We start from the raw sequence: 56219 nt of genomic DNA on the forward strand, positions 1-56219 counted from the left end.
AGACCGGTGCCGGAAGCGTGGTTTTGGTGCATGGCATTCAAGGCACGGCGTCGGTCTGGAAGCCGGTCATGGGATCGCTTTCGACTAACCGGCGTGTGATTGCACCGCACCTGCGCGGACGAGCAGGATCGTTCTCACCCGACACGGCTGCATCCTATGCGCTTTCGAACTTCGCCAGCGATCTGCATTCCGTGATCAACACGATCTCGGGGCCGGTGCTGCTCATCGGTTGGAGCATGGGCGGGTTTGTCGCGCTCGAATATCTGACGCGCTTCGGCACCGGTCGCTTGATTGGCCTGGGGCTCATCAGCAGCAGTCCGTGCATCAAAGCAACAGCCGGAATCGGCGCCACCTGGTTCAAAGGAGAGACGAGCGAGGAGCTCGCATTGGATGCGCTTGCCAGGGCGGAACGGCTGCAACTGACCGAAACTGCAACGGACACGGCCGTTGCAGGCTCATGGATGAGCGTGAGCATGGCGGACTACCGTGCGATGCTATCCGCTATTTCCCTTCCTGTCCTGGTGCTGCACGGAGCCGACGACGGCGAATGCCCGGTCGAGCACGGTAGGGCCATGGCTGCAGCCATTCCCAATGCGGCGCTCGAGGTATGGGACGGGTGCGGACATGTGCCAATGTCCTTCGATCCCGGCCGTTTCACTGAAAAGCTTAATCGCTTCATTTTGGACTGTGAACGCATGGGGAACCGCTGCGCTCAAAAACAACTGATTTTCAATTCAGTTGACCACTGATATACAACTCCCATATTTGTATGGCATTTTTCTTGAACATCGATCGGTTTAGACACGACACTCCTAAACCGTTCAAGAGGGCCGTCTCATAGTGATGCAATCGAAAGAATCTACCGGTTTAGCGGTTGACGCCTCGTCCGACAGTGGACAGGGCGGAGATACGATGACCGACCGCGCTTATCGCCAGATTGAGGAGGCAATCATAACCCTCCGTCTGCGGCCCGGACAGGTTCTTTCCGAGACGCAGCTAGCAGACAGTCTCGATATGGGTCGCACACCGGTCCGCGAGGCTCTCCAGCGCCTCGCGCGCGAGGGGATGATCACCGTTTTGCCTCGCCGCGGCGCGCTGGTGTCCGAAATCAATCTTTCGAGACAGCTGATGCTATTGGAACTGCGTCGGGAGATAGAGCGGCTTTGCGCCCGCAAGGCGGCTCAGCGCGCCGCGCCGGAGGAGCGAGAGGCTTTCTCGGCACTTGCCGATCAGTTGGCAAAGGCGGCGAGCGAGAGGGACGATGCAGCCTTCATGCGTCTGGATTTACAGTTCAACCAGATGTTGCTGGCCGCCAGCCGCAACGAATTCGCCGAACGGGCAATGCATCGGATCCAAGGCCTTTCGAGACGCTTCTGGTTCCAGCATTACCGCGAGTCTCTCGACCTTGAGAAGTGTGCAATGCTGCACTCGAAAGTCGCCCGCGCCATTGCTTCGGGCGATGGCGACAAGGCGGCGGCGGCTTCTGACGATTTGATTGACTATATCGTCGAGTTCACCCGTTCGACCATTTGAACGTCGGTGCCGAGGCGGCGGACTGACGTTGCATCGGCGCCGAGGCGTGAGGGCCCGGCCCCTTCCCGTTCGGCTGCCGCACCTTCTGTCCGCCTAGAAGTCGATTTCGATCGCGACACCTTTAGAAACGGCGAGATCAACCGTTTTTGATGCAACGGCGAGATCCTGAAGACCGACGCCCGTGCCATCGAACAACGTGATCTGGTCAGCAGATGTACGACCAGGGTGAGCGCCGTTGATGACGGTGCCTAGTTCAATGATATCTTCCGGCGCGATCAGGCCTTTTCCAATGGCGTGCTGACTCTCGCCGATCGTGATTGCCTGTGCAACTTCATCGGTGAACACGCTGGCATTTGCCACAAGCTCCGCCTCGACCTCTTGCTTGCCCTTCGTGTCGGTTCCCATGCAGGCGAGATGTGTTCCCGGCCGAACCTGTGACGCTTTCAGGATGGGGTCGAAGGACGACGTAATGGAGATGATGACATCTGCCTCGGCACCGAGACGATCAAGGCTGACTGCCTCGAAGGGAAGGTCCTCCTCCTTGGCAACCTCCTCCAGACGGCTCAGCATTTCCGGAACCACGTTCCAGCCGATGACCTTTTCGAACTTTCGCTGAGCAAGTGCTGCGCGCAGTTGAAAGGTCGACTGATGTCCGGCGCCGATCATGCCGAGGACCTTCGCGTCCTGACGGGCGAGATATTTGATGGAGACTGCCGAAGCGGCAGCCGTGCGCAATGCAGTGAGCAGGTTCCCGCCTACGATCGCGCGGCACTGGCCCGTGTCAGCATCGAACAGGAAAATTGCTGACTGGTGGTTGGTCAGCCCCTTCTCGACGTTGTTGGGCCAGAAACCGCCCGACTTGAGCCCGAGAGCCAAGCTTTCTCGATCGAACCCTGATTTGAAACCATACAGGGCGTCCGCATGGCCGATTGCCTCGCGAATGACCGGGAAATTGTAGGCAGATCTTCTGGCCATGGACGCGAATACGCCTTCAACGGCGGTAAGGCAGTCGGCCGGCGTGATCAGCTTGGCGATATCTTTTTCAGGGACGACGATCATGACAATTCCGCTTGGTAGGAAGGGGGGCGATGGCCCCCCGATATGGCGTCAATAGGCTTTGCCGCGGGCGGAAACGGGCCAAAGAGTTTCCACCTTGCCGTTACGAACACCGACATACCAGTCGTGGACGTTGCAGGTCGGGTCGCAGTGACCAGGAACCAGCTTGAGCTTCTCGTTCACCTTCAGAACGCCGTTCAGGTCCTCGATGACGCCATGCTCGTCCGAGCACTTGATATATTTGACGTCATCGCGGCCGTAGATGAACGGCAGGCCGGAATCGACGGACTGGGCCTTCAGACCGGCGTCACAGATCGCCTTGTCGGCCTTGGCGTGGGACATGACGCTCGTCAGGATGAAGAGCGCGTTCTCCCATTCGCCCTGGTCGATGCGCTTGCCGTTCTCATCACGGATGCGGCCGTAGTCAGCGTCCATGAAGGCGTAGCTGCCGCACTGGAGCTCGTTATAGATGCCGGAGTTCGACTCGAAGTAGTAGCTGCCGGTGCCGCCGCCTGAAACGATCTCGGGCTCGAGGCCTTCCTTCTTCAGTGCCTCGACGGCGTCCGTCACCTGGGCGATGGCGGCGTCGAGCTTGGCCTTGCGGGCATCGTAGTCGTCCATGTGCTGCATGGCGCCCTGGTAAGCCTGGAGGCCGAGGAAGCGCAGGTTGGGGGCAGCGGCGGCGGCCTTCGCGATCTCGACCACGGCCTCGGTCGTCGTCACGCCGCAGCGGCCGGCGCCGCAGTCGATCTCGACGAAGACGTCGAGGGTGGTGCCGTGCTTCTGGGCGGCGGCGGAGAGGTCGACGATGTTCGCAACGTCGTCGACGCAGACGATGACGCGACCGTCGTTGATCTTCGGCATCCGGGCGGCGCGGTCGATCTTGGCCGGGTCGCGGACCTGGTTCGAGACGAGGATGTCCTTGATGCCGGCGCGGGCGAAGACCTCGGCCTCGGAGACCTTCTGGCAGCAGACGCCGATGGCGCCGCCTTGTTCCATCTGCAGCTTCAGGACGTCGACGGACTTGTGCATCTTGCCATGCGCGCGGTGGCGCATGTTGTGAGCCTTTGCGTAGTCGCCCATCTTCTTGATGTTCCTCTCGAGCGCATCAAGATCGAGGATCAGGCAGGGCGTCTGAATTTCGCCGACGCTCATGCCGGGAAGAGCGGGCACGTCATACCCGACTTCCATGCCGGCGAATTTTGTCTGCATGTTCATTTCTCTATCTCCCTTACTGCCAAGGCAACTTGTCGAGATCGACGTTTCCGCCGGTGATGATGACGCCCACCCGCTTTCCAGCGAATACGCCCTTATTTTTCAGAATGGTTGCCAGCGGCACCGCACTTGAGGGTTCCACCACGATCTTCATGCGTTTCCAAATGAGCTTCATGGCGTCCACGATCTCATCTTCGGACGCGGTCAGAATGTCGGTGACGTGATTTTTGACGAAATGCCATGTGAGGTCCTTCAAGGGCACCTTCAGGCCATCTGCCACGGTGTTCGGGGCGTCGTCGGCGATGATCCGTCCAGCCTTGAAACTACGATAGGCGTCATCCGCCTGCTCCGGTTCGGCTGCATAGATCTTGATGGCGGGCGCGAAGTTGGAGATCGTGAGGCATGTGCCCGAGACCATGCCGCCCCCGCCGATCGGTGCGATGACGGCATCGAGCCCGTCCACCTGCGCGATCAATTCTGTCGAGCACGTCGCCTGGCCGGCAATGACCCGATGATCATTGTAGGGATGCACGAACTCAGCACCGGTTTCGGCCACCACCTCGGCGAAAACCGCCTCGCGCGATGTCGTCGAGGGCTCGCATTCTACCACGCGGCCACCGTAACCACGCACGGCGTCCTTTTTTGCCTGCGGCGCGGTTCGCGGCATAACGACCGTGCACGGAATACCCCGTCGTCCCGCGGCATAGGAGAGGCATGTGCCATGATTGCCGGAAGAATGGGTTGCGACGCCCCTGGCCGCCTGTTCGTCGGTAAGCCCGAAGACCGCGTTGGAAGCGCCGCGAGCTTTGAAGGCGCCCGCCTTCTGCAAGTTCTCGCACTTGAAGAACAGCTCTGCGCCGGCAACAGAGTTGATGTACTCCGACGTCAGAACCGGTGTTCGGTGGATAAACGGCTTGATGCGCGTGTGGGCGGCAAACATGTCCGCAATTGTCGGAATATACATGATTACCTCTTCAGGCCGCCGCTTTAACTTCAGACGCGATATCGTTGCGGTAGTATTCCTGCGCAGCGGCCACGCCCGACCCGAGTTTGATGCTCAGCCCGAGATCGGCCATTGCCATCTCGGCGGTCGCGACCCCTGACAGCGCCATGACGTCCGTGAGGCTACCTAGATGGCCGATCCGGAAGACCTTTCCGGCGACATCGCCCAAGCCAACGCCAAACGCGACGTCGTATTTCTTGGCGGCATGGGCGACGATGGACGTCGCATCGAAACCTTCAGGGGTTCGGATCGCGGTGACCGTATCGGAATAGTACCGTTCATGGGTGGCGCAAATCTCCAGGCCCCAGGCATGGACGGCAGCGCGGATACCCGAGGCAATGCGGTGGTGCCGCAAAAAAACCTGATCCAGCCCCTCGGCCAACAGCAACTCCGTCGACATCTTCAGGCCATTCAGCAGCCCAACCGCCGGCGTGTACGGATAGGCATTGTTGGCATAGCTCTTCGCCATGTCGCGAATGTCGAAGAATGTGCGCGGCAGCTTCGCAGTTTCGAGTGCTTCTATAGCCCGGGGAGAAAAAGCGGTGATCGCAAGCCCGGCAGGCAGCATGAAGCCTTTTTGCGAACCGGTGACGGCAATATCGACTCCCCATTCGTCCATGCGGAAATCCATCGAGGCGATGGAACTGACGCCGTCGACAAACAACAATGCGGGATGCCCGGCGGCATCGAGTGTGCGCCGGATCGCAGCGATGTCGGACTTGACGCCCGTCGCGGTCTCATTGTGGGTAACCAACACGGCTTTGATTTCATGCGCCTTGTCGGCGACCAGTATTTCCTCATACCGGTCGGCCGGGGCGCCCTCACCCCACTTTGCATCGATCACATCGACCTTGAGACCGTGCCGTTGGCACATGTCGATCCAGCGATGACTGAACATCCCGTACCGGGCGGCAAGAACGCGATCGCCGGGGCTGAGGGTGTTTGTGATCGCCGTCTCCCAACCGCCTGTGCCGGTCGAAGGGAACACGAAGATCGAGGCGCTCTCACTCTTGAGGACTTTTTTGACCCCGGCCAGCGCCGGGCGAAGGATTTCCCCGAACAACGGTGAACGGTGATCAAGGGTGGGCATATCCGAGGCCTTGCGAAGGATCTCGGGCATGTTCGTCGGCCCCGGGATGAAAACCGGATTTTGCATATACATGAGGGTTCCTCCTAAGGGTTTGTCCGACAACTACCACGGCCCACCGCTAAAATAAATTTTTTTGAAATGGTTTTTCAAAATTCACCATGATCATCAATATAGCTGCAGAAACAATCTGCTAACATTTTTCATTGCGCAAAATGTTTTTTCATGCAAATTTTATTTACCGATGATCGGTACGAGATAGACATGCCTGAAATTCGACGGCGGGGGCGCCCAAAGGCCTTCAACGGCCCACAGTCCCAAAATACCATCCAAGCCCTCGACCGGGCGCTAGACGTTCTGGAGGCTCTCGCGAAAGCCGAGGGTATGACACTTTCGGAATTGGCCAGCCAATTGGATCAGTCGACGGCTACCATGCATCGCGTGTTGGCGACCTTGGAGCGGCGGGAGTTTGTGGAGATCAGCACGGATGGGCAAATCTGGCACATTGGTCCGGAGGCCTATCGGTTGGGCGCTGCCTTTTTGCGCCGGTCGAATGTGATCGAACTCAGCCGTCCGATCATGCGCGAACTCATGCTGGAGACGGGCGAAACATCCAATCTCGGCATCGAAAAGGACGGGAACGTGTTGTTCGTGAGCCAGGTCGAGACGCATGAATCGATCCGCGCCTTCTTCCCGCCTGGAACATTGTCGCCGCTGCACGCCTCCGGCATCGGCAAGGCGCTTCTGAGCACCTATGATGAAAACCGGCTCGCCAAGTTGTTCGAAGGCAAAGACCTGGAACGGTTCACGGAAAACACGGTGCGCAGCTTCGACCAGCTTCGGAGTGAACTGAACAGGACGCGGGACCGGGGCTACGCCTTTGATGACGAGGAGCGGACCAAGGGGATGCGCTGCGTCGCAGCCCCGATCTTGAACGTTCACGGTGAAGCGGTTGCGGGGATATCCGTTTCGGGACCAAAACACCGTGTTGAAGATTCCGACGTGCATCGGATCGGCGAGCGAGTAAGGCGCGCCGCAACAATGGTGTCGCGACGCCTTGGCGCTCCCTGATCAAGTTAGCTTTCGCGCCGACTGGTGCTCTGCCGCGATTAGAGCGTCGCGGCGAGAGCCGGTGGTTTCGGCCCCCCTGTCGCCCAATCGAGCAATTCCACGGTATGAACAACCGGTATGTCGGTTCCTGATCCGATTTGCATCATGCAACCGATGTTGCCAGCACTGATGATATGAGGCTGCACAGCTTCGAGCTTCGAAACCTTGTGCTCCTTCAACTGCGAGGAAATTTCCGGCTGCATCAAGTTGTAGGTCCCCGCCGATCCGCAGCAGATATGACTGTCCCGCGGTTCCAGGACCTGGAAGCCGGCTGCCTTGAGCAATTCTTTCGGCGCCGAACGGATTTGCTGTCCGTGCTGGAGGGAGCAGGCGGCATGGTAGGCGACACGCAACGGATCAGCATGCGAAGCATCCTTCAAACCAATCTCTTCCATCACCTCTGAAATGTCCTTGGCGAGGGACGCGACCCGGGCGGCGTCCGAAGCCAGCGGATCGTTCCGGAACATGTGGCCATAGTCCTTCACAGTCGTACCGCAGCCGGAGGTGTTGATGACGATGGCATCAAGACCGCGGCCGTCTAGTTCAGCGACCAGGGCGCGGATGTTGGCCGCAGCCGCCGAATGGCTCTCCCGGCTCTTGCCCATGTGATGCGTGAGCGCGCCGCAGCAGCCGATCCCCTGCGGAATGACCACTTCGCAACCGTGACGTTTCAGGAGCCTGATGGTCGCATCGTTGATGTCTGTATTGAGCGTGCGCTGGGCGCAACCGGTCAATAGCGCAACGCGTTTTGCACGCGGTCCCTCGGCTGCGAAACTCTGAGGCAGGTCGTTTTTACTGATATCCGGTATTTTTCTCGGCGCCATCTCCAACATCGCCCGAAGGCGGGCGTCCGGAATAAGCTTCCTGAACGGCCGGGCCAGCGCAGCGCCTTTGAGGGCGAGCCGAAAGCGGCCGGGATAGGGCAGGATCCGCGACAGCAACCAGCGCAGCGCCCTCTCGTCCCAGCGGCGTTTGTAGTTTTGCTCGATATACTGTCGCGCGTGATCGATGAGATGCATGTAGTGCACGCCAGAAGGGCACGTTGTCATGCAACTTAGGCAGCTCAGACACCGATCGATATGCTTGACGGTGGCCTTATCAGGGACCTTGTTGTTCTCAAGCATGTCCTTGATCAGGTAGATGCGTCCTCGCGGACTATCCAGCTCGTCGCCGAGTATCTGGTAAGTCGGGCAAGTCGCGGTGCAAAATCCGCAATGCACGCAGGACCGCAGAATTTCGTTCGACCGCCTGGTGTCTGGATCGAGAAGTTGCGCGTCCGTGAAAGTGGTCTGCATCTCAATCTCCCATGAGTTTCGGATTGAGGATCCCGGCGGGATCGAACGTCTTGCGCAGCGCCGCAGAAAGGCGAGAAATGGCGCCAGCGTCCTCAGGGAACCGATCGCTGGCTGGTCGCGCACCTTGGCGAATGAGCACGGCGCGACCCGCTGATGCGGCGCTCCGCACCTCGGCGCTTTGGGCCGAACCGCAATACCAGACCAGACCTCCACCCCAGTCGATGAAAACGTCGCCGCCGAGTAACTGTAAGCTTCGCGCCAAGGCGGGCGCTTCGCTGGGCTTGATCAAGATGCGCCACAATGGTTCGCTTGACTGAGCGAAAACCTCGACATTCTTGAAATCCCGCCAAAGGGCCCGGCTCTCTTCGTCCGCAATGACGTCGATTTGATTCTCGCGAAAGAGCGCCTTGAGACGGTCTGCGCGATAGGCGGCCTGCTGGGCGAAGCCTTCGACCCGCAGCCAAGCACTTTCTTGATGATAGACGGCGCCGGAGACTTCGTAAGGGGTGGCGAGCGCAGAGGCGAAAATCGTGCAGGCTTCCTGTAGAGATACCTTGCTGAAAACGAGCGTCAGTTGCCTTTCGGCCCGCGGCAGCGTCTTCAGAGCGACCTCGGTCAGAACGCCAAGTGTCCCAAAGCTTCCGCACATGAGCTTGCTCAAGTCGAGTCCGGTCACGTTCTTCATGACACGGCCGCCGTTTTTGATTTTGCGACCGCTGCCATCGACGAAACGAACTCCAAGCAGGTGGTCTCTGCAGGCGCCGGCTTGCAACCGACGCGGTCCACTCACGTTTGCTGCCACGACGCCGCCGATTGTCGGCACGCCGCTTGAGCCGAGTAGCCCACGGTGGTCCATCGGCTCGAAAGCAAGCGCCTGCCCCTCCTCCGCAAGCGTCTGTTCCACTTCCTCCAAAGGTGTTCCGGCGCGCGCAATCAATGTCAGCGCTCCAGGCTCATAGGTCACGATGCCGGTCAGCGCTCGGCTGGTGAGGGTTTGTTGCGCGTTCAGCGCACCGAGGTCCAGGCGCGTGCCGCCTCCTGCGATGCGAAGCGGAATTCCGCGGGCGTAACTGTCGGCGAGAAAGGCCGACAATTCGGCATCATCGTTCGGACTGAACACCTCAGTGGGGCCATTGATCTTGGAATTGGGGTTCATCATGACCTAGAGGCCCTGTCTCTGTACGGCTGGCTGACATCGAGCGGAAATACCTTGGCCGGGTTGAGCAGCCAGTCCGGGTCGAACACATCCTTGATGTCCATCTGAATGGCCATGTCTTCCGCGGAATACTGCTTGCTCATCAAGTCGCGCTTCTCGATGCCGACCCCGTGTTCGCCTGTCAGGCACCCGCCAACGTCGACGCAAAGTCTCAGGATATCCGCGCCGTAGGCTTCCGCGCGCTCCAGTTCTCCCGGGGCATTGGCGTTGAAGAGAATGAGCGGGTGCATATTGCCGTCACCGGCATGAAAGACGTTCGCAACCTCCAGACCGTAGTGCTTGGAAAGCTCGCCAATGCGCTTGAGAGTATAAGGAAGCTTGGAAACCGGAACGGTGCCGTCCAGGCACAAGTAATCGCCGAGCCGGCCCATCGCCCCGAAGGCCGATTTGCGGCCCTTCCAGATTGCCAGCGATTCGTCCTTGTTGCGGCTGCTGCGGAACTCGACGGGGGAAAGCTCGTCGGCGATCTCCCGGATGCGCTCGATCTGATGGGCAATTTCACCCTGAGACCCTTCGACCTCGACGATGAGAACGGCAGCGCATTTGGGATAGTCCGTCTTAGCGAAGGCCTCGATGGCGCGAAGGCACACATCGTCCATATATTCAATCGCAACCGGGATTAGCCCGGAGCGGATGATGCGGGCAACGCATTCGCCAGCAGTCTCCGCGCTGTCGAAACCAATCAGCATCGGTCGTGCATCTTCCGGCTTCGGAACGATGCGGAGTGTGGCTTCCGTCACTATCGCAAGCTGCCCCTCCGAACCGCAGAGGAGACCGAGAATGTCGAGCCCGCCTGAATCCATAAATGGTCCGCCGACTTCGACGATTTCACCATCTGTCAGGACACATCGGACACCCATCAGATTGTTCGTGGTGACACCATATTTCAGGCAGTGCGCGCCGCCCGAATTCATCGCGATGTTCCCGGCGATGGTGCAGGCGAGTTGGGAAGACGGATCGGGGGCATAGAAGAAGCCCTCGGCCTCGAGTTCGGCGCTGACGGAGAGATTGGTGACACCCGTTTGAACACGGATGAAGCGATTGGTGGTGTCGATCTCCAAAATCTCACGCAATCGTATGGTAGCGATTACGACGCTGTCCGCGGTTGGCAGCGCGCCGCCGGCGAGCGACGTGCCCGCGCCTCTGGGGACGACCGGCACGGAGAACCGCTGGCAAATCCGCATTGCCGTCGCAACCTCTTCGGTTGTCCGCGGTAGCACTACCGCGATCGGCGGGCATCGATAGGCTGTTAGCGCATCGCACTCGTAGGCGCGCGTCTCCTCCGGGTCCGAAATGACGGTGCCGGCTGGTAGGGCGTCGCGCAGGGCAGCGATGATCTGCGGCGCTTCTGCCAAGATACGCGCATCCGGCTTGGGCATGGCAATAGTAGACATTGCGGTTCTCTCCACTCTCGATGCGTTCCATCTCGTGTCGGCAAGCCGGGAGGACGTGGCCTTCCAAAAGGCGCTCTTTCCAAGCCAGATGGCGCGCAACGCATCTCCGCTATCACAGGCATGCACCTGATATACCGGTTGCATCTTAGCCGTATATCTCGTTTATTGCAGTTTGTCATAGGAGGAGTAACGTGACAGACACAACCCTAGTTATCGGGCGAGCGAAGCCAGTGGGGCTCAGTTCAGCCGCAAGCGCGACTGCGACAGCGTCAGACGCAATGATCGCAGCGCGGCTCGATCGTTTGCCAATGACGGGCTACCAGCGGATGATCTTCGGAATCATCGCGACCGCCTGGTTTTTCGATTCAATTGACCTCGGATCGCTAACGTTTCTGCTCGGATCGATACGTTCCGAGTTCGGCCTGACGACCGCTCAGGCCGGCTTGCTGTCGAGCATGAGCTTCATCGGAATGTTCCTTGGTGCCGCCATCGCTGGCATGGCGGCCGACCGCATCGGACGAAAATTGGTCTTCCAGGTAAGCATGCTTTTCTGGGGTGCCGGCAGTCTTTGGTGCTACTACGCGCCTGACGCAGAGACGCTGGGCTATGCGCGCCTGCTGTTGGGCTTCGGAATGGGGATGGAATTTCCTGTCGCGCTGGCGATCGTTTCGGAATTCCTGCCGACAGCGAAACGTGGCCGATACCTCGCCATTCTTGAAGGGTTCTGGCCTATCGGCTTCATCGCCGCCGGCCTTCTCAGTCTCTTTTTCCTGACCTATTTCGACTGGCGGACCATGTTCCTCTGCCAGGCGTTCCCCGCTCTCTTCCTGCTCGTCGTGCGCATTTTTGTGCCAGAATCCCCACGGTGGCTGGCCGACCGCGGGCGCAGCGCGGATGCTGAAAAAGTCATGAGCCAAATCGAGGCTAGGGTTGTGAAGCGCCTGCCTTTTGGTCAGACTCTGCCGCAGCCCAAGGCCGAGGTGGTTCAAACGCAGCGCAGCAGGCGATTCTCATTCATCGAACTGTGGTCGAACGGCTATGCCAGCCGCACACTGATGATCTGGACGGTTTGGTTCTTTGCCCTGCTTGGCTATTATGGGCTCACGACGTGGCTGAGCGCGCTGCTGCAGGAGGCCGGATACAGCGTAACGACATCGGTGAATTACACCATCATGATTTCGCTCGCCGGCGTGCCCGGCTTTATCGCCGCGGCCATTCTTCTGGAGAAATGGGGTCGCAAGCCGACGGCGATGTTGATGCTGATTGGCTCCGCAGCTGCGGCGTATCTTTATGGCAATGCGGCAACAGAAACTATGCTGATCAGTTTCGGCCTGATTATGCAGTTCTTCCTGTTCGGCATGTGGTCGGTTCTCTACGCTTACACGCCGGAGCTCTATCCTACACGGTCTCGGGCGACCGGCGCAGGATGTGCCTCAGCAATCGGCCGCATCGGCTCCCTGATCGGCCCCTTTGCCATCGGCATCGTGCTCCCAGTCATGGGGAATAGCGGAGTGTTCGCGCTAGGGGCCGGCTCATTTATCCTTGCAGCGATCGCCATCGGCGTCTTCGGCATCGAGACGAAAGGCAAATCGCTCGAGGCAATCTCCCATTAAGCACGACAAGTCTGGTTGCCGCCATCGCGGCAGCCAGACACATCTGCAGCGTTGTAAAAATCGGGTTGGTCGCAAACTCGCCGTCAAAGAGATCGGTGTCATGAAGGCTCGCCTAGTTCGGAGAGCTTTTTGTTCAAAGGCACGTCATTTCGACCGTTCGGTGATTCTGCTGTGTGTGCGTTGGTACCTGGCCTACAATCTCAGCCCGCGTAATCTGGAGGAGGTTAAGCCCTCCAGCGATTGCGACGCTGCCGTCGCGCTCCCTTGGGAATCGAGGCGACTGCGGCGACGCCTATCACAGCTTCATTGCCGGATAACTATGTAAGGAAGGCCTCACAGACTGGAGAAGGTTGGCTTCCGGTCCCCTGCCCTCTACCAGCGGCCGCATAAGCACACGCCACGTTCCCAGTTACAGATAGGAGGAAGGGGCTGCTGGCGGCAGGAAATTTAAGCGCCTTGCACCGCCGCAACTGCTGGCGCTGAACCGTCTAGGCTAGTTCAGTAGATCGGCATGAACCATCAGCGAGCCGTTCATGGCCTCTTCGATGGCGAGGCGCACGCCGTAAGCGTTGCTTGTCGCTCCGGCACTCAACACCTCGCGGGCGGGCCCATCGGCGGCAATCCTCCCCTCATGCAGGAGCAGGAAACGATCCGCGAAGCGGCAGGCCAGCCCGAGATCGTGCAGGGCGGCTACTGTGACGATGCCGCGATCGTGCGTCACCCGCCGGACGAGATGCATGACCTCAAGCTGGCGGCGCAAATCGAGCGCGCTGGTCGGCTCGTCGAGCAGCAGCACGTCAGGGTCGCGCACCAGCGCCTGACAGAGCGCCACCAGTTGCTGCTGGCCCCCGCTCAGTTCGGTCACCAGCCGGTCCGAAAGATGATCGATGCCGAGTTCCTCGAGCACCCGCTCCACCCGCGTGATGTCATCGGGCCTTGCCTTGCCGCCGCTCCAGCCGCGCTTGGCCAACAGGACGACCTCAAAGACGCCGAGCGTGGCGCGCATGGCGGTATGCTGGGTGAGCAGGAAGACGCGCTCGGCTCGGCGGCGCTCCGACATGGTGGCTGTGTCGTGACCGTCGAGATGGATGGTGCCGCAGGACGGCTTCAGCAGGCCCGCCACAAGGCGAAAGAGAGACGACTTCCCGACGCCGTTCGGCCCGACCAGGGCAGCGAGCTCTCCGCGCCTGAGCGGTAAGGCGGTGAGTCCGTCGAACAGGCTGTGGGTGCGATAGCCGAAGCTAAGGCCGCTGATTTCCAGGCTCATCGCCACGTCTCCTTGCGGATGGACAGGATGAGGCTGAGGAAGAAGGGCACGCCGACCAGCGCGGTGATGATGCCGATCGGGTATATCACACCAGGCGTTATGGCCTTCGACAGGGTCGAGGCGGCCGACAGGAGGATCGCGCCGGCGGCTGCCGAGACAGGCAGGAAATACCGCTGGTCCTCGCCCACCAGCATGCGTGCGATGTGCGGCCCGACGAGGCCCACGAAGCCGATCGTGCCGACGAAGGCCGTCGCCGTGGCCGCCAGCAGCGAGATCGAGGTGAGCATCTCGAGCCGCAGCCGCACCACCGGCACGCCGAGGCTGGCAGCACGCTCGTCGCCCATGGAGAGCGCCGTCATCATGGAGTTGCGAGCCCAGGCCAGGGGAACGACGAGAGCCAGCAGCAGGGCGCAGATGCCGATCTTGGTCCAACTGGCGCGCGCCAGGCTGCCCATCATCCAGAACACGATCTGCTGCAGTTGAGCTTCCGAGGATTGATACTGGATGAAGGCAAGTGACGCGTTGAAGGTGAAGAACAGCGCGATTCCGACCAGCACGAAGGTTTCGACGGTCACGCCGCGCATGCGGGTGAAGAGGAACAGCACCAGCGACGTCACCAGCGCGAAGAAGAAGGCGTTGGCGGTGATGAAGAAGGAGCCGCCCATAGGCAGCAATCCGATGCCGAGCGCGATCGCGAGTGCGGCGCCGAAGCTCGCCGCCGACGAGATGCCCAGCGTGAAGGGATCGGCGAGCGGATTGTGCAGGATGGTCTGCATCTGGGCGCCGGCCACGCCGAGCATGGCGCCGACGAAGATGGCCATGACCGCCACGGGCAGACGCACATCCCACACGATGATCGCCAGCTTGGGCTCGACGCTGCCGGGAGAGACGAGCGCGGTCAGCACCTCGAGCGGGCTGTACCAGCCGGGACCGATGGCGACGTCGATGCAGACGGCGACAGCAAGCGCGGCGAACGCGCCCGCCACGAACATAGAGTTGCGGAAGATGCGGCGGCGATAGCGTTCTCCGGCCCGCATGATGGTCATCTCCGCCAAGGCTGCACTCCGCGTTTCGAGAGAGGCGGCGGCCAGTGGCCCGGCCGCCGGCGCCGGGCTTTAGTCGAGAGTCGTCCAGAAGACGCCACTGACCTCAAAGGGCAGGAACCGCTCGTGCAGTTCCTTGAACGTCGCCTGCGGGTCGAGATCGGCAAACTTGTCGGGATTCAGCCACTTGGCCAAAGCCTGCACCGCCACGAAGTGATAGGGGCTCTGGTAGAACTGATGGTAGATGGCCATCACCCTGTTGGCCTTGACCGCCGCCAGTTCTGGAAAGCCGGTCCGCTGCATCAGGGCGTGGAGTTGTTCCTTGGCCTTGGCGGGATCAGCCTCGTAGCCGAGCCACACCGCGATGTTGCCGGGGTTCGAGCCGGACCAGTTGGCGCCGGTGGCAAGGATGTAGTTCGGGTCCTCGACGACCAGCGCTTCCGGATTGAGCACGCCGCTGACCCCGGTGAAGTATTTCGTGCCGATGTTGAAGCCGCCGGCCTCGGCGACGAATTCGCCGAAATTGAAGTTGCCGAAGGTGTTGCAGCAGACGGCGGGGTCTAGGCCGGCGGCGCGCTCGGCAAAGACCGTCGGGCGCTCATCGGGCTTCAGACGGGTGGTCACGTTGTAAACCCGCCGCATCTGCGCCATGTAATAGTCGGCGAAGGCCTGCGCCTCGACTTCTTTGCCGAAGATCCGACCCAGAAGCAGGATCGACGGCACGGTGTTCTGGGTAGGACGCTCGCGGAAGTCGACGAAGACGGTGGGGACGCCGGCCTTCTCGAGCGTGTCGATGATGCCGCTCTCCTTGATCTTGTCGTAGAAGCCAAGCGTGACGACCAACACGTCGACGTCTAACTCGAGCGCCTTTTCCACGCTGAAGTCGGCCGAGGCGGCCGCGCCGATCATCGGCACGTCCTTGGCATCGGGAAAGCGCGCCAGATACTTGTTCCAGGTGTCGGGATCGAAATTCGGCAGATCGTCGCCGATGGACGCGAGTTGGGCGAACGGGTTGTCCTTGTCGAGCACGACCGTGGCGTAGAGCATGCGGCCTTCGCCGAGGATGACCTTCTTGGCGCCATGCGGCACCTCGACGGTGCGGCCGGCGAGATCGGTGACGGTGATCTTCTCCTGCGCGCTCGCCACGCCCGTCGCCGCGACTAGCGCGGCGGCCAGCCATGCAATCGCCAGCAGCGAACGGCGGACCGCCGCGCGCATCCGCGTTGCGTTCTCCAGCATACCACTCTCCATCTGTCTCATGCCGCTCGCCGGGCCTCTCCGGCCGGCCGGGCGGTCTGTTGAACTGGTTTGCTGGCTTGGATCGCATAGCGGTCTTGGCTGGCTCGATCGATCCGCTGGTGAAGCGGCATATGGCGACCCTGCGCCCTGCGAATGGGCGCGAAGTCGCGGTCGATGACGATGTCCCGGAATCCGGCGTCGCGCAGCAGGGACGCAATGTCCTCGGCGCGCGCGCCGTCGGAAAAATGCACCTTGCTCAAGATGCGGTTATGGCGCTCCCGGTCGACGCCGTGTGTCGCGGCCGGCGGGCCGAACCGCTTGAAGAAGGCCGCCGCTCGCCGCAGCAGCAGGGATCGCAAGTTGCGCGCCGTCATGTCGGCATCCACGATTAGAATCTTTCCACCGGGCTTCAGCACCCGGAACCAGTCGGCGAATGCCGCTGCGGGATTCGGCAGCGTCCACACAAGGTGCCGCGTCATCATCACGTCATAAGCTTCGTCGGGGAGGAGCGTGCTCTCCGCATCACCCATGACATACCTAGCATCGAGGCTGCGTGCCTTTGCTTTGGCCCTCGCCCGCTCGAGCATTGGCTCGGAGAAGTCGAGGCCCGTCACCGAGTAGCCGCGCTCGCACAGCAACCGCGAGATCACGCCGGTGCCGGAGGCGAGGTCGAGCGCCTTGCGGCCGCTGCCGGGACCCAGGTGCTTTTCGATGAGGGTGTGCCAGGCTCCACGCTCGTCGTCTCCGAAGATCTCGTGTCCCGGCGAAAGATCGAAGGTCTCGGCCCGCGCCGACCAGTAGTCGCGGATCTCGTCCTTGATCGTCCAGTTCTGCCCTCGCATCGCAAACTCCCCCAAGTTCGCCGACGCTCCTAAAAAAATATGAGTGTAATTGTCAACTAAAGTTTCATTGAGCTTCGCCCTTCCAGCCTCGACATTCTGTCAGTGCCGTACTCGGAGCGCACGAAGCAGTTGTTAAAGGAGATGTTTGACGCCGATCCAGATCACAGGCGGCACCGGCTAGAGCGCGTCGCTCGATTGCCCTCGTTCGGTGTTTGTAGCCTAGGGTTTCGATCACGCTACTTTTTAGGACGGCTATGCTTGAACGTCCGCTCTTGACGATTCGTCAGCATGAGGCAGGGGTAGCGAGCCGACCAATAAAAAGGGCGCACCGCGTTACTGATGCGCGGTCCGCCCGTGTTCGCCCTCAGGCGACGATCGCAGTCAAGCACCGAGTTTCAGCGCTGGCGCTCTCTGCTTTGAAAAAGCTTGGCCGATTGGCTCGTCAGTTCGTCCGGCCCTTCTGGTCGGCCGTGGCGCTCGACGACAGGCCGGCCGCCGACTCGCAGACCTGCACGTGCTTCGCAAGCGCTTCCCTGGAGAGCATTGCACTGATCGTGCAGATGTCGCGGTCCTGGAATTTTGGCAGCCGCTGGAGTTCCTGAAGCCGCTCAAGTAGTGCGCCACGCGTCATGCTCGTCTCCTTTCGTCAAGGTAAAGCGGCAGACGTCCTGCCGCTTGCAGGCGGCGTCAGGCCGCCTTCACATCCTTTTTCACGTCCGCGTTCAGCGGGATCTCGATATCGACTTCCAGCGTCGAGACTTTCTCGCCGCGGTCCATCTTCACGTTCACCTTGTCATTGTCGATCTGAACGTGCTTGGCGATGACCGCGAGGATCTCTTCCCGCAGCTTCGCCACAAGGTCCGAGTGCCCGACCGTCGATCTTTCGTGGGCGAGCAGCACCTGCAGGCGCTCGCGCGCCGTCGGTGCCGAGCTCTTCTTGTTGAAGAAGCTGAACAGGCTCATGCCGCCACCCTCCGACCGAAGATCTTGCTGAACAGGCCGCGCTTCTCGCCGGGGATCGTCATCGGCACCGTCTCGCCGGCGAGACGGCGGGCAGCGTCGAGATATGCGAGGGCAGGCGCGCTGGTCTTGTCTGCAAGCGTGACCGGCGCCCCGACGTTGGAGGCGCGCAGCACGTCCGTGCTCTCCGGAATGATGCCGACCAGCGGGATCGACAGGATCTCGAGCACGTCTTCGACCTTCAGCATGTCGCCACGCTCGGCGCGGACGGCATCGTAGCGGGTGAGCAGCAGGTGCTTTTCGATCCTTTCGCCGCTCTCGGCCTTGACGGTCTTGGAATCGAGCAGGCCGATGATCCGGTCCGAATCGCGGACGGAGGAGACTTCCGGGTTGGTGACTATGACCGCCATGTCGGCATGGCGCATGGCGAGCGTGGCGCCGCGCTCGATGCCGGCCGGGCTGTCACAGATGATCCAGTCGAAGTGGCGCTTGAGGTCGGTCATCACCCGCTCAACGCCCTCGGGGGTCAGGGCGTCCTTGTCGCGGGTCTGGGAAGCCGGCAGCAGGAAGAGGGTATCCAGGCGCTTGTCGCGGATCAGCGCCTGCGGCAGTTTGGCGTCGCCCTGGATCACATTGACAATATCATAGACGACCCTGCGCTCGGCGCCCATGACGAGGTCGAGATTGCGCAGGCCCACGTCGAAGTCGACGACGACCGTCTTCTCGTTCCTCTGCGCCAGAGCGGCACCGAGGGCGGCAGTCGAGGTCGTCTTGCCAACGCCTCCCTTGCCTGATGTGACCACGATTACCTTTGCCATTCCGCTCTCTCCTGTCCCCGGTTCTCTCGCGCCTAGCTGAGGGCTTCCGCCATGATTGAATCGCCTTCCAGCCAGAACTGGACGGCCTGTCCGCGAAGTCTTTTGTCCATGTCCTCGGCCGTCTTGTAGAGGCCGTCGATCGCCAGCAGTTCAGCCTCCAGCTTGCGGCAGAAGATGCGCGCCGAAGTGTTGCCGACGGAGCCGGCCAGGGCGCGTCCCCTGAGGGCGCCGTAGATATGGATGGACCCGCCGGCGATGACCTCCGCGCCAGATGCGACCGATCCGAGGATCGTCACGTCGCCTTCGGGGTAGATCACCGATTGGCCGGAGCGCACCGGCTCGGTGATGATGATGGAGTGCGTCGCCCGGCTCGGCTGCGGCTCTGTCACCGGCGTGAGTTGCGGCGGCTTCTCGCCGGCAGCCGGTCGCAGATCGGCCGGCGCATCGGCGGCGGCAGCTTCCTCGGGAGCGGGCGGCTCGAAGTCGGGGCCTGGCCGCCCACCCTTCATCGCCGGTGGCATGCCGGGGCCTAGCAGCGACGGACGCGCGCCCTCGATCCCCATGATCCAGACGTTCCGCTGGCCGAGTTGGGCGATCAACTCCTGCAGTTGGGCTTTGGTGATGTCCAGGTCCTCGACGTCGAGGACGACAGGACGTCCAAGGAAGAACCCAGCCGAACGCGCCGCCAGATCGTCAAGGCGGGCAAGCCAGCCCTCGATGGGCAACTCCGGCGTCAGCATCAGCGCCAGAAAGGAGCGACCCTTGAGGCGGATGGGGCGCGTATCTGTTAGCGTCTCGGTCATCTAGGTTAATTTTCTGTTTCAACGTCCAGTATGGGGATGATGGTTAACCAACGGTTAACGCCTCTTCCGGCACAGCAGTCGAAGCGCGGCCACCAGTTCCGAATCACGCAGGTTGCGGCGAAGATAGCTGAGTCGCGGCGTTTGGCGCACGACATTCGGCCGAAAACATCGAGCATTCGCGGAAGGTCGGGGTATTCCATCTCGTATCGTGGCGGCACGACGCCACGCCTTGCCGCCTCTCCGGGACAAGCGACTATCGCCGCCGGCACAACTTTGCTGTATGGCGCGTTTCCTTTATGGGGAGCGCGCGAGCAGTTAGACGTTTCGAGCGGGGCCTTCGTCTCGAGCGGCCAAAACGGGTGTAGCCAACTGGCATGAACATGATGAATCCGCAGGACAAGTCCCGTCGGAAGAGCAAGGCGCAGGCGCTCTTGCTGGACGGAATGGACAAGTCCGAGGCGAATCGAGACGGCACGGGGTCCCTGCTGAAGAAGGTCTTCAGCCGCTACGAATTCCTGAGGTCCGGCCTGCTGATCAGGCTGTTCAAGGAGAATTTCCGGCAACAGGCCCACCTTTACGTCGCTGCCATAGTGGCCATGCTGGTCGTCGCCGGGGCAACGGCGGCAAGCGCCTGGATCATCGCCGAGATCGTCAACGGTATGCTGGTGACGCCGGATCTCGCCTACGCCTCCCTTATCGCGGGCACGGTGGCGACAATCTTCATCGTGAAGGGCGTCGCGACCTATACGCAGACCTACTTCCTGAGCCGCGCCGGCAACCGCATCATCGCCGAGAAGCAGCGCGAGATCTTCAGGAAGATCGTCCACAGCGACATGCACTTCATCCAGACGCATGTGTCGTCGGAACTGCTCGTGCGCATCACCCGCAGCGCGCAGGCGGCCAGGAGCGTCATCGACACCATCGTGGTCTCCTTCGTGCGGGACCTCTTCACGATCGTCGGTCTCATCGCAGTGATGTTCGTCCAGCAGCCGGTGATGTCGCTGATCGTGTTCGTGGCCGGCCCCCTCGCCTTGCTCGGCATGCGGTGGCTGCTGGCGAAGGTGCGCCGCATCATGGAAAAGGAGATCGCCTCCACGACCGACATCATAAGGCTGATCCAGGAGACCACGTCCGGCTTCCGGGTGGTGAAGGCCTATTCGCTCGAGCCGCAACTCGAGGCGACCCTGGACAGGGCGGTCGCCAATGTCGAAAGGCGCTCGAATGCGATCGCGCGGATCGAAGCCGCCACATCGCCCTTGATGGAGACCCTCGGCGGACTGGCGATCGCCGCAGTCATCGCGCTCGGAGCGGTCCTTGTTCTGGACTATGGCAACACCCCCGGCGAGCTTGCCTCGTTCCTAACCGCCTTCCTGCTCGCCTACGAGCCTGCCAAGCGGCTGGCCCGCATGCGGGTCAGCATCGAATCCGGCATGGTCGGAGTGCGGATGCTCTTCCAGATCATCGACCATCCGGTCGCGCTCACGGAAAGGCCGGACGCCATCACCCTGCCGCACGGCCCCAACGCGATCGAATTCGACCACGTGCATTTCGCCTATCGCGACGACCAGCCGGTCCTGCGCGATCTCACGGTGCTGTTCCCCGCCGGGAAGACGACGGCGATCGTCGGTCCGTCGGGAAGCGGCAAATCCACCATCATCAACCTGATGATGCGGCTATTCGATCCGGACTCGGGCGAGGTCAGGATCGACGGCACCGACATCCGGCGCGTGACCTTCAACTCGCTCAGGGAGCGCATCGCCTATGTCGGGCAGGACGCGTTCCTTTTCTCAGGCAGCATCCGCTACAACATCGCGGCCGGTAAGCCGGGTGCGAGCGACGCCGAGATCGAGGCCGCCGCGCGGGACGCGAACGCCCATGAGTTCATCACGGCGATGCCCCAGGGCTACGACAGCGATGTCGGCGAAAACGGCGGAAGGCTGTCAGGCGGACAGAAGCAGCGTATCGCCATTGCGCGGGCCTTCCTGAAGGACAGCCCGATCCTCATCCTGGACGAAGCGACCAGCGCGCTCGATTCCGAGGCCGAGGCCGCCATCCGCGACGCGCTGGCAAGGCTTACCGCCGCGAAGACGACCATCATCATCGCCCATCGCCTCTCGACCGTGATGGAAGCCGATAACTTCATCGTGCTGCAGAATGGCGAGATCGTCGAGCAGGGCGATCCCAAGGTGCTCTTGAAGAACCAGGGCCTTCTGCGAAAGCTCTACGATCACCAGATCCTGCCGGACCTGTAGGAGAGTTCCGCCATGACGCTCCGTCCCAGACAGGCTCCGATCATCGACGCCCTCCCCGTCACTGTGCCCTTCGTCGGGCCGGAGGCGCAGGAACGGGCGCGCGGGCGGCCCTTCCGGGCCCGGATCGGGGCGAATGAAAGCAGTTTTGGGCCGGCACCTTACGTGATTGCCAGGATGCAGGAGGCCGCGCGGGACCAGTGGATGTACTGCGACCCCGAACGGTATGAACTGAGGACGGCGATCGCGCAACATCTCAGCGTCGGCTACGAGAATGTGGTCGTCGGCGAGGGCATCGACGGGCTGCTCGGCCTTGTGGCGCGCCTCTTCGTGGCCCCCGGCGACACCGTTGTGACTTCGCTCGGGGCCTACCCGACCTTCAACTTCCATGTCGACGGGTCTGGTGGCCGGCTGCTGAAGGTGGCCTACCGCAATGACCGCGAGGATCTCGAAGGGCTGCTGGAGGCTGTCCGGCGCGAGAACGCGGTCATGGTCTATCTTTCCAATCCCGACAATCCGATGGGGACGTGGTGGGAGGCGGACGAGATCATGCGCTTCGCCGACGCACTGCCCGAGACCACCATGTTCGTCCTCGACGAGGCCTATGGCGAGACGGCGCCGGCTTCGGCGCTGCCGCGCATCGACATTGACCGACCAAATCTCATCCGGATGCGGACCTTCTCCAAGGCGTATGGCCTGGCCGGCATCCGCTGCGGTTATGCGATCGGTGAGAAAGAGAGCATCGCGGCCTTCGAGAAGGTCCGCAATCACTACGGCACGAGCCGGATGGCGCAGATCGCGGGCCTGGCGGCCCTCGCGGACCAGGCTTACCTTGCCGAGGTGAAACGAAGAGTTGCGGCCGGCCGCCAGCGCCTCGCGGCGATCGCGCGGGATAACGGGCTATCGCCGATCGAATCGGCGACCAATTTCGTTACGATGGGCTGCGGCGGCGACGGCGCTTTGGCGCTGAAAGTCATGCAGAATCTGCTCGACCGCGACGTCTTCATCCGCAAGCCGATGGCACCGGTGCTGGACCGCTGCATCCGCGTGAGCGTCGGGCTGGACCATGAGCTCGACATTTTTGCCCAGGAATTGCCGAAGGCTGTGGCAGACGCAAGAGCGTCATCCTGACCGCCGGTCTACCGGTTTCGCGTAGAAGTCTGGAATCCTGCCGTCGGGAAATGCGCTCAAGGCAATCGCTTGGAGCCGTTCCGCGAGTCCGTTTACGCTGGAACGGCGCCAAGCACAGCGCCCCTATGCCGCAGTCGCCCGACGCGGGCTAAGTTGCTAGCCTGCCTCTCGCGCGTCGCCTGTTTCAGCATGCGCCCGGAGCACACAGCGGCGCAGGGTCAGCCGCCCTCCACAAATCCCCATTTGTCAGGAAGGAATTCGAATGAGCAATCGTATCGTCTTGCGCACCGGTGAGGCATTGGTGGCAGGTGGCCCTCCCGGAACCGCGGCCGAGCCGGAAGTGGTTATCGGCGAACTCGACGGTCCGGTCGGTACCGCCCTTGCCACTCTGGTGGGCGACCAGGTGGCCGGCCATACGCGCGTCTTTGCGCTTCTCAACACCGACATCATGGTGCGCCCGGTCACGTTGTGCGTGTCCAAGGTGACGGTCAAGACCACGCGCTACACCAACATTTTGATGGGCACGGTTCAGTTCGCTATCGCCAATGGCGTACTCGATGCGGTGCGCGCCGGCATCATCCCCAAGGAGAAGGCCAATGATCTCGGCATCATCTGCTCGGTCTGGCTGGCGCCTTCGGTGATCGAGGACGACAATCTCGACCACAAGATCCTGTTCGACCTGCATCGTAAGGGCACCACCGAGGCGATCCGCAAGGCCATGACCAATGAGCCGTCGATCGACTGGCTGCTGGAGAACCAGGACAAGATCATGCACAAATACCACCAGCTCGGGCTGGACGGTAAGCTCTGACGCAGCCTTTCGGCTGATGGTCGACGATCGCGGCGCTGTCGGCGTCGCGATCGTTGCGGCAAAAGCACATCGATTTTGGACGAGGTACGTCAAAGGAATAATTCCCAAAATCATACCCTAAATGTGGACTGGCCATTGGAGCTTCTCGGCCAGTATTCTTCTCGTGGGACAGCATCCAAGAGGGAGGGGTGAAATGAAGTGTCTGGGAATGCTTCCATTGTCGCTTCTTCTCGCCGCGCCTGCGGGCGCGATGGATCGTCACAACATCGACGACATGTCCTGCCTTCAGATTGGCGCGGCACTCGACAAGGAGAGTCCGGCCCTCCTTGTCCACCAGTCCAGGAACGTGCCCGGGATGATGCTCTTCAGCACCTATGTCGGCAGCAGGCAGGACTGTCGCGGCGGACAGTCTCCGGTGCGGCGAAGCGTCCGGGCCAAGGACGGCCCTTGCCGGGTCTACCAGTGCGTGACGCCGAGCCGCTCCTGGATGCAGCCCTGACCAAGCGGCTCAATCCGCCGGGCCGACGATGCCCCAGGCGATGCCGAAGCGGTCGCGAAGCTGGCCGTATAGATCGCCCCAGAATGCGACTTCGAGCGGCATCACCACGTCTAGTCCCGCGGCGGCCGCCCTGTCCCACCAGACGCGCGTCTCCGAGGAAACGATGTGCAGGGTAACACCCTGGACAGGCATGGAGCCCATCCCGTGTTCCGGGAAAGGATCGTTGAGCATCAGCGCCCCGCCATTGATCTCCAGATGGAGGTGGATCAGCCGGCCATCAGGCACCGCCTTTCGGTCGATCTCCTTGGCGGCGAAGGCCTTCTTGTAGAGCTCTCCCGCCTAGTGGGCATTGTCCACCTGGACATAGGCGATGACGCCCGAAAGATTTGGCTTGTCTGTCATAGCGCTCTCCCAACTGCGGCGCGTGGTGCGCCATTATGAGTGGCTGTTGCAGTCTGCAAGGACGCGGCTGGACCCGCCCTCCCGACATCGGCTCGCGATTTCTGTCACGGCTTCCGCACCACCGCCGGTCTGCCTGCATCAGCCTTCAGCCGGTCGAGGTGCATTCGGATGTGGGCGGCCTCGGCAGCCGTGTTGGCGAGCGCGATCGCGCGGTCGAAGGCGACCCGCGCCTCCTCGCTGCGGCCAAGCTGCATCAGCAGGTTGCCCTTCACGCCGAAGAAGTAGAAGTAGCCGGATAGCCTTTCCGCGAGGGGTTCGATGAGGTCGAGGGCCGCTTGCGGACCTGCGGTCTTCGACACCGCGACGGCGCGGTTGAGCGTGACGACCGGAGAAGGCTGGAAGGCCTCGAGCCCCCTGTAGAGCAGTTCGATCTGCTGCCAATCGGTTTCCTCCGCCCGCTCGGCGCGGGCATGCAGAGCCGCGATCGCCGCCTGTATCTGATACGGCCCTGAGCGGCGATGGCGGATCGCCTTGTCGATCAGAGCCAGCCCTTCCGAGATCAGCGGCTGCTTCCAGAGGCCACGGTCCTGGTCCTCGAGCAGGATCGCATTGCCATCTATGTCGAAACGGGCATCGGCGCGCGCGTGCTGCAGCAGTATCAACGCGACCAGCCCCATGAGTTCCGGCTCGGTCGAGAAGAGCCGCAGCAACAGACGGCCGAGCCTGATCGCCTCCTCGCAGAGCGGCGCGCGCGACTGCACCTCGGCAGCCTCGGCCGAATAGCCTTCGTTGAAGACGAGGTAGACCATGGAAGCGACCGCGGCGAGGCGTTCGGCGCGCTCGACCGGCCCTGGCGTCTCGAAGGGCACGCCGGCTTTGGCGATACGGGCCTTGGCGCGGGTGATTCGCTGCTCCATCGCCGCTTCCGAGACGAGGAAGGCGCGCGCGATCTGGCGCACGGAAAGGCCGGAGACGATTCTCAGCGCCAGCGCGATCTGCTGGGTGGCCGGAAGATCGGGATGGCAGCAGATGAAGAGCAGCCTGAGGATGTCATCCCGGTAGTTCGCGTTATCGACCCTGTCGGCGGCATCGACCTCGGCATCGCCGAGATCCGACAGCTTCTCCTCGTCGGGCAGCGGCGTCAGCTTCTTCGTGCGCCGCACCGCATCGACGCCGGCATTGCGGCCGACGAAGATCAGCCAGGCTGCGGGGTTACGCGGCGGCCCGTTCTTCGGCCAGGTCTTCAGCGCCCGAAGGCAGGCTTCCTGATAGGCCTCTTCCGCCAGATCGAGGTCGCGGAAATAGCGCAGCAGCGCGCTGACCGCCTGCGGGCGGGCAGAAGAAAGCGCGGCCTCGATCCAGGCGGTCTCATTCATTTTTTGATTCCGTTCTCGGCAAAGTAGCCGACCGGTCGAAGCTCGTATGAACCGACCCCCGGATTGGCGGCGGCGAGTTCGCGGGCAGCGTCAAGCGCCTCGTCGAGCGAGGCGCTCTCGATCATGTAGAAGCCGAGCAGTTGCTCCTTGGTCTCGGCGAAGGGGCCGTCGATCACCAGTGGCTCGTCCTTAGTCTTGCGCAGAGTGGTCGCCGTGGTGGTGGGCAGGAGCCGCGCCACGGGGCCAAGGCGGCCCTGGGCCACGAGCTTCTCCTGCACCTTTCCAAGACGCGCCATCACGGCCGCGTCTTCCTCCTTCGACCAGGCGGAGGTGATCGCTTCATCGTTGTAGCAGAGCACCGCGTAGAGCATCGATTTCCCTTTCGCTTCAAAGACGTTCGCCGGCGGGAGGCGCCGACACTGGCTCGACAATAATCCGCGGCCACTGCCTGACAAACCGATTGTGCCGGTATGAGCTTGGATCGCTCCCCGGTTGCTGTCGATTACAGGTCGCGGGAAGGTATTCGTGACTGCGAGAGAACCGGCCGGTCCGCTTGCGCGTTTGCGTCCAAACCGTATCGACTTCCACGCGGCGCGGCGGCACTCTAGCCGAGCCTTGAGAATGAACCTCAAAGCCCGCCACGCGAGCGGCCGAGTCGGGCTCGGTCGGCCCGAGTACCACCCTGGAGACGTGTCATGTATGACAAGGTGCTGGACTTCGGTCACAGTGAGGAGATCGGCGCGCTGCGCGAGATGGTCCGCCGCTTTGCGAGCGAGCGCATCGCCCCGATCGCCGCCGAGATCGACCGGAGCAACGATTTTCCCGCCCCGCTCTGGAAGGAACTCGGCGCTCTCGGACTGCTGGGCATCACCGTCGAGCCCGAATACGGTGGCTCGGGCATGGGCTACCTCGCCCATGTCGTGGCGATGGAGGAGATTTCGCGGGCCTCGGCCTCGGTCGGCCTCTCCTACGGCGCCCATTCCAATCTTTGCGTGAACCAGATCCGGCGCTGGGGCAGCGAAGAGCAGAAGCAGAAATACCTGCCGCCGCTCTGCGCCGGCGAACATGTCGGCGCGCTGGCCATGTCCGAGACCGGCGCCGGCTCTGACGTGGTCTCCATGAAACTGAGAGCCGACCGCAAGAACGACCGATATGTGCTCAACGGCTCGAAGATGTGGATCACCAACGGCCCCGACGCCGACACCCTGGTCGTCTACGCCAAGACCGCGCCGACCATGGGCTCGCGCGGCATCACCGCCTTCATCATCGAGCGCACCATGCCCGGCTTTTCGGTCGCGCAGAAGCTGGACAAGCTCGGCATGCGCGGCTCAAACACCGGCGAGTTGGTGTTCGAGGACGTCGAGGTGCCGTTCGAGAACGTGCTTCACGAAGAGGGCAAGGGCGTCCAGGTGCTGATGTCCGGCCTCGATTACGAACGGACCGTGCTGGCCGGAGGACCGCTCGGCATCATGGCGGCCTGCCTGGACAGCGTGATGCCCTATGTGCAGGAGCGCCGGCAGTTCGGCCAGGCGATCGGCGACTTCCAGCTTGTGCAGGGCAAGCTCGCCGACATGTATGTCACGCTGAACGCCGCCCGCTCCTATGTCTATGCCGTGGCGGCGGCCTGCGACCGGGAGGGGGCGACGCGCAAGGACGCCGCCGGCTGCATCCTCTATGCAGCGGAACGCGCCACGTTGATGGCGCTCGACGCGATCCAGCTTCTGGGCGGCAACGGCTACACTAAGGACTTTCCGGTCGAGCGCCTGCTTCGCGACGCCAAGCTGTACGAGATCGGAGCGGGTACCAGCGAGATCAGGCGCTGGCTGATCGGGCGCGAGATGATGGCGGAGGGGTGAGCGGACATCTTAATGGCGTATACGGGTAGCCCCCGACGCCAGCTGCTTACGCGCCACTTCCTCCAGCGCATCCGAAATCCATTGGTTGACCGATTTTCCCTGACTCGCAGCCGCACCTCCCACCATCTGGTGTATCTCCGGGGTCGTGCGCAGAGCTAGATTGCCGGAATAGGGTTTGTCAGGGTCCTTTCCCTGCTCGGCGCAAAATGCCAAGTAGTCGTCCACGCTATCGTGGAATGCCTCGGTCAATTCCTCCGGTGTTCTTCCTTGGAAATGCACAGTGTCCCTAATTCCCGACACCAGGCCGTGAAAAGCGGCATCGTCCTCCTCGAACCAGATCTCCGCGCTATAGCCCTTGTAAGGTCTCATGGCTTCACTCCGGCACTCGTCAGAAATCGTCTTACGGCCTTCACGACGCCCTTGTCTGTATCCGGACTGGGATGCGGACGATGGAAAACAGCCACTGCCGTTCCAAGCACGACCTTAACTCTCGATCCGCTGCCTTGCGAAATCTTACCATCAAGCGCCAGCAACATCGCCTCGATGTCGCGCCATTTGATCGCGCCACTAACCGGATCAGCGAAGATCGCATTCAGCGTCTTTCGGTGCCGCGCGTTCAAGGCCATGCCAACCTCCATGTTGGTCTTTCCGGTATTGACCGGATACCATTTGAAGGTCGCACGTCATGCGCGACGCAGTATCAGAATATGATATCAACCTGGGTCCGTCAATGCCGCGCATCCACTCCGCCCTCTCCCCCGCCTCCGAAACCTTCCGCGCCAATGCCGAGCGCATGGAGGCGCTTGTCGCCGACATCCGCGACAAGGCTGCTGTGGTGGAGCGCGGCGGCTCGGAGGAGGCGCGGCAGCGCCACGTCTCGCGTGGAAAACTGCTCCCCCGCGATCGGCTGGCGCAGCTCATCGATCCCGGCTCACCCTTCCTCGAGATCGGCCAGTTCGCGGCCTGGGACATGTATAGCGGCGACATCGCATCGGCCGGCATGATTGCGGGCGTCGGAAGGGTCGAGGACACCGAGGTCATGGTGATCGTCAACGACGCCACCGTGAAGGGCGGCACCTACTATCCGCTCACGGTGAAGAAGCACCTGCGGGCGCAAGAGATCGCGCGCGAAAACAACCTGCCCTGCGTCTATCTCGTCGATTCAGGCGGCGCCAACCTGCCGAACCAGGACGAGGTGTTTCCGGACCGCGAGCACTTCGGGCGCATCTTCTACAACCAGGCGACGATGTCGGCGGCGGGCATCCCGCAGATCGCCTGCGTCATGGGTTCGTGCACGGCCGGCGGCGCCTATGTGCCGGCCATGGCTGACGAGAGCGTGATCGTCAGGAACCAGGGCACGATCTTCCTCGGCGGGCCGCCGCTGGTGAAGGCGGCCACCGGCGAGGAGGTGAGCGCCGAGGAACTCGGTGGGGCCGAGGTGCACACGCGGCTTTCCGGCGTGGCCGATCACTATGCGCTCGACGACGAGCACGCGCTGGCGATCGTGCGGCGCATCGTGCGCAACCTCAACCGCAGCAAGGTGACCGGCCTTGCGATGCGCGAGCCCGCCCCTCCCCTTCACGATCCGGCCGAGATCTACGGGATCGTGCCGACGGATACCCGCACGCCCTACGACGTGCGCGAGGTGATCGCCCGCATCGTCGACGGCTCCGAACTCGACGAGTTCAAGCAGAACTACGGCACGACGCTCGTCACCGGCTTCGCGCATATCCACGGCATGCCAGTCGGCATACTCGCAAACAACGGCGTGCTCTTCTCCGAAAGCGCGCTCAAGGGCGCCCATTTCATCGAGCTATGCACCCAGCGGAAAATCCCGCTGGTCTTCCTGCAGAACATCACCGGCTTCATGGTCGGGAAGAAATACGAGGCGGGCGGTATCGCCAAGGATGGTGCCAAACTGGTGACGGCGGTCGCCGCCGCCGCCGTGCCGAAGGTGACGGTCATCATCGGCGGCTCCTTCGGCGCCGGCAACTACGGCATGTGCGGCCGCGCCTTCTCGCCACGCTTCCTCTGGATGTGGCCGAACGCGCGCATCTCGGTAATGGGCGGCGAGCAGGCCGCGACCGTGCTGGCGCTGGTCAAGCGCGAGGGCATCGAGCGCAGGGGCGGCACTTGGAGCGCGGAGGAGGAAGCCGAGTTCCGCCGGCCGATTCTCGAGAAGTACGAGCGTGAGGGTCACCCCCTCTATTCGTCCGCCCGGCTCTGGGACGACGGCATCATCGATCCGGCGAAAACCCGAGAGGTGCTGGCGCTCTCATTGTCCGCTGCGCTCAATGCGCCGATCCCGGTAACAAGGACCGGCGTTTTCCGCATGTGATCCGACATCGCGAAAAACCGGCACGGCGGTCGCTTCCGTTCCACACAAGATTGATGGAACAAATACAACCGCTCTCAAATTCTGCTTGAACCCTTCTCATCGGAGCGACCGTCTGCTGTCGCTCCATCGGACGCCCCAGACACTAGACAGCCGGCACAATACCAAATGCCAGCGCTAGCCGGCCGGGGCGGAAAGGACGGCCTATGCAGCCAAGTCCTCACTGCAACACACGAGCGGCCACATCGCTCTTCCCCTCAACATCGATACGGTTGCCGCACGAGCGGCCCTGTGCCGAGCTACAGCGACGGGGCAGCCCCGAGCGCGCTGCCACAATCCACTTCCACTCAACCACGGCTGTTGCGAACTGGCCCAGGCACAATCGGCAAGCGAGCAGCCTCTTGGCGGGGTCTCGCATCCTTGTGGTCGAGGACGATTGCCTGATCGCCACCGACCTGGTCTGCGCAATCGAAGAGGCGGGCGCATACGTGATCGGACCGGCGTCAAGCGTCGCCTCGGCACAGCGGCTCATCAAGCCGGCAGCAGAACCCTCGGCAGCGATCCTCGACATCCGCCTCGATTGCGAACTCGTTTTCACGATCGCCGATACGCTGCTGGAACTGGGAATACCTTTGATATTCTACAGCGCATTCGAATGCGATCTGCTTCCCGAGCGTTTCGAAGGAATTCGGTTCGTGAGCAAGTCGCTCTCGCCCAGCGACGCCGTGCGGGTGCTGCAGATGGAAATGGCACTCGAAAGAGCCGACTGCCGCGACCTGCTTGCCGACTCGGAGCCCGAGGAGAGCGTGGTCAGGATCACAGTCGCCTTGCTCGAGATCGCGCGCAATCTGACCGGCGATCAGGAGGCAGCCAGCATCCTGGTTGAGACCGCTCTGAACCAGGCGCTCGAATGCTCCGGAATGCGGCCTCCCGACACGGCGATCTTTCGCTGGTTGCTTGAGATGATGGAAGACGCATGGATGAGCGGTCGGTGGCTTCACTGAGCCAGGTCGATTCCTCTTCCGGCCTCACCCGCCGTTCACCAGGCCCAGGATCAGTTGATGAACGTTGCCGCCGTCTTGCATTTCGTTTCGGTCGAAGTCGCGGCTCGTGGCGCGCTGCTCTTGCGATAGCTCGCTGAGGCGCTTCGTCAATTCCTGCCTGATCTTCTTGCAGCCCGAGTCATCGGGCACGGTGAAGCCGACCGAGAAAGCTTCGATCTTCCTGACCATGTCCAGGATATGCTCGCCATGCACCCGCTCATGCGTCGTGATGCCGTCGATAAAGCGGTCCCAGAGCTTTTGCGTGTCAGGTGGCAGCTTCGAGGACGGCTTCGGCAGGCGATAGATGATGGTGAGGTGCGGCCGCGCCGTGGTCAGGCGACAACTGCCATCCTGCAGCGGCTCGTATTTGCGCGACCATTTCAGATCGAAGGTGGTGTGGGCGATCGCCCTCGTCTGGCCCGCCTTTGGGCCGCGTTCGCCGATGGATTGGTAGAGTTCGATCCCGGTCTTGCCCGAGATCGCGTAGGTGTCGATGCGCTCCGCCGGCCTCCATTCGGCCTGAGCGGGCTGGGCGGCAAGGCAGGCCAGCAGAACGATGAGATGCAGGCCCGTTTTCATGAAATCCCCCAAATTCCCTTCAGACGATGCCTCCCAAGCGCCCCCTCTCCGTCTCGCTCTTCGACAAGCTCAGGGCTCGACACCTCTCCCCCACTTTGTGGGGGCGAGGAAACAGCGCTCGACCTCACTCGCCCCGCGGAAACCGCTGCGATTCCTCCAGCACGTTCAGGTCCATGTGGTTGCGCATGTAGCGCTCGGAGGCGCGCTGCAGCGGCTGGTAGTCCCAGGGATAATAGGCACCGTTGCGGAGGGCCTCATAGACCACCCAGCGGCGGGCCTGGCTGGCGCGCACCTCGGCGTCAAAGCGGGCAAGGTCCCAGCGCTTCAGCGCCGCCTCGGTCATACTGGCGAGAACCTCGGCATGTGCAGGGTCGGCGGCGAGATCATTGAGTTCGTGTGGGTCCGCTTCGAGATCGAAGAGCTGCGGCGGATCGAGGTCGCAGAGCACCAGCTTGTAGCGGCCGTCGCGCAGACCCACCAGCGGAGCATAGGAGCCCTCGGCCGCATACTCCATCGGCACCGCGCCCCTGGCGCTCTTGCCAGCAGCGACGTCGACGAGGCTGACGCCGTCGGTCCAGGGCATGACGCCGGCGAGATCGACGCCGGCGAGTTCGGCCAGCGTCGGCAGGACGTCAAGCGTCGAAGCGGGCGTGTCGATGCGGCCGGCCTTCAGGCCCGGTGCGGCGATCATCAGCGGCACGCGCGCGGAGCCCTCGAAGAAGCTCATCTTGAACCACATGCCGCGCTCGCCGAGCATGTCGCCATGGTCTGAGAGGAAGACGATGATGGTGTTGTCGGCCTGGCGGGTGCGCTCGAGGACGTCGAGGATTTCGCCGATCTTCTCGTCGACATAGGAGATGTTGGCGAAGTAGCCGCGCCGGGCGCGCCGGACATGCTCGTCCTCGATCGGGAAGGCCGTGTAGTCGCATGCCTGCATCAGCCGCTGCGAATGCGGGTCCTGCTTCTCGAAGGGGAACGGCGCGATCACCGGATCGAGTTCCGGGCAGTCGTCGTAGAGGTCCCAGAAGCGCCGGCGCGCCACATAGGGATCGTGCGGGTGGGTGAAGCTGACGGTGAGGCACCACGGCCGGGCGTCATGGCCGCGCGCGAGGTCGTAGATCTTGCGGGTGGCGTGGTAGGCGACCTCGTCGTCATATTCGAGCTGGTTGGTGATTTCGGCGACGCCTGCGCCGGTCACGGAGCCGAGATTATGGTACCACCAATCGATGCGCTCGCCCGGCTTGGTGTAGTCCGGGGTCCAGCCGAAATCCGCGGGGTAGATGTCGGTCGTCAGCCGCTCCTCGAAGCCGTGCATCTGGTCCGGCCCGACAAAGTGCATCTTGCCCGACAGGCAGGTGTGATAGCCGGCTCGGCGCAGATGGTGCGCATAGGTGGGGGTGTCGGAGGTGAATTCCGCGGCATTGTCATAGACACGAGTGCGGGTCGGCAGTTGCCCGGACATGAAGGAGGCGCGGGCCGGGGCGCAGAGTGGGCTCGCGGTATAGCTGTTGACGAACCGCACCGAGCGGCTCGCCAGGGCCGAAAGGTTGGGTGCCTTGAGGAACGGCGCCGGCCCGTTCGGGAACAACGTCCCGTTCAGTTGGTCGACCATCAGAATCAGAATGTTTGGTCTAGTCATCATGCGGCTGCCCATACTGGAAGGAAGATCGGCGAGGAAGAGGCACCGCCGGGCCCGCATCGGCCCAACGACAGAGAACACAAGGCCGTGCTCCTGACGACGGGATGTCAGCAGCCAATCCGATCGTACTTGCCTACGAGCCGGCGCGGTGAGACGATCACCGCACCTCCGGAGCCTACTACATGATCCTCATCGGCCAGTATGACTCCTCGTTCGTGAGGCGCATCGGGATTGTGCTAAGACTTTACCAGATCCCGTTCGAGCACCGGCCGTGGTCGACCTTCGGGGATGCAGAGAAGATCAAGGCGTTCAACCCGCTGATACGGGTGCCCACGCTGGTGCTGGACGACGGCGGCGTGCTCGTCGACAGTTTCTCCATCATCGATCATCTCGACAGCATGGCGCCGGAGGAGAGGCGCATGTTCCCGGTCGATGAGCCTGCGAGGCGCCAGGCGTTGCGCATCGCCGGCTTGGCGACAGGGCTCGCCGACAAGGGCGTCGCGCTGTTCTACGAGACGCGCTTCCACGAAAACGTCTCCGAGACTTGGGCGGCGCGGTGCCGGGCACAAATCCTCGGCACGCTCGACGTGCTGGAGCAGGACAGAGGCCGGCAGACAGGCCCCTGCTGGTTCGGCGATCGCATCGGCCATGCCGACATCGCCGTCGCCTGCGCGCTGAGGCATGTCTCGGACTCGCATCCAGGACTGATTGCGTTCGACCGCCTGCCCGCCCTCGCAGCGCATTGCGAGCGTCTGGAAGCGATGCCGGTGTTCCAGGAGATCCAGCAGCCTTTCATCCCACCATCGTGACGCGGGCCGAGATCCCGCAAAAAACAGAAGGGAGAGCAACATGGCAAGCAAGTTCGTCTGGTACGAGTTGATGACGACCGACCTTGAGGCCGCCAAAACCTTCTACTCGTCCGTGGTAGGCTGGCGCGCGGAGGATTTCCCCGCCGCCTCCCCCTACGTCGTGATGAATGCCGGCGACCGCGGCGTGGCCGGCCTTATGACCATCCCCGAGGAGGCGAAGACCATGGGCGCGGGGCCGAGTTGGCTCGGCTACATCTACGCGCCTGATACGGACGCGGCGACGAGGAGCGTTCAGGGAGCCGGCGGAAAGGTCTATCGCGAGCCCGTAGACATTCCGGACGTCGGCCGCTTCTCGGTTGTCACCGACCCGCAGGGCGCGACCTTTATGCTGATGACCCCGCGGGGGCCGGAACAAGCCCCAGCAGCCCCGAACACAGCCGGCCATGTCGGCTGGCACGAGCTTTACGCCGCCGACTGGGAGAAGGCTTTTGACTTCTATTCCAGCCAATTCGGATGGACGAAGGACCAGGCCATGGACATGGGTCCCATGGGAACCTACCAGTTGTTCGCGGCGGACGGCGAGATGCTCGGCGGCATGATGAACAAGCCGCCGGCAGTGCCGATGCCTATGTGGATCTTCTACTTCAACGTCGACGCGCTGGACGGCGCAATGGAGCGCGTGAAGGCTGGCGGCGGCCAGGTCATGCACGGTCCTGTTGAAGTCCCCGGCGGCAGTTGGATCGCACAGTGCATGGACCCGCAGGGTGCGATGTTCGCACTGGTCGCGCCGAAGCGGTGAGGAGCGATGCCTAGCCGCGTCCGAGAAACCGTGTAAGAGCGCGCGCTTAAGAAACTGGCCCCTCGCCCTTACGCTCTCCCCGTGAAGAACGGGGAGAGGGGGGTAGTGGCGTCGCCGCCTCGTCCTTCTCCCCGCGCTTCACGGGGAGAAGGTGCCAGCAGGCGGATGAGGGGCATTGATAATCAAGAACTGCGCGGCTCTCGGTCACGCCTCCTGGATCGCCGAGAGCTTCCAGTCCTCGCCGCGCGGGCGGACAAAGGTCCACAACTCCGTGGTCTCGGTCGGCCGGTCCTCGCCCGAGACGATGCTGCCGCTGGCGCGGTCGCGCATCACGTCGCGCGCCTCGTACTGGAAGGCTGCGGTCGCGTAGTCGCGATCGCCCTCGCGCCAAGCTTCCGCGATATCGGCCTGCAGAAGACGGACGTCCGAGACGTCGTTGCGCACTCCGTTCTTGGCGTTGTCGCCCAGTTCCTCCGAGAGATACGAGACCATTTCGGGCGTAACCATCTGGCGCAACCGGGCATGGTCCTCGGCGGCGTAGGCGCCCTGGACCTCGCCGAGAAGGCGCTCGAAGGTGTCGAGGTCGCGCTGGTCGAGACTGATGTCCTCACTCGCGGCGGCAGTCGCCGCGGAGCCCGACCCGAAATTCGGCACCCGGAAGCCCCCAATCGTGCCGCCCTCGCGACGTTGCACATCAGGCCCCGGTTCCACTTCGCGGGCATAGGAGCCAGCCGGGCCAGCCCCCGCGAGCGTCGGTTGCTGCTGGCGCGAGCGGAAAAAGCGCAGCGCCAGCATGACCACCAGCCCGATCAGCAGGATCTGAACGAGCATGCCGAGCATGCCGGCCATTCCGCCGAAGCCGTGGCCGAGCAGCATGCCGATCAGGCCGCCGATCAGCAGGCCGCGCAGCATGGTGCCGCCGAAGCCGTTCATGAAGCCCGGCCTCGCAGCCGTCTGCGGCTGCGCCGCCGCAGGATTGTTGGTCCTTGCGCCCGGCCCCGGGTTCGGCGTCATGCTACGCTCGACCGGAGCCGCCGGCTGCGGCGCCGTGCGGGTCGCCGGCGCCTGCTGGAAGGTGCGCGTTCCCCGGCTGCCGAAGCTGCCGCCCCGGCGCGCGTCGGCGTGGTCCACCGCGACCATGGCAAATGCCATCGACAGCGCTGCGGCAAGGACCGCCAGGCGCGGGAGGCGAGGGAGTCTCATCGGACCATTCTCCATTTCAAAAAGGGCGCCCCTCATATGGGGTACTCGAATGCGCTTGTCAGCAGTCGTATGAGCACGTCGCGGAAGATTGACGCGTGACGCTGGGGAATGCGCCCGGGGTTGCGGTTCGCGTCGTCGCAACGCACGATGCGCGCGATGGAGGCCGCATGTTCGAGAAGATCCTGATCGCCAACCGGGGCGAGATCGCCTGCCGGGTCATCCGGACCGCGCGGCGCCTCGGGATAGCGACCGTGGCCGTCTACTCGGACGTCGATGCCCGAGCGCTGCATGTCGAGTTGGCGGACGAGGCGGTTCACATCGGCCCCTCCCCGGCCGCGGAGAGTTATCTCAGGGGCGAGACAATCATCCGGGCAGCGCTCGATACGGGCGCGGAGGCGATCCATCCCGGCTATGGCTTCCTGTCTGAGAATCCGGACTTCGTCGATCAGGTCGAGGCAGCCGGGCTGGTCTTCATCGGCCCCTCCGCTGACGCGATCCGGGCGATGGGGTTGAAGGACGCCGCCAAGGCGCTGATGGAGAAGGCCGGGGTTCCGGTGGTGCCCGGCTACCACGGCGATACGCAGGCGCTGGTGCTGCTCGCCAGCAAGGCGCGCGAGATCGGCTATCCGGTGCTGATCAAGGCGCGCGCCGGAGGCGGCGGCAAGGGAATGCGCCGCGTCGACGATCCCGATCAGTTCGCCGACGCCCTCGCAGCCGCGAGGCGTGAGGCGAAGGCGGCTTTCGGCGACGACCATGTGCTGATCGAGAAATATGTCGAGAAGCCGCGCCATATCGAGGTTCAGGTGTTCGGCGACAGGTTCGGCAATGTCGTGCATCTGTTCGAGCGCGACTGCTCAGCGCAGCGCCGCCACCAGAAGGTGATCGAGGAGGCTCCCGCGCCGGGCATGACGCCGGAGGTCCGCGCCGCCATGTGCGAGGCGGCGGTGACCGCGGCCAAGGCGATCGGCTACGCGGGCGCAGGCACGATCGAATTCATCGTCGACGCGTCCGAAGGACCGAAGCAGGACCGCTTCTGGTTCATGGAGATGAACACGCGGCTGCAAGTCGAGCACCCGGTGACCGAGATGGTGACCGGCATCGACTTGGTCGAATGGCAGTTGAGGGTCGCCGCTGGCGAGGCGCTGCCGCTGTCGCGGGACGAGATCCGGCTGGACGGGCACGCCTTCGAAGCGCGTCTCTACGCCGAGGACGCCTCCAAAGGATTCCTGCCGGCCACGGGCACGCTGCATCATCTGAAGTTTCCCGAGGCGCCACTGCCGGGAACGCGGCTGCGGGTCGAGACCGGCGTGCAGGAGGGCGACGCCATCTCGCCCTACTACGATCCGATGATCGCCAAGCTCGTGGCGCATGGCCCAGACCGCGCGGCGGCGCTCGGCGCGCTTGTGGCGGCGCTCGAAAGCACGGAAGTAGCAGGCTCGGTCACCAATCTCGCCTTCCTGGCCGCACTTGCGCGAGAGCCAGACTTTTCGGCGGGCGAAGTCGACACCGGCCTCATTGGGCGCAAGCAGGACGCGCTTACGAAAAATCCGGAGCCGAGCCCGGGCATCCTGGCTGCTGCTGTGATCGCAGCGAGTGGCATTCACGACCGACCGCGGACAAGCGATCCGTGGTCGTCGCTGTCGGGGTATGCGCATTTCCACCCAATCGCTCGGCGTGTCTCGCTGCGCTATCAGGACCGCGAGATTTCGGCCCATGTCGCGGTAGAGGAAGGCTCGCCGAAGGTCCTGGTCCGCGATGAGGTGGACGGCGCGCTTGGCAAGATGCAGCACCATCTCCCCTCTCCCGGCGCGGGGTCGAGCGGTGGCGCTCGCATTGCCCGCTGGCCCGGCCACATCACCATATTCGATGGCGCCATCGGCTACGATTTCGCCGTGCCCGATCCGCTGGAGCGGGCAGACGATGCCGATGCCACGGCGGACTCGATGCGGGCGCCGATGCCGGGGCTGGTGAAGCTGGTCCGCGCCGCCTGCGGCGATCTGGTGAAGAAGGGCCAGCCGCTGCTCGTCCTCGAAGCCATGAAGATGGAGCACACGATCGCCGCCGCTCACGACGGCGAGATCGCCGAGATCGCCGCAGAGGGCGCACAGGTGTCGGAAGGGGCGGTGCTGGTCAGGTTTGCCGAGATTTAGAGCGGCGGCAGTTTGGGGTGCGCCTGATATTAAACTAGTTCCTGATGAGCCGTTCGCTAGCTGAATCCAGGACGTCCTCGGCCCACTGATTGAGACTCTTGCCCGAGAGCTGCGCCGCGATTGCGGCCCGTCTATGTACCTCCGGATCGACGCGGAACATCATCTTCCCAGAGTAAGGCTTCTGCGGGTCCTTGCCGACCTTCGCGCATGTTTCGATGTAGTCGTCCACAGCCTCGTGGAAGGCATTCCTCAACTCAGAGACGCTTTGTCCGTGGAAGCCGACCACGTCGATTATCCCGACGATCCGCCCCGTGAAGATTTCGTCTTCTTCATCGAACTCGATACGAGCCTGATACCCCTTATATGCCATCGTGTTCATGGCCTAACTCCGATCGGTATCAGGAATTCGCGAGCATCCTTCACCTGGTACCGCTTCGCTTCCTTGGCGGGATGTGGGCGATGGAACGTCGCCATGACGCCGTCCCTTTCGAACCGTACTCGGGAGCCAGCGCCTTCTATCAAGCGGTACCCGACCGAAATCAGAAGGCTCTCGATCGAGTCCCATTCGATCGTTCCCGATACCGGGTCCGTGAAGACGAGTTCCAGCATTTTCCTCTGCCTGCTGTTCATCCCCTCACCATGTGGATCTGCTAGCACATTCTGCAAGCAAAAGCAAAACGGCCGGGCATTGCCCGGCCGTTCCGAAGAGGTCTGCAGCGCGCCTTACTGCTTGATCGGCGCGTAGTTGCCGTCGTGCCACTGGTTGATGTCGTAGCTGGCGTTCTTCAGGTCGCCCTTCTCGTCGAAGACAACATCGCCGACCACGGTGCTGACCGGCTGGCCGTTCTTCAGCGCCTCCGCGACCGCGGCAGGATCGTCGCTGCCAGCGCGCTCCACGCCCTGGGCGATCGCCTGGATCACGGCATACGAAAAGAGGGTGAAGCCCTCCGGCACGAAGCCGCCGGACTTGATCTTCTCCACCGCTTCCTTCGCCTCGGGCTTGGCCTGCGGGTCGGAGGGGAAGACGAACATGGTGCCTTCGCCGGCCGGGCCGGCGACCTGCCAGAATTCCGGCGAGGCGATCGAGTCAGGCATGATCAGTTGGAACTTGAAACCCTGCTCCGCGGACTGGCGCAGCATGAGGCCGGCCTCCGGGTGGTAGCCGCCGAAATAGACGACGTCGGCTTTCAGGTCCTTGAGCTTGGTCACCAGCGCCGAATAGTCCTTCTCGCCGGCGTTGATGCCCTCGTACATGACCTCCTTCAGGCCATTCTCGTTCATAGTCGCGCGCACCGCATCGGCCACGCCCTGACCATAGGCGCTCTTGTCGTGAAGCACGACGACGTTCTTGCCCTTGTACTTCTCGGCGATCCACGGGCCGATGAAGGCGCCCTGCGCGTCGTCGCGGGTGTAGAGGCGCATGATGGTCGGCCAGCCGTTCTTGGCGGCCGCATCCGTCATCTCCGGATTGGAGGAGGCCGGGCTCATCATCAGCACCGAGCTCTCGGCATAGACGGCCGAAGCCGGAATGCTCGAACCGGAGCAGGCATGTCCGTCCACGAACTTGATGCCTTCGGCGACGACGCGGTTTGCGACGGAGACGGCCTGCTTCGGATCGCAGACGTCGTCCTCGATCACGATCTTGATCTGGCGTCCGTTGACGCCGCCCTTCTCGTTGATAGCGGCGGCCGCGGCCTGCGCACCCTGCTTGAACTGGTCGCCGATGTTGGCGAGTTGGCCGGTCATCGGTCCGATCACCGCGATCGCGATGTCGTCCGCAAAGGCGGGGGTGGCCAGAACAAGGCCGACGGCGGCTGCGCTGAGTAGTCTGCTGAGCTTCATTATGTTTCCTCCTTTGCCGCCTCGGCGGCGAACTACACAATCAATCCGGAATGAGGCCATGCCATTACATTGCTGGAATGCGCAGGGCCAAGCACAAAAGGAGCATAGTCCATGACAAAGGGCGATAGTCCATGACAAACGCCGCGCCAGCCTGTCCCGGCCGGTCGCGGCTTTGTCAAAGCAAGAGCCCGTCTGTGACGAGTTAAGTTCCTGCTCGCCTACCCTGTCGTATTCGCGGCTTTTGCCGTCTCTCTGGGCTGCATAATCCGCCCACGCGTTGGAGCGCGCGGAAGGAATTCCACTTCAGTGCAAGGTCATCCACTCGCGGGCTTCGCGGAGTGCCCGTGCGATGTCCTGCTTCGACATGGTCGCCGACAACTCGGATCGCAGTTGCGCGGCGCGGAGTGATCCCTTTATTGCGGCGATGTTCAGCCACTTATGCGCTGCGATCATGTCGATCTCGCAGTCGCGGCCGGTCGCGTACATCAAACCCAGTTCGCAAAGGACGTCCGCTTGAGCTGCGGTGCCGATGGAGCCGGTATCAGCTTCGAAGATCTCAAAACGAGCCATTTCGCCTGTCCCTGTCTCTGTCCCGAGAGCCCCGGCTCTTGGCCGCCGGTTCGCCCTTCCGATGGTTCGAAGAATGACGGGAAGGCTTGAAACCGCCGTTAAGCGCTGTCCTTAACCGGCGGCAAATGAAACTAAAACAAGCGGTTAAAGTGGGATTCTGTTAAACATCGAGACCCTTGCACGCCAAGCGATCGCCAGAAAATTTCCTGAAAATTCACATGTGTGGCGGCAACCCTTCCTTCACCACGCTTTCGACTGTTCTCATTCCGAGAGAGGGGGACGAGGTCGTTTCCCCGGGTCTGCCGAAGGAGAACAGCGGGGTTTAGGCGACCCGATACTTTCCCCTTGGGCAGCGGTGGGCTATTTACGTTCGCGTAAGAAGCCGGACCGTCCGGCCCCAGGAGGAATGAATGCTTAGCAGACTGAGCCTGATTGCCGCTGCGACTCTATTCATGGCAGGGGCAGCAGCCGCCGACCCCATCGAAGGCAACTGGCGCACGCAGTCGGGCGCCACCGCCGCGATCAGCAACTGCGGAGGAAGCTTCTGCATCACGCTCAAGAGCAGCAAGCACAAGGGTAAGCAGATCGGCAAGATGTCCGCACAGGGCGAAAGCGAGTATGCCGGCTCAATCACCGATCCCGAGACGGACAAGACCTACAGCGGCAAGGGCTCCATCAGCGGCAGCACCCTGAAGATGAAGGGCTGCGTGCTCGGCGGGCTGATCTGCAAAAGTCAGACCTGGACGAAGCTTTAGACGAGCGGAGCCTGAACGCACCGGCTATCCACCGCTCCTTGGTGATCGCCTCGCCTCGACCAGGCGAGTAAGCAGCGCCTGGTCCCATACCCTGTCTCCTGCCCTGATGCGGGAACCTCACCCTGCGACAGCCTGTCCGGGCGCTTTCGCTTGCGTATGTTCATCCTATTCGGCATTTTCGCCTCACCGAGTTCCCCAGCATAACCGCTGGTCTTTGGCCGCACGGCGTCGGTCATCTTGAACTCAATGAGCTTGTTCCCGGCGATCGTTTTCGATCGTCCCTGCTGGACCGCGCCGAAACTCAGGACCGAATGGTCGATCACAGGGCATCCAGCGGTTGTCGCTGGGTGAGCGAACTGAATGGCAGATGAACATCATCCTCAGAACAGGTTCAGGGCGGATGCGGCATCCTCCCAACACAGAATGAACGCAAAGCTCGAACACGAAGGTCAAACGACCATGAACCGCCTCGCCGCAACAGCCCTCCGGATCGTCCCCACGGTTCTGCGGGTTTCACTGGCCATGCTGCTTTTGGCGGCTCCGGTCCTCGCGGTTCCGCTTTCCTCCTCCCCCAAGGGTGCTGTGCTCGAGGCTCCCAAGCCCAAGAAGATCGGCGCCGGGCTGGTCCTGCTCGTCAGCCTGCAGCGTGCTTGAGGCGGATTGCTGCTGTTTCACACGAACTGCCTCAACCATTGGCCTGACCAGCCCCCTCCCGATTGTCACATCGGCTCTCTATAATGGGCCATGGAAAAGCGAATCTATCCCGAGCCCACGCAGACCATCATCTCGCCTGAGCCCTATCCTCGGCAGACCTTCACCGATGTGCAGGAGGCGGTAGAGGCGTTGAAGCGCCTCTATTTCAGGAACACGGAGTTCCTGCGACAATCCTTTGCCTCGATGACGCAGCAACCGGACGCGCGACATCGCTACCGGGCCTATTATCCGGAGGTCGGGGTCAGCATCACCTCCTATTCGCAGGTAGATTCCCGCCAGGCCTATGGACACATGTCCCTGCCCGGCCATTACACCACCACCATCACACGGCCCGACCTGTTCGAGACCTATCTGGTGGAGCAACTGCAGTTGATCACGCGCAACCACGGGGTCCCGCTGGTCGTGTCGGAATCCGATCGGCCGATCCCGCTGCATTTCGCCTTTCTGGAGGGGACGCATGTCGAGGGCTCGGTAGCGGAAAAGCTCCGCCGGCCGATCCGTGACTTCTTCGACGTTCCGGATCTCGATGGCACGGACGACCTGATCGCCAACGGGACCTACGAAGCCATTCCCGGCGAACCCAAGCCGCTGGCGCCCTTCACGGCACAGCGCATCGACTATTCGCTGCACCGGCTGCCGCACTACACGGCGACGACCCCGGAGCACTTCCAGAACTTCGTGCTGTTCACCAACTACCAGTTCTACATCGACGAGTTCTGCATCTATGCCCGCGACCTGATGGCGAAGGGCGGCGGTGGATACGAGGCTTTCGTGGAGCCGGGCAACCTCATCACGCCAGCGGGCGCAAAGGAGCCGGTCTCCGGCATAACTCCCCCTCGCACGCCGCAGATGCCTGCCTACCATCTCAAGAAGCCGGGGCATGCCGGCATCACCATGATCAATATCGGCGTCGGGCCGTCGAACGCCAAGACGATCACGGACCACGTGGCGGTGCTGCGCCCGCATGCGTGGCTGATGCTCGGACACTGTGCGGGGCTGCGGAACACCCAGGCGCTGGGCGACTACGTGCTGGCGCATGCCTATGTGCGCGAGGATCACGTGCTCGACGGGGATCTGCCGATCTGGGTGCCGATCCCGGCGCTTGCCGAGATCCAGGTGGCTTTGCAGGAGGCGGTGGCAGAGGTGACCGGCCTCGACGGCTACGACCTCAAGCGCATTATGCGCACGGGCACCGTCGCCACGATCGACAACCGCAACTGGGAACTGCGCGAGCAGCGCGGCCCGGTGCGGCGCCTTTCGCAGTCGCGGGCGATCGCCCTCGACATGGAATCGGCGACGATCGCCGCCAACGGGTTCCGCTTCCGCGTACCCTACGGAACGCTGCTGTGCGTTTCTGACAAGCCGCTGCACGGCGAACTCAAGCTGCCGGGAATGGCAAGCGAGTTCTACAAGCGGCAGGTCTCGCAGCACCTTTCGATCGGCATACGCGCAGTCGAGAAGCTCGCCGAGATGCCGCTGGAGCGGCTGCATTCGCGCAAGCTGCGCAGCTTCCTGGAGACGCCCTTCCAATAGGGGCGGCTTATTAGGGGCGGCTTGTCCACAACTCCCGGTGAGCGCCGAAAGGTACGCCTTGATCGCACCGCAATCGTCCGCCTAATCGGTCGGACATGGCGAAGACCTTGTCCCGGCTGGTTTTTATGCTGATCCTGCTCGGGATAGCGGCGGTGACCGCGGCAATCGCGGCCGGATTCTTCGGCCATCTCCATCCGGCCCTGGACTCCTTCGCGCATTTCCGGGCGCACCTTGCGGTGCTGCTGGGCCTTGTCTGCCTTCCCCTCTTCGCCACGCGATATCTCAAGGTCGGGGCGGTCGGCGTGCTCGGCGCGATTCTCGCCTTCGCCACCACCTCCGGCACGGTGCCGATCCCTGGGCTCGGGAAAGAATACGGGCCGCTCTACGCGGGCGATCCAAAGGAGCCGAGCTATCGCCTGCTTCAACTCAACCTTCTCTACAACAACAAACAGCCGGAACTCGTGCTGTCGATGATCGGCCGGGTACAACCCGACGTGCTGACGCTCGAGGAGGTTTCGCACCCCTGGGAAGAGAAACTAAAGCTGCTTTCGGCCGCCTATCCGTACAGCATCATCTGTCCAGACCCGGAAGACCACCGGCGTGTCGCGATCCTGTCGCGGCGGCCGTTCAGGTTGGGCACGCAACCATTCTGCGACGGCGAAGGGGTGATTGCGATCGCCTCGATCGACTTCGGCGGGCGCAGCGCCGATATCGCCGCGCTGCATCTCAGTTGGCCGTGGCCTCACAAGCAGTACTGGCAGGTCGAAGGGCTGAAGCCGTTCTTCGAAAGGATCGGCGAAAGTGCGATCCTGGCCGGCGACCTCAATGCCGTGCCGTGGAGCCAAACACCGGCCCGAGTGGCGAAGTACGGCGGGCTGACCCAGATGCCGTCGCCCGGGTCGACGTGGCTGTTCCTCGAACTGCCGCGCTATCTCCTGTTCGCCGGACTGCCGATCGATCAGGTATTCGCAAAGGGTGACATCCGGGTGCATTCGATCCAGAGGCTCTATGCAGTTGGATCCGACCACTCGCCGCTTCTGGTGACGTTTTCACTGAAACGTTCCGAGGAGCCAGCGCAAATCTCGCAGACCGATATTGCGCTGGCGGACTGAGCTATACAGCTATCGGCGAAGGCGTCAGGGAAGAAGACGGCCCACGAGGCGCTCGACCTTTCCGCCGGGCTGGTGCTCGACAGCATCGAACTGGCGCTGACGGGCTTCGTAATCAGCGGAGGTGACACGCATGATGCGGGAAGCCTCCTGCTTAGCCCTTGCACAGCTGGGGTCCCCGGCAGAGCGGATGCGTGCAATCGATTTCTGAGCGGCCGACACCATCTGGATGGCATATTTTCCGTGCTGCTCCTCGTGCTTGCGCACGCCGACCAGGAACTTCGCCCACCTGTTCTTCAGGTTCGGAGACGAAGTGGCGACCAGTTCCGGATAGCGATACTTGATGTGAACGATGGCATCGGCCTGCGACGGGCTGCAAACGCCGCCATTCACCTGCCAGTCCATGTTCCACTTAACGTCATAGCTAGTCTGGGCGATCGCGCTTGCGCGATAGCCCTGCCTCGGACCCTTGCGATCCATCTGTTGCATCAGCTCCTGTCCGCTGTTGCCCGAGATCTTGTAAGTCGAGGTCGTTGTGGTGGCGCTCACCCCTGCGTTCGCTGAAGCCGACGCAGCCAAAAGCACCACCAGTGCAGAAATGCCCACAGTTCGCACTCTATGCTCTCCTAGTTATAGTTAGCCCGGCCTCACGTTGGGGCCGGGCGAGTGCTAAGCTGCAAGCAAAAAAGGCTAAGGTGTGACCTACATACCACTATAGACCGGTCCCTCGCCTCCCTGAGGCGGAACCCAGTCGATATTCTGGTTGGGGTCTTTTATGTCGCAGGTCTTACAGTGGACGCAGTTCTGCGCGTTGATAACGAAGCGCACATCCTTAATGTTCGGATCAGCTGCCGCATTGCCATCGGCGTCCACCCATTCGTAGACGCCTGCCGGGCAATAGCGGGTTGACGGGCCGGCGAAGACGTCGTGCTCCGAGCGCCTCTGCAGTTCGATGTCCCTCACCCTGAGGTGGACCGGCTGGTTCTCCTCGTGATTGGTGCTCGACAGGAAAACCGAGGAAAGCCGATCGAAGGTGAGAACGCCGTCAGGCTTGGGGTACTCGATCTTGGTATGCTTTGCCGCGGGATCGATCGACGCATAGTCGGGCTTGCCGTGCTTGAGCGTGCCGAACAGCGATCCGCCGAAGATCGTGTTCATCCACATGTCGAGGCCGCCGAGGCTGATGCCCACGATCGTGCCGAAGCGCGACCAGAGCGGCTTGACGTTGCGCACCTTCTTGAGGTCGCGCCCGATATCGCTGCTCCGCCAGGCGTCTTCATAGCCGACAAGCTCGTCATTGGACCTGCCCGCGGCGATCGCCTCGGCCACATGCTCGGCCGCCATCATTCCGGAAAGCACGGCGTTGTGCGACCCTTTGATGCGGGGAACGTTTACGAAGCCGGCCGAACAGCCGATCAGCGCGCCGCCCGGGAAGGACAGTTTCGGCACCGATTGCCAGCCGCCCTCGGTGATGGCCCTGGCACCGTAGGAGATCCGCTTGCCGCCCTCGAAGGTGCCGCGGATGGCGGGATGCGTCTTGAAGCGCTGGAACTCCTCGAAAGGCGAGAGGTAGGGGTTCTTGTAATTGAGGTGGACGACGAAGCCGACCGCGACCTTGTTGTCCTCGAGATGATAGAGGAAGGAACCGCCCCCGGTCTTCATATCGAGCGGCCAGCCGAAGGAGTGCTGCACCAGGCCCGGCTTGTGCTTCTCGGGCTGCACCTCCCAGAGTTCCTTCAGGCCGATGCCGAACTTCGGCGGCTCGCGTCCGTGGTCGAGCCCGAACCGGGCGATCAGCTTCTTGGCGAGCGAGCCGCGGGCGCCCTCGCCGATCAGCACGTACTTGCCGAGGAGCGCCATGCCGGGTGCGAAGGCGGGGCCCTGCGAGCCGTCCCGCTCCACGCCCATGTCGCCCGTCACCACGCCCTTCACGGCGCCTTGCTCGTCATAGATCAGGTCGGCGGCGGCGAAGCCGGGATAGATCTCGACGCCCAGCGCCTCGGCATGACCCGCCAGCCAGCGACAGACGTTTCCGAGCGAGACGATGTAGTTGCCGTGATTGTTCATCAGGGGCGGCATGAGGAAGTTCGGCAGCCTGACCGAGCCGGCCGGGCCGAGCACCAGGAAATGGTCGTCCGTGACCGGCGCCTTGAACGGATGGTCGCTCTCGGAGCGCCAGTCGGGCAGCAGCCTGTCGACACCGATGGGGTCGACCACGGCGCCGGAGAGGATGTGGGCCCCAACCTCGCCGCCCTTTTCCAGCACGACCACCGACAGATCGGGATTGACCTGCTTCAGGCGGATCGCAGCCGCGAGGCCAGCCGGCCCTGCGCCGACGATGACCACATCGAATTCCATGCTCTCGCGCTCGATCTCGCTCATCGATCCTCCGTTTGCCGCGCATCTCCGCGTCGACTGACCGCGCGCTGAATAGCGCATCGTTCTAGGCCGTGGAACCGTTGTTTTGACCACGGTCAACGGCAAAATCCATCGGGAAGGCGACACTTCTCCCGGGAATTCCACTTCCGGACTTATCCAGACCCACATTGCGGTCGGGGCAAAGTGCGGCATACTCGCGCAATGCCACAGCGTGCCGCTGCCCGCGCCATTCCGGCCCTTCGATGCTGGGCAGTGGCGGTGTTTGTTCAGGCCGTGGGCTTTCTGGCTTCGCCTCATGCGTCGGCTGGCCAGGAGAATGAGCAGGAGCCCGCTCTGGAGTGGCTCGCCGGGGCCTATTCCTTCTCGGACGAACTCGGCGGCTTCGTCATCGAATCCGTATCCGGCTCCGGCACGCAGGAAGATCCGATTGTCGTGACGGAGACGTTCGCCTCGTCGTCACCCGTTACGCTGGTGATCCGCACCAAGCGCCCTATTCGGCCCTTCGATGATGGCACTCTCTACGCAAACGGTATCCTTTACATGCGCGTCGTGGTGCGCAACGGCAGCGGCCAGGGCTGGGTGGAATTCGAGTTCGAACTGCAGGAGAGGCTGCATCAGCCGAGCATCTTTAGTGACGGCCTATCCTTCGATCAACGCAGCGAAAAGAGCGACGAGATCTCCTCCGATGCCTACGACAAGTACAGCCGCGACTTCGAGCCTTACGACAAGCTGCTATTTCATGACGGCAAGGTCGACCCTGGCGAGACGGCCGGGTTTTCTTTCCTGATCACCGATTACACGCCCAAGAGTGTGTTCTATCTCGTCCAGGATCCGCGCATACCTTCGACCTAACCCGTCATATGGGACTGAAGTCCAAGGTTACCTAAAATCAATTGGACTCCTTCTGGAGATGTCCTATTGCTTGAACGTCGTCCGCGTTTTCACGGCAGGCGGATGCTTGGAAGAGCCCATCACGCTTTCGCCCTTGTTTGCAGGAGAAGGCGTATGCGCTTCAGCGGCACCTTCACTCCGGAACAGCTCGATTTGCTGGCGCGAGTGCTCGACCATCACTGCTCCTCCCACGGCATCGAGTCTGCGCTGGAGAAGGAAGACGTGGCGCGGCATCTGCTGTCATTGTATCACGCCAGGCCGGGCAGCGCAGAATGCCTGCTCGACATTCTAGAGGAGCGCCTGCGGCCTAAGGCAATCGCCTGACAAGGCCTTCGGCAACTGGCCGGACACATGTCAGGAACCGCCGACGAACGGCGCCATCCTCCTCACTTGAATCTCTCGGCGGCGGCGGGCATTTTGCCCGAGATGGACCTGGCCACTTCACTCAGCCGAGCGCAACTTCGCGAGTTGCTCGCCTTCTATGCGGAGGCGGGGGTGGACGAGGCCGTCTCCGAGACGCCCATCGACCGCTTCGCCGAGACGGAGCAGGACAAGGCTCAGCGCGCGGCTTCTGTTGCGAAGCCTACGACGCCGGCCACTCCTGGTTCCGACCGGGGGCGTGCCGCGCCTAGCCTAGCGCGTACAGCGGCACCGCCAGCCCCCTCGCCTGCCCAGCGGCCACAGACGGCCGCGGTTCCCGACGGTTCGCAGGCGGCGCTAGCGCGGGAACTGGCGCGTTCGGCTTCGACCCTGGAAGAGCTTCGCGAGATCCTGCTCTCCTTCGACGGCTGCAATCTCAAGGCGACAGCAAAGAACCTCGTCTTCGCCGACGGAAATCCGCAGGCTGACCTTATGCTCGTCGGGGAAGCGCCGGGGCGTGACGAGGACCTCGAGGGTCTGCCCTTCGTCGGCCGCTCGGGCCAGCTTCTCGATCGCATCCTGGCGGCGATCGGCCGCGATCGCGGCTCCGCCTACATCGCCAATGTCATCCCGTGGCGGCCGCCCGGCAACCGCGATCCCTCTCCCATGGAGACGGAGATCTGCCGGCCCTTCATCGAGCGGCAGATCGAGCTTGCAGCGCCGAAGGTGCTGGTGACGCTCGGCAATCCCTCCACCAAGGCGCTGCTGAAGACCCAGGACGGGATAACAAAGTCGCGCGGCTCCTGGCGCGACTACGTCACCGCCTCCGGCATGACGATCCCGACCATGCCGACGCTGCACCCGGCCTATCTCCTGCGCAATCCGGCCCACAAGAAATTCGCCTGGCGGGATTTTCTGGAGATCAAGGCGCGGCTAGAGGCGGAGCAGCAATAGCGCCCGCCCAGCCGGCCGTTCGAGCAGTTGCTGCAAGTTGACAGCCTGCGAGGTCAAATCCTACGCTTTTCGTAAATTGCAGTTACGGCGTGTCTCATGGCTTTGGCTTGGAGGTTTCCATGACGCTTATCGTCGCGAATGTCATGCCCATAACAGGATCTGGCGCAAAAGCCGCCGCACGCCTGTGTAATTTCGAGACGTCCCAGTCATTTCTACTTCGCGATCACATAGATTTCCTGGATGGGCCGGTCGCGAGTGCGATAAGATCGTTCCAGACTCCTTGGGTCGAGCTGCGCGGATACGCCAGTCGGGCGGGCGATGCTGGTTATAATCAGAAACTATCAGAGCGGCGGATCGCAGCCGTAAGAGCGCGAATAGAGCAATTCGCCAACAAGGTGAATTTTCAGGTTTACGTAGCCTTGGGCGAATCGCAGAGCGGCGATAACGAGCGAGACAATTCGGGGTACTACCGGGCGGTCGAGGTACTCGTCTTCGGCACCAAGCCACCTCCGCCGCCGCAGCCTAAGCCACCCGAGGAAGGGTCGCGATCTTTCGCTATCAAGTGTCTGTCGAGCTTCAGCTTAGCCTTTCCCGTGATCGACGGCCCTCAGGGCTCGATGATGACCTTTGCTATTGTGGACATCACGGCCCGGCAGTCGGCATCATACAGCTACAACGCGCTCGGAATAACTGTCCCATCCGGCCCAAGCCTTTCGCCCATTTCGTTCGCCGGAGCAGGTCCCTGGAAGAAGTTCGGGACGACAAATCCCGTAAACCTGAACGATTTCGTCGGCCGGGTTGATGTGGGCCAGGAACCAGGAGCCCAACTTGGAAACAAGAGCGCCTGGGGAAATCTGCAGGTCATGTTCGATACCGAGCGCCTTGGAGCAAAGCTCGCAACGACAATTCCCAGATCAATTATCGTGGGGACGGGATCTGGCTTCGCGGCCCCCTCTCTCGGCTCCTACGGCGTCGGAAACTTCAAGATGATCGGCGGAATAGATGCCTTCTTGGAAACTGTAGTCGAGGGCTAGTCTAAGGACGAGAGGAACTGGACCGAATAGAGATGCTGGTCAGAGATAGGGGAAGAACGCTGTAGGGCCCTAAAGGCTGGGCGCCTGACGAGATCAGGCGCACCACGGCTTCTTAGCCTACTGCCGCGACATTACCGTATCGGCGCGTCGCATCGCGATGAACTGAAGTTCCGCGAACAGGGCCACGGCCGCGGCCTGCGCGACCACGAAGGCATAGCCCAGCATGTTCGGAGAGACCCAGCCGGTGAAGAGCAGGCCGATACTGGCCGCTGCCCATAGCGCATTGACGCCGATCACATCGATGAGAAGGATGCGGCTGATCGTGGGACGCCGGAATAGTGCGAAGAGGAGCGCGACCCAGGGCACGAGCACAATGCCCGCCCAGACAAGCAGGGTCTCTGGAAGCTGGAGCAGTTGCGCGAGCAGTGGAGCCCCGGCGATCATCAGCAGGGCCGCCGTCCCCGAGACGGCCGCATCGAGCAGCAGCGCATTGCGAAGGAAAGGGGTGTTGTTCATTGCATCGTCCTTTCTGGTGGCCGGCAATCAGCCGGATGCAGAGAGGATGAGGGATGGGCAGCCTCGTGGCGATTACGTCCGAGGTAATGGAAATGCCCCGCGTCGCCGCCTATCGTGCCGGCCATGAACACCGCCCTCGCCTCCCCCGGACCGATCATTCGCGAATGGCGCAGCCGCCGACGCATGAGCCAGTTGGATCTCGCCTTGGAGGCCGAGATCTCCCAGAGACATCTGAGCTTCGTGGAGAGCGGCCGGGCCAGGCCCTCGCGAGAGATGGTGATACTGATCGCCGAGCGGCTCGGCCTGCCGCTTCGGGAAACCAACTGGCTGCTGCTGGCGGCCGGCTACGCCCCGGCTTTCGTAGAGCGCGATCTGGAAGAACCGGCGATGGCGCCGGCGCTCGCTGCAGTGGAGACGGTGCTCAGAGCGCAGGAGCCCAACCCGGCCCTCGCAGTCGACCGCCACTGGAACCTGGTGAGGGCGAATGACGCGCTCGCGCCCTTCCTGGAGCGCGTGGCCGATCCGAAGCTGCTGGAGCCACCCGTCAACGTCCTGCGGCTCAGCCTGCATCCGGACGGCATCGCGCCCAGCATCGCCAATCTGCATGAGTGGCGCGAGCATCTGTTGGATCGGCTGCGGCGGCTCAACCAGGCGGTGGCCGATCCGGTTCTCCTCGAACTCGAGAAGGAACTGCGCGGCTATCCAGCGCCGCCACAGCTTCACCCGCCCTCGCGCGCCGACTATTCGCCGATTGCAGTTCCGCTGCGATTCCGGATGGGTGGAGCCGTGCTGTCCTTCATCTCGACGATCACCGTATTCGGCACGCCGCTCGACGTGACCCTGTCCGAGTTGGCGATCGAATCCTTCTTCCCGGCAGACCAGGACACGGCGCTCGTCATGCGGCAGATGGCGCAGGCGAGAGACCAGACCCGGCCTGGCTGAGCCTACTGCGGCGGCGTTGCCGTCTTCGCCGCCGCGCGCTCGATGCCAAGCTGGCGCTCGCGCAGGATGATGAAGAGCCCGGCGCCCACTACGATCGCGCCGCCGACGAGCATGTGAATGGTCGGCACGTCGCCAAACACGACGAAGCCGGCGATGATTGCCAGGATCATCGAGGTGTACTCGAAGGGAGCCACCACCGACGCTTCGGCATAGCGGTAGCTTTGCGTCATCAGTAGCTGGGCGACGCCGCCGCATATGCCCGCCATGACAAGCAGGCCCGCCTGCTCGGCAGTCAGGGCGACCCAGCCGAAGGGCAAGGTGAGCAACGAAAGCAGCGTCGCGGAGAGCGAGAACCACAGCACGATTGTGGCCGTCTTCTCGGTGTGCACGAGGCTGCGGACCAGGATCATGGCAAACGCCGAGGCCGCCGCCGCGCAAAGGGTGGCGATCGCGCCTGCAGCTTCATGGCCACCCAGGCCGCCGCCGCCCAAAAGTGTCAGCTTCGGCCAGGAGACGATGAACACGCCGATCAGCCCGACAACAACTGCGCTCCAGCGGTAGATGCGGATCGTCTCGCGAAGCAGCAGGGCGCTGAAAACCACCACCAGCAGCGGCTGCGCGTAGTTGATCGTGATCGATTCCGGCAGCGGCAGGCGGGCGAGTCCGTAGAAGCCGAGGCCCATGGACGTAACGCCGACGAGGCCTCGTGCGAAATGGCTGAAGGGGCGCTTGGTGCGGAATCCGCCGCGGAACTCGCCCCGGTAGGTCAGGAAGGCCAGCACCGGGATCATCGCGAAGAAGGAACGAAAGAAAACGACCTCGCCGGTCGGCACCTGCCCCGCCGCCTTGATCGCCGTCGACATGCCGACGAAGACGGTGACGGAGGCTACCTTGAAGGCGATTCCTGTAAGCGGGCTGTCCGACCCCCGGGAGGCCCGGCTCACTTGTCGCGGGCTTCCGCGATGGCCGCCCAGACGTGCGACGGCGTCGCCGGCATCTCGATGTGCGAGATGCCGTATGCCCGCCAGAGCGCATCCGTGACGGCGTTGAGGACCGCCGGGGTGGCGCCGATCGTTCCCGCCTCGCCCGCGCCCTTGATACCCAATGCATTGGTGGTCGAGGGCACATTGCGTGTCTCGAAGTGGAAGGATGGAACGGTGTCGGCGCGCGGCATGCAATAATCCATGAAGCTGGCGGTCAGAAGCTGGCCGTCCTCGCCATAGACCGTCTCTTCCGTCAAGGCCTGGCCCAGTCCCTGAACCACGCCGCCATGCACCTGGCCCGCAAGCAGCAGCGGATTCACCGTGACGCCGAAGTCGTCGACGATCGTATAGTTCAACACCTCGGTGCGGCCGGTATCCGGATCGATCTCGACCTCGCAGATGTGGGTTCCGTTTGGATAGGTGCACTCGTCCTGGACGAATTCGCCGAAACCCTTGAGGTCCTCAAGCGATTTGGCCGCCTTGGCGAGCGCGGAGAATGAGATAGCCCGGTCAGTGCCGACCACGCGAGCCTCGCCGCCTGCGAGCTCGATGTCGGCCGTAGCCGCCTCCAGTTCGTCGGCTGCAAGCTTGCGCAGCTTGACCGCGAGATCCTCGCCTGCCCGCGAAGCCGAGACGCCGCCCAGCGGAATCGAGCGCGACCCGCCGGTACCGCCGCCATCCTTGAGGCGATCGGTGTCGCCCTGGCGGACCCTGATCCTGTCGATGTCGAGCCCGAGTTTCTCGGCCACGAACTGGGCGTAGGCCGTTGCATGCCCCTGCCCGTTCGACTGGGTGCCGATGTCCAGCGTAACCGTGCCGTCCGCATTGAGCTCGGCGAGCGCCGGCTCCGAGCCCGGGAAAGCACAGGCCTCGATATAGGTCGCCATGCCAATGCCGCGGAGCCTGCCCTTCGCCTTCGAGGCTTCCAGGCGCTCGTCAAACCCGGTCCAGTCGGCGCGCTGCATGGCCAATTTCATGTGGCCCTCGAACTCCCCCACGTCATAGGTGCGGCCAGTCGCCGTCCGGTACGGGAACTGTTCGGGCTTGATAAAGTTGCGCCGCCTGATCTCCTCGCGCGGCAAGTCCATCTCGCGGGCGCAGGCATCGACCAGTTTCTCCAGCAGGAGGGCCGCCTCGGGGCGGCCGGCACCGCGATAGGCATCGACCGGGCAAGTGTTGGTGTAGACGCCGTTGATCACCACATCGAGGGCCGGGATATCGTAAACGCCGGTCGACATGCTGGCGCCGACATAGGGAATGAACGGCCCATACTGCGAGACATAGGCGCCAAGATTGGCCGTAAGCCTCACGCGGAGCGCCAGGAAGCGGCCGTCGGCGTCCATCGCCATCTCCGCCTCGACGCGGTTGTCGCGGCCCTGCGCGTCGGTCAGGAAGTGCTCCGTGCGGTCGCCGGTCCACTTGACCGGACGACCAAGCCAACGCGCGGCTTCCAGCACCAGCGCATATTCGCGATAGACGAAGCTCTTCGGCCCGAAGCCACCGCCGACGTCCGGCGTGATCACCCTGATGCTCGAGGGGTCGACGCGGAACACCTGCTTGGCCAGGATCGTGCGCATCGAATGAACGCCCTGCGAGCCAGTGGTCAGCACCAGCCGGCCCGTGCCCTCCTCGATCTCCCCGATCGCCGCGCGCGCTTCCATGTAGTTGCAGACGAGCCGGTTGTTGGTGAAGGCGATGCGCGTGACGTGGGCCGCTCTGGCGAATGCCTCGTCCGCCGTTTCGGGCTGGCCTAGCTGATAGGTGAAGGCGCGGTTGCTGCCGAGTTCCGGCCAAACCAGCGGCGTCTCGGGCTCCAGAGCCGTGGCAGTCGCGCCCGCCGCCTCCTCGCCGTCGTAGTCGACCTCGATCAGTTCCGCCGCGTCCTGTGCCAGTGCGCGGCTGTCGGCCACGACGAAGGCGACGGCATCGCCGACATAGTTCACCCGGTCCGCGCAGAGGATCGGGATATCGCGCGTCGGCGCCTTGGTGCCGTCCGGCTGGCGCTGCATGACGCCGGATCTCAGTGCTCCGAGATCGGCGAGGTCCGCACCGGTGAGCACAAGTTGCACGCCCGGCGCCGATTTCGCAGCTTCCATCGAGCCGACGCGGAAAGATCCCTTGGCCACCGGAGAACGCAGCACGTAGCCGTGGAGCATGCCTGGCCGCGTGATGTCGTCGGTATAGCGTCCGTTTCCGGTGATGAAATTCTGGTCCTCGAGGCGCGTCACGGATGCGCCCATCCCGAACTTGGGTGTGAAGACGGTCATGTCTGCCCCGGAAAACAAGCGTGCGAAGAACGCACGCGGGAGATTTACGCCTCCTCAGTTTTGTCGAGAGAGACATTCATGTAAAGAGCAGCACCCCAGAGTTTACCGGGCCAGCCCTACGGCCGGCCACGACTACATACCGCCTCGAAAGGCATCGAATGCGCACTGACACCGGCCGGGTCTTCCGGCTCGAAGACTACCGGCCGAGCGACTATCTCATCCCGCGCACGGACCTCAGCTTCGTCCTTTCCCCGGATAGCACAATCGTAACGGCGCGCCTGCTGATCAGGCGGCGGGAAGGCGTCGCGCCCGGCACGCCGCTCAACCTGGACGGCGACGGGCTGACACTGCGCCTCGTCGAAGTAGACGGGAAGCTCTTGGAAGAAACCGAGTTTTCGGCGCCCCCCGAGAGCTTCGTGCTGCACCGCCCGCCGGCGAAGGACGAGTTCGTCCTCACCATCGTGACCGAGATCTCGCCCTCCACGAATACGGCTCTGATGGGGCTTTACCGCTCCAACGGTGTCTACTGCACGCAGTGCGAGGCGGAAGGATTTCGCCGCATCACCTATTTCCTCGACCGGCCGGACATCCTCTCGGTCTACACGGTCCGCATCGAAGCCTCGCGGGCGGAAGCGCCGCTGCTGCTCTCGAACGGCAATCCGGGCGCGACCGGAGAGCTGCCGGACGGCCGGCATTTCGCGGTCTGGCACGATCCGTTTCCGAAGCCGTCCTATCTGTTCGCGCTGGTGGCGGGCGACCTTGGCGCGATCCACGACGAGTTCGTCACCATGTCCGGGCGCGCGGTGGCGCTCGCGATCTATGTCGAGCACGGCAAGGAGCGCCTTGCGACCTACGCCATGGACGCCCTGAAGCGCTCGATGAAGTGGGACGAGGAGGTGTTCGGCCGCGAGTACGACCTCGACGTCTTCAACATCGTCGCCGTGTCGGACTTCAACATGGGCGCGATGGAGAACAAGGGCCTCAACATCTTCAAC

At 62.8% G+C, this 56219-nt stretch carries 55 protein-coding genes and 1 pseudogene (2 of these 56 only partly in view); 24 read left to right on the plus strand and 32 right to left on the minus strand.

What is annotated here, in order from left to right:
* Positions 1–749, plus strand: the 3' portion of a protein-coding gene (locus tag HUI96_RS19095; protein WP_188256271.1) for an alpha/beta fold hydrolase. Its footprint begins 49 nt before the window's first position; the window shows 749 of its 798 coding nt (coding positions 50–798); its start codon lies off the left edge, out of view; it ends in the stop codon at positions 747–749.
* A 163-nt stretch (positions 750–912) separates the two neighbouring features.
* Entirely contained in the window at positions 913–1533 is a 621-nt protein-coding gene (locus HUI96_RS19100; protein ID WP_237684223.1) for a GntR family transcriptional regulator, read from the plus strand.
* A gap of 93 nt (positions 1534–1626) precedes the next feature.
* On the opposite strand, the gene bhcD is transcribed toward HUI96_RS19100, so the two are convergent.
* The 4 genes from bhcD to bhcA are packed head-to-tail and all read right to left on the minus strand — an operon-like array spanning position 1627 to position 5969.
* Positions 1627–2592 (minus strand): iminosuccinate reductase BhcD, encoded by a 966-nt coding sequence (bhcD, locus tag HUI96_RS19105; RefSeq protein ID WP_188256273.1) that lies wholly within the window; start codon positions 2590–2592, stop codon positions 1627–1629.
* A gap of 48 nt (positions 2593–2640) precedes the next feature.
* Complete coding sequence (gene bhcC, locus HUI96_RS19110; RefSeq protein ID WP_188256274.1) at positions 2641–3807, minus strand: 3-hydroxy-D-aspartate aldolase BhcC; 1167 nt, start codon at positions 3805–3807, stop codon at positions 2641–2643.
* Between the two features lie 13 nt (positions 3808–3820).
* Positions 3821–4768, minus strand: a complete 948-nt coding sequence (gene bhcB, locus HUI96_RS19115; RefSeq protein WP_188256275.1) for a beta-hydroxyaspartate dehydratase BhcB — start codon at positions 4766–4768, stop codon at positions 3821–3823.
* A 10-nt stretch (positions 4769–4778) separates the two neighbouring features.
* Positions 4779–5969, minus strand: coding sequence for an L-aspartate--glyoxylate aminotransferase BhcA (bhcA, locus tag HUI96_RS19120; RefSeq protein ID WP_188256276.1), 1191 nt, complete (start codon positions 5967–5969; stop codon positions 4779–4781).
* A 189-nt stretch (positions 5970–6158) separates the two neighbouring features.
* On the opposite strand from bhcA, the gene bhcR reads away from it, so the two are divergent.
* Positions 6159–6965: an HTH-type transcriptional regulator BhcR gene (gene bhcR / locus HUI96_RS19125; protein ID WP_188256277.1), complete on the plus strand. Its 807-nt coding sequence runs from the start codon at positions 6159–6161 to the stop codon at positions 6963–6965.
* Between the two features lie 38 nt (positions 6966–7003).
* Here bhcR and glcF read toward each other — a convergent pair whose 3' ends face one another.
* Genes glcF through HUI96_RS19140 form a run of 3 tightly spaced genes read right to left on the minus strand, consistent with a single transcriptional unit; the run spans position 7004 to position 10909 of the window.
* Positions 7004–8299: a glycolate oxidase subunit GlcF gene (gene glcF, locus HUI96_RS19130; RefSeq protein ID WP_188256278.1), complete on the minus strand. Its 1296-nt coding sequence runs from the start codon at positions 8297–8299 to the stop codon at positions 7004–7006.
* Between the two features lies 1 nt (position 8300).
* Positions 8301–9458 (minus strand): glycolate oxidase subunit GlcE, encoded by a 1158-nt coding sequence (glcE, locus tag HUI96_RS19135; protein WP_188256279.1) that lies wholly within the window; start codon positions 9456–9458, stop codon positions 8301–8303.
* On the minus strand, positions 9455–10909 hold the full coding sequence (locus HUI96_RS19140) for an FAD-binding oxidoreductase (RefSeq protein ID WP_188256362.1): 1455 nt from the start codon (positions 10907–10909) through the stop codon (positions 9455–9457). Before HUI96_RS19140 ends, glcE begins: the two co-directional genes overlap by 4 nt.
* Before the next feature lie 278 nt (positions 10910–11187).
* On the opposite strand from HUI96_RS19140, the gene HUI96_RS19145 reads away from it, so the two are divergent.
* On the plus strand, positions 11188–12522 hold the full coding sequence (locus tag HUI96_RS19145) for an MFS transporter (protein WP_188256280.1): 1335 nt from the start codon (positions 11188–11190) through the stop codon (positions 12520–12522).
* Positions 12523–13015: 493 nt separating this feature from the next.
* On the opposite strand, the gene HUI96_RS19150 is transcribed toward HUI96_RS19145, so the two are convergent.
* The 8 genes from HUI96_RS19150 to minC all read right to left on the minus strand — a co-directional run bounded on the left by HUI96_RS19150 (position 13016) and on the right by minC (position 19494).
* Entirely contained in the window at positions 13016–13789 is a 774-nt protein-coding gene (locus HUI96_RS19150; RefSeq protein ID WP_188256281.1) for an ABC transporter ATP-binding protein, read from the minus strand.
* Positions 13786–14835: a FecCD family ABC transporter permease gene (locus HUI96_RS19155; RefSeq protein ID WP_188256363.1), complete on the minus strand. Its 1050-nt coding sequence runs from the start codon at positions 14833–14835 to the stop codon at positions 13786–13788. The genes HUI96_RS19150 and HUI96_RS19155 overlap by 4 nt, the downstream gene beginning before the upstream one ends.
* Positions 14836–14904: 69 nt before the next feature.
* On the minus strand, positions 14905–16071 hold the full coding sequence (locus HUI96_RS19160; RefSeq protein WP_237684224.1) for an ABC transporter substrate-binding protein: 1167 nt from the start codon (positions 16069–16071) through the stop codon (positions 14905–14907).
* A 17-nt stretch (positions 16072–16088) separates the two neighbouring features.
* Positions 16089–16913, minus strand: a complete 825-nt coding sequence (locus HUI96_RS19165; RefSeq protein ID WP_188256282.1) for a class I SAM-dependent methyltransferase — start codon at positions 16911–16913, stop codon at positions 16089–16091.
* A 442-nt stretch (positions 16914–17355) separates the two neighbouring features.
* Complete coding sequence (locus tag HUI96_RS19170) at positions 17356–17544, minus strand: hypothetical protein (protein WP_188256283.1); 189 nt, start codon at positions 17542–17544, stop codon at positions 17356–17358.
* Between the two features lie 56 nt (positions 17545–17600).
* On the minus strand, positions 17601–17876 hold the full coding sequence (gene minE, locus HUI96_RS19175) for a cell division topological specificity factor MinE (RefSeq protein WP_188256284.1): 276 nt from the start codon (positions 17874–17876) through the stop codon (positions 17601–17603).
* Complete coding sequence (gene minD / locus HUI96_RS19180; RefSeq protein ID WP_188256285.1) at positions 17873–18691, minus strand: septum site-determining protein MinD; 819 nt, start codon at positions 18689–18691, stop codon at positions 17873–17875. Before minD ends, minE begins: the two co-directional genes overlap by 4 nt.
* Before the next feature lie 32 nt (positions 18692–18723).
* Positions 18724–19494, minus strand: a complete 771-nt coding sequence (gene minC / locus HUI96_RS19185) for a septum site-determining protein MinC (RefSeq protein WP_188256286.1) — start codon at positions 19492–19494, stop codon at positions 18724–18726.
* A gap of 374 nt (positions 19495–19868) precedes the next feature.
* On the opposite strand from minC, the gene HUI96_RS19190 reads away from it, so the two are divergent.
* The 4 genes from HUI96_RS19190 (at position 19869) to HUI96_RS19205 (ending at position 24184) form a co-directional block, all read left to right on the plus strand.
* Positions 19869–21746 carry an ABC transporter ATP-binding protein gene (locus tag HUI96_RS19190; RefSeq protein ID WP_237684225.1) on the plus strand — a complete coding sequence of 626 codons (1878 nt, stop codon included), beginning with the start codon at positions 19869–19871 and terminating at the stop codon, positions 21744–21746.
* Positions 21747–21758: 12 nt separating this feature from the next.
* The gene (locus tag HUI96_RS19195; protein WP_188256287.1) at positions 21759–22874 is read left to right on the plus strand and encodes a pyridoxal phosphate-dependent aminotransferase; all 1116 of its coding nucleotides are present in this window, start codon (positions 21759–21761) and stop codon (positions 22872–22874) included.
* A gap of 262 nt (positions 22875–23136) precedes the next feature.
* Positions 23137–23685: a formaldehyde-activating enzyme gene (fae, locus tag HUI96_RS19200; RefSeq protein WP_188256288.1), complete on the plus strand. Its 549-nt coding sequence runs from the start codon at positions 23137–23139 to the stop codon at positions 23683–23685.
* A gap of 193 nt (positions 23686–23878) precedes the next feature.
* Complete coding sequence (locus HUI96_RS19205) at positions 23879–24184, plus strand: hypothetical protein (RefSeq protein ID WP_188256289.1); 306 nt, start codon at positions 23879–23881, stop codon at positions 24182–24184.
* Positions 24185–24193: 9 nt separating this feature from the next.
* On the opposite strand, the pseudogene HUI96_RS19210 reads toward HUI96_RS19205, so the two are convergent.
* The 3 genes and pseudogenes from HUI96_RS19210 to HUI96_RS19220 form a co-directional block, all read right to left on the minus strand.
* Positions 24194–24499 (minus strand): annotated as a pseudogene (locus tag HUI96_RS19210) (VOC family protein); the annotation flags it as partial.
* 191 nt (positions 24500–24690) lie between these two features.
* Positions 24691–25962 carry an RNA polymerase sigma factor gene (locus HUI96_RS19215; protein ID WP_188256290.1) on the minus strand — a complete coding sequence of 424 codons (1272 nt, stop codon included), beginning with the start codon at positions 25960–25962 and terminating at the stop codon, positions 24691–24693.
* Positions 25959–26333: a YciI family protein gene (locus tag HUI96_RS19220; protein ID WP_188256291.1), complete on the minus strand. Its 375-nt coding sequence runs from the start codon at positions 26331–26333 to the stop codon at positions 25959–25961. The genes HUI96_RS19215 and HUI96_RS19220 overlap by 4 nt, the downstream gene beginning before the upstream one ends.
* Positions 26334–26657: 324 nt before the next feature.
* Between HUI96_RS19220 and HUI96_RS19225 the strand changes: the two genes are divergently transcribed.
* The gene (locus tag HUI96_RS19225) at positions 26658–27818 is read left to right on the plus strand and encodes an isovaleryl-CoA dehydrogenase (protein ID WP_188256292.1); all 1161 of its coding nucleotides are present in this window, start codon (positions 26658–26660) and stop codon (positions 27816–27818) included.
* Between the two features lie 9 nt (positions 27819–27827).
* On the opposite strand, the gene HUI96_RS19230 is transcribed toward HUI96_RS19225, so the two are convergent.
* Both HUI96_RS19230 and HUI96_RS19235 read right to left on the minus strand, forming a co-directional pair.
* Positions 27828–28187: a type II toxin-antitoxin system HicB family antitoxin gene (locus HUI96_RS19230; RefSeq protein WP_188256293.1), complete on the minus strand. Its 360-nt coding sequence runs from the start codon at positions 28185–28187 to the stop codon at positions 27828–27830.
* Complete coding sequence (locus tag HUI96_RS19235; RefSeq protein WP_188256294.1) at positions 28184–28444, minus strand: type II toxin-antitoxin system HicA family toxin; 261 nt, start codon at positions 28442–28444, stop codon at positions 28184–28186. Before HUI96_RS19235 ends, HUI96_RS19230 begins: the two co-directional genes overlap by 4 nt.
* 104 nt (positions 28445–28548) lie before the next feature.
* Here HUI96_RS19235 and HUI96_RS19240 point away from each other — a divergent pair, with 104 nt between their 5' ends.
* Both HUI96_RS19240 and HUI96_RS19245 read left to right on the plus strand, forming a co-directional pair.
* On the plus strand, positions 28549–30156 hold the full coding sequence (locus HUI96_RS19240; RefSeq protein WP_188256366.1) for a carboxyl transferase domain-containing protein: 1608 nt from the start codon (positions 28549–28551) through the stop codon (positions 30154–30156).
* Positions 30157–30554: 398 nt separating this feature from the next.
* A complete protein-coding gene (locus HUI96_RS19245; RefSeq protein WP_188256295.1) occupies positions 30555–31157 on the plus strand; it encodes a hypothetical protein in 603 nt (200 codons plus the stop codon).
* Between the two features lie 24 nt (positions 31158–31181).
* On the opposite strand, the gene HUI96_RS19250 is transcribed toward HUI96_RS19245, so the two are convergent.
* Both HUI96_RS19250 and betC read right to left on the minus strand, forming a co-directional pair.
* Complete coding sequence (locus tag HUI96_RS19250) at positions 31182–31775, minus strand: DUF922 domain-containing Zn-dependent protease (RefSeq protein WP_188256296.1); 594 nt, start codon at positions 31773–31775, stop codon at positions 31182–31184.
* A gap of 124 nt (positions 31776–31899) precedes the next feature.
* A complete protein-coding gene (betC, locus tag HUI96_RS19255; RefSeq protein ID WP_188256367.1) occupies positions 31900–33414 on the minus strand; it encodes a choline-sulfatase in 1515 nt (504 codons plus the stop codon).
* Between the two features lie 182 nt (positions 33415–33596).
* Between betC and HUI96_RS19260 the strand changes: the two genes are divergently transcribed.
* Together HUI96_RS19260 and HUI96_RS19265 are read left to right on the plus strand one after the other, a co-directional pair.
* Entirely contained in the window at positions 33597–34223 is a 627-nt protein-coding gene (locus HUI96_RS19260) for a glutathione S-transferase family protein (RefSeq protein ID WP_188256297.1), read from the plus strand.
* A 40-nt stretch (positions 34224–34263) separates the two neighbouring features.
* Positions 34264–35022 carry a VOC family protein gene (locus HUI96_RS19265; RefSeq protein ID WP_188256298.1) on the plus strand — a complete coding sequence of 253 codons (759 nt, stop codon included), beginning with the start codon at positions 34264–34266 and terminating at the stop codon, positions 35020–35022.
* 204 nt (positions 35023–35226) lie between these two features.
* Here the strand turns inward: HUI96_RS19265 and HUI96_RS19270 are convergent, their stop codons facing one another.
* Positions 35227–36225: a Tim44 domain-containing protein gene (locus HUI96_RS19270; RefSeq protein ID WP_188256299.1), complete on the minus strand. Its 999-nt coding sequence runs from the start codon at positions 36223–36225 to the stop codon at positions 35227–35229.
* Positions 36226–36392: 167 nt separating this feature from the next.
* On the opposite strand from HUI96_RS19270, the gene HUI96_RS19275 reads away from it, so the two are divergent.
* Positions 36393–38375, plus strand: a complete 1983-nt coding sequence (locus HUI96_RS19275) for an acetyl-CoA carboxylase biotin carboxylase subunit (protein WP_188256300.1) — start codon at positions 36393–36395, stop codon at positions 38373–38375.
* 34 nt (positions 38376–38409) lie between these two features.
* On the opposite strand, the gene HUI96_RS19280 is transcribed toward HUI96_RS19275, so the two are convergent.
* The 4 genes from HUI96_RS19280 to HUI96_RS19295 form a co-directional block, all read right to left on the minus strand.
* Positions 38410–38754: a type II toxin-antitoxin system HicB family antitoxin gene (locus HUI96_RS19280; RefSeq protein WP_188256301.1), complete on the minus strand. Its 345-nt coding sequence runs from the start codon at positions 38752–38754 to the stop codon at positions 38410–38412.
* Complete coding sequence (locus tag HUI96_RS19285; protein WP_188256302.1) at positions 38751–39005, minus strand: type II toxin-antitoxin system HicA family toxin; 255 nt, start codon at positions 39003–39005, stop codon at positions 38751–38753. Before HUI96_RS19285 ends, HUI96_RS19280 begins: the two co-directional genes overlap by 4 nt.
* Positions 39006–39098: 93 nt before the next feature.
* Positions 39099–40217: an ABC transporter substrate-binding protein gene (locus tag HUI96_RS19290; protein ID WP_188256303.1), complete on the minus strand. Its 1119-nt coding sequence runs from the start codon at positions 40215–40217 to the stop codon at positions 39099–39101.
* Between the two features lie 303 nt (positions 40218–40520).
* Complete coding sequence (locus HUI96_RS19295) at positions 40521–40787, minus strand: sel1 repeat family protein (RefSeq protein ID WP_188256304.1); 267 nt, start codon at positions 40785–40787, stop codon at positions 40521–40523.
* Between the two features lie 410 nt (positions 40788–41197).
* Between HUI96_RS19295 and HUI96_RS19300 the strand changes: the two genes are divergently transcribed.
* The 4 genes from HUI96_RS19300 to HUI96_RS19315 all read left to right on the plus strand — a co-directional run bounded on the left by HUI96_RS19300 (position 41198) and on the right by HUI96_RS19315 (position 44901).
* A complete protein-coding gene (locus tag HUI96_RS19300) occupies positions 41198–41542 on the plus strand; it encodes a DUF2147 domain-containing protein (RefSeq protein WP_188256305.1) in 345 nt (114 codons plus the stop codon).
* Positions 41543–42001: 459 nt separating this feature from the next.
* A complete protein-coding gene (locus HUI96_RS19305; RefSeq protein WP_188256306.1) occupies positions 42002–42196 on the plus strand; it encodes a hypothetical protein in 195 nt (64 codons plus the stop codon).
* A 90-nt stretch (positions 42197–42286) separates the two neighbouring features.
* Complete coding sequence (locus HUI96_RS19310) at positions 42287–43789, plus strand: AMP nucleosidase (protein ID WP_188256307.1); 1503 nt, start codon at positions 42287–42289, stop codon at positions 43787–43789.
* Positions 43790–43896: 107 nt separating this feature from the next.
* A complete protein-coding gene (locus HUI96_RS19315; protein WP_237684226.1) occupies positions 43897–44901 on the plus strand; it encodes an endonuclease/exonuclease/phosphatase family protein in 1005 nt (334 codons plus the stop codon).
* A 24-nt stretch (positions 44902–44925) separates the two neighbouring features.
* On the opposite strand, the gene HUI96_RS19320 is transcribed toward HUI96_RS19315, so the two are convergent.
* Together HUI96_RS19320 and HUI96_RS19325 are read right to left on the minus strand one after the other, a co-directional pair.
* On the minus strand, positions 44926–45513 hold the full coding sequence (locus tag HUI96_RS19320) for a DUF922 domain-containing protein (RefSeq protein WP_188256309.1): 588 nt from the start codon (positions 45511–45513) through the stop codon (positions 44926–44928).
* Between the two features lie 87 nt (positions 45514–45600).
* Positions 45601–47280 carry an electron transfer flavoprotein-ubiquinone oxidoreductase gene (locus HUI96_RS19325; RefSeq protein ID WP_188256310.1) on the minus strand — a complete coding sequence of 560 codons (1680 nt, stop codon included), beginning with the start codon at positions 47278–47280 and terminating at the stop codon, positions 45601–45603.
* Between the two features lie 249 nt (positions 47281–47529).
* On the opposite strand from HUI96_RS19325, the gene HUI96_RS19330 reads away from it, so the two are divergent.
* The 4 genes from HUI96_RS19330 to HUI96_RS19345 all read left to right on the plus strand — a co-directional run bounded on the left by HUI96_RS19330 (position 47530) and on the right by HUI96_RS19345 (position 50516).
* The gene (locus HUI96_RS19330) at positions 47530–48129 is read left to right on the plus strand and encodes a hypothetical protein (protein ID WP_337918472.1); all 600 of its coding nucleotides are present in this window, start codon (positions 47530–47532) and stop codon (positions 48127–48129) included.
* A gap of 153 nt (positions 48130–48282) precedes the next feature.
* A complete protein-coding gene (locus tag HUI96_RS19335; protein ID WP_188256311.1) occupies positions 48283–48492 on the plus strand; it encodes a hypothetical protein in 210 nt (69 codons plus the stop codon).
* A gap of 102 nt (positions 48493–48594) precedes the next feature.
* The gene (locus tag HUI96_RS19340) at positions 48595–49482 is read left to right on the plus strand and encodes a uracil-DNA glycosylase (protein WP_188256369.1); all 888 of its coding nucleotides are present in this window, start codon (positions 48595–48597) and stop codon (positions 49480–49482) included.
* Between the two features lie 119 nt (positions 49483–49601).
* Entirely contained in the window at positions 49602–50516 is a 915-nt protein-coding gene (locus HUI96_RS19345; protein ID WP_188256312.1) for a hypothetical protein, read from the plus strand.
* 117 nt (positions 50517–50633) lie between these two features.
* Here the strand turns inward: HUI96_RS19345 and HUI96_RS19350 are convergent, their stop codons facing one another.
* Complete coding sequence (locus HUI96_RS19350; protein WP_188256313.1) at positions 50634–51032, minus strand: hypothetical protein; 399 nt, start codon at positions 51030–51032, stop codon at positions 50634–50636.
* Between the two features lie 123 nt (positions 51033–51155).
* Between HUI96_RS19350 and HUI96_RS19355 the strand changes: the two genes are divergently transcribed.
* Positions 51156–51974 carry a helix-turn-helix domain-containing protein gene (locus tag HUI96_RS19355; protein ID WP_188256314.1) on the plus strand — a complete coding sequence of 273 codons (819 nt, stop codon included), beginning with the start codon at positions 51156–51158 and terminating at the stop codon, positions 51972–51974.
* A 2-nt stretch (positions 51975–51976) separates the two neighbouring features.
* Here the strand turns inward: HUI96_RS19355 and HUI96_RS19360 are convergent, their stop codons facing one another.
* Together HUI96_RS19360 and HUI96_RS19365 are read right to left on the minus strand one after the other, a co-directional pair.
* A complete protein-coding gene (locus HUI96_RS19360) occupies positions 51977–52918 on the minus strand; it encodes a DMT family transporter (protein WP_337918473.1) in 942 nt (313 codons plus the stop codon).
* Positions 52915–55224 (minus strand): xanthine dehydrogenase family protein molybdopterin-binding subunit, encoded by a 2310-nt coding sequence (locus HUI96_RS19365; protein ID WP_188256315.1) that lies wholly within the window; start codon positions 55222–55224, stop codon positions 52915–52917. The genes HUI96_RS19360 and HUI96_RS19365 overlap by 4 nt, the downstream gene beginning before the upstream one ends.
* Positions 55225–55382: 158 nt before the next feature.
* Here HUI96_RS19365 and pepN point away from each other — a divergent pair, with 158 nt between their 5' ends.
* Positions 55383–56219 carry the 5' end (the start) of an aminopeptidase N gene (gene pepN, locus HUI96_RS19370; RefSeq protein ID WP_188256316.1) on the plus strand. 1809 nt of this gene lie beyond the right edge of the window, so 837 of the gene's 2646 nt are visible here — the first part of the coding sequence; the start codon lies at positions 55383–55385; the stop codon falls past the right edge of the window.

This window comes from Pseudaminobacter soli (ex Zhang et al. 2022) (assembly GCF_014595955.1).
GTDB lineage: Bacteria > Pseudomonadota > Alphaproteobacteria > Rhizobiales > Rhizobiaceae > Kumtagia > Kumtagia pseudosoli.

Coding starts and splice junctions, on each gene's coding strand:
- HUI96_RS19100 (WP_237684223.1), top strand. CDS start 913: ATGACCGACCGCGCTTATCGCCAGATTGAGGAGGCAATCATAACCCTC.
- bhcD (WP_188256273.1), bottom strand. CDS start 2,592: ATGATCGTCGTCCCTGAAAAAGATATCGCCAAGCTGATCACGCCGGCC.
- bhcC (WP_188256274.1), bottom strand. CDS start 3,807: ATGAACATGCAGACAAAATTCGCCGGCATGGAAGTCGGGTATGACGTG.
- bhcB (WP_188256275.1), bottom strand. CDS start 4,768: ATGTATATTCCGACAATTGCGGACATGTTTGCCGCCCACACGCGCATC.
- bhcA (WP_188256276.1), bottom strand. CDS start 5,969: ATGTATATGCAAAATCCGGTTTTCATCCCGGGGCCGACGAACATGCCC.
- bhcR (WP_188256277.1), top strand. CDS start 6,159: ATGCCTGAAATTCGACGGCGGGGGCGCCCAAAGGCCTTCAACGGCCCA.
- glcF (WP_188256278.1), bottom strand. CDS start 8,299: ATGCAGACCACTTTCACGGACGCGCAACTTCTCGATCCAGACACCAGG.
- glcE (WP_188256279.1), bottom strand. CDS start 9,458: ATGATGAACCCCAATTCCAAGATCAATGGCCCCACTGAGGTGTTCAGT.
- HUI96_RS19140 (WP_188256362.1), bottom strand. CDS start 10,909: ATGTCTACTATTGCCATGCCCAAGCCGGATGCGCGTATCTTGGCAGAA.
- HUI96_RS19145 (WP_188256280.1), top strand. CDS start 11,188: ATGATCGCAGCGCGGCTCGATCGTTTGCCAATGACGGGCTACCAGCGG.
- HUI96_RS19150 (WP_188256281.1), bottom strand. CDS start 13,789: ATGAGCCTGGAAATCAGCGGCCTTAGCTTCGGCTATCGCACCCACAGC.
- HUI96_RS19155 (WP_188256363.1), bottom strand. CDS start 14,835: ATGACCATCATGCGGGCCGGAGAACGCTATCGCCGCCGCATCTTCCGC.
- HUI96_RS19160 (WP_237684224.1), bottom strand. CDS start 16,071: ATGCTGGAGAACGCAACGCGGATGCGCGCGGCGGTCCGCCGTTCGCTG.
- HUI96_RS19165 (WP_188256282.1), bottom strand. CDS start 16,913: ATGCGAGGGCAGAACTGGACGATCAAGGACGAGATCCGCGACTACTGG.
- HUI96_RS19170 (WP_188256283.1), bottom strand. CDS start 17,544: ATGACGCGTGGCGCACTACTTGAGCGGCTTCAGGAACTCCAGCGGCTG.
- minE (WP_188256284.1), bottom strand. CDS start 17,876: ATGAGCCTGTTCAGCTTCTTCAACAAGAAGAGCTCGGCACCGACGGCG.
- minD (WP_188256285.1), bottom strand. CDS start 18,691: ATGGCAAAGGTAATCGTGGTCACATCAGGCAAGGGAGGCGTTGGCAAG.
- minC (WP_188256286.1), bottom strand. CDS start 19,494: ATGACCGAGACGCTAACAGATACGCGCCCCATCCGCCTCAAGGGTCGC.
- HUI96_RS19190 (WP_237684225.1), top strand. CDS start 19,869: ATGAACATGATGAATCCGCAGGACAAGTCCCGTCGGAAGAGCAAGGCG.
- HUI96_RS19195 (WP_188256287.1), top strand. CDS start 21,759: ATGACGCTCCGTCCCAGACAGGCTCCGATCATCGACGCCCTCCCCGTC.
- fae (WP_188256288.1), top strand. CDS start 23,137: ATGAGCAATCGTATCGTCTTGCGCACCGGTGAGGCATTGGTGGCAGGT.
- HUI96_RS19205 (WP_188256289.1), top strand. CDS start 23,879: ATGAAGTGTCTGGGAATGCTTCCATTGTCGCTTCTTCTCGCCGCGCCT.
- HUI96_RS19215 (WP_188256290.1), bottom strand. CDS start 25,962: ATGAATGAGACCGCCTGGATCGAGGCCGCGCTTTCTTCTGCCCGCCCG.
- HUI96_RS19220 (WP_188256291.1), bottom strand. CDS start 26,333: ATGCTCTACGCGGTGCTCTGCTACAACGATGAAGCGATCACCTCCGCC.
- HUI96_RS19225 (WP_188256292.1), top strand. CDS start 26,658: ATGTATGACAAGGTGCTGGACTTCGGTCACAGTGAGGAGATCGGCGCG.
- HUI96_RS19230 (WP_188256293.1), bottom strand. CDS start 28,187: ATGAGACCTTACAAGGGCTATAGCGCGGAGATCTGGTTCGAGGAGGAC.
- HUI96_RS19235 (WP_188256294.1), bottom strand. CDS start 28,444: ATGGCCTTGAACGCGCGGCACCGAAAGACGCTGAATGCGATCTTCGCT.
- HUI96_RS19240 (WP_188256366.1), top strand. CDS start 28,549: ATGCCGCGCATCCACTCCGCCCTCTCCCCCGCCTCCGAAACCTTCCGC.
- HUI96_RS19250 (WP_188256296.1), bottom strand. CDS start 31,775: ATGAAAACGGGCCTGCATCTCATCGTTCTGCTGGCCTGCCTTGCCGCC.
- betC (WP_188256367.1), bottom strand. CDS start 33,414: ATGACTAGACCAAACATTCTGATTCTGATGGTCGACCAACTGAACGGG.
- HUI96_RS19260 (WP_188256297.1), top strand. CDS start 33,597: ATGATCCTCATCGGCCAGTATGACTCCTCGTTCGTGAGGCGCATCGGG.
- HUI96_RS19265 (WP_188256298.1), top strand. CDS start 34,264: ATGGCAAGCAAGTTCGTCTGGTACGAGTTGATGACGACCGACCTTGAG.
- HUI96_RS19270 (WP_188256299.1), bottom strand. CDS start 36,225: ATGAGACTCCCTCGCCTCCCGCGCCTGGCGGTCCTTGCCGCAGCGCTG.
- HUI96_RS19275 (WP_188256300.1), top strand. CDS start 36,393: ATGTTCGAGAAGATCCTGATCGCCAACCGGGGCGAGATCGCCTGCCGG.
- HUI96_RS19280 (WP_188256301.1), bottom strand. CDS start 38,754: ATGAACACGATGGCATATAAGGGGTATCAGGCTCGTATCGAGTTCGAT.
- HUI96_RS19285 (WP_188256302.1), bottom strand. CDS start 39,005: ATGAACAGCAGGCAGAGGAAAATGCTGGAACTCGTCTTCACGGACCCG.
- HUI96_RS19290 (WP_188256303.1), bottom strand. CDS start 40,217: ATGAAGCTCAGCAGACTACTCAGCGCAGCCGCCGTCGGCCTTGTTCTG.
- HUI96_RS19295 (WP_188256304.1), bottom strand. CDS start 40,787: ATGGCTCGTTTTGAGATCTTCGAAGCTGATACCGGCTCCATCGGCACC.
- HUI96_RS19300 (WP_188256305.1), top strand. CDS start 41,198: ATGCTTAGCAGACTGAGCCTGATTGCCGCTGCGACTCTATTCATGGCA.
- HUI96_RS19305 (WP_188256306.1), top strand. CDS start 42,002: ATGAACCGCCTCGCCGCAACAGCCCTCCGGATCGTCCCCACGGTTCTG.
- HUI96_RS19310 (WP_188256307.1), top strand. CDS start 42,287: ATGGAAAAGCGAATCTATCCCGAGCCCACGCAGACCATCATCTCGCCT.
- HUI96_RS19325 (WP_188256310.1), bottom strand. CDS start 47,280: ATGAGCGAGATCGAGCGCGAGAGCATGGAATTCGATGTGGTCATCGTC.
- HUI96_RS19335 (WP_188256311.1), top strand. CDS start 48,283: ATGCGCTTCAGCGGCACCTTCACTCCGGAACAGCTCGATTTGCTGGCG.
- HUI96_RS19340 (WP_188256369.1), top strand. CDS start 48,595: ATGGACCTGGCCACTTCACTCAGCCGAGCGCAACTTCGCGAGTTGCTC.
- HUI96_RS19345 (WP_188256312.1), top strand. CDS start 49,602: ATGACGCTTATCGTCGCGAATGTCATGCCCATAACAGGATCTGGCGCA.
- HUI96_RS19350 (WP_188256313.1), bottom strand. CDS start 51,032: ATGAACAACACCCCTTTCCTTCGCAATGCGCTGCTGCTCGATGCGGCC.
- HUI96_RS19355 (WP_188256314.1), top strand. CDS start 51,156: ATGAACACCGCCCTCGCCTCCCCCGGACCGATCATTCGCGAATGGCGC.
- HUI96_RS19365 (WP_188256315.1), bottom strand. CDS start 55,224: ATGACCGTCTTCACACCCAAGTTCGGGATGGGCGCATCCGTGACGCGC.